The 49522-nt window shown below is 53.2% G+C and carries 38 protein-coding genes; 27 read left to right on the top strand and 11 right to left on the bottom strand.

Features of this window, described 5'->3' with window-relative positions; genetic code table 11:
• The 8 genes from LHW45_06475 to LHW45_06510 all read left to right on the top strand — a co-directional run.
• On the top strand, positions 1 to 458 hold a 458-nt coding region (locus LHW45_06475; GenBank protein MCB5285218.1), incomplete at its 5' end, for a T9SS type A sorting domain-containing protein.
• A gap of 361 nt (positions 459 to 819) precedes the next feature.
• Positions 820 to 2433 (top strand): SBBP repeat-containing protein, encoded by a 1614-nt coding sequence (locus LHW45_06480; protein ID MCB5285219.1) that lies wholly within the window; start codon positions 820 to 822, stop codon positions 2431 to 2433.
• Positions 2434 to 2494: 61 nt separating this feature from the next.
• On the top strand, positions 2495 to 3055 hold the full coding sequence (locus LHW45_06485) for a T9SS type A sorting domain-containing protein (protein ID MCB5285220.1): 561 nt from the start codon (positions 2495 to 2497) through the stop codon (positions 3053 to 3055).
• A 226-nt stretch (positions 3056 to 3281) separates the two neighbouring features.
• Positions 3282 to 3722, top strand: a complete 441-nt coding sequence (locus LHW45_06490; GenBank protein MCB5285221.1) for a transcriptional repressor — start codon at positions 3282 to 3284, stop codon at positions 3720 to 3722.
• 3 nt (positions 3723 to 3725) lie between these two features.
• Entirely contained in the window at positions 3726 to 5831 is a 2106-nt protein-coding gene (feoB, locus tag LHW45_06495) for a ferrous iron transport protein B (protein MCB5285222.1), read from the top strand.
• Complete coding sequence (locus LHW45_06500) at positions 5815 to 6117, top strand: ferrous iron transport protein A (protein MCB5285223.1); 303 nt, start codon at positions 5815 to 5817, stop codon at positions 6115 to 6117. The genes feoB and LHW45_06500 overlap by 17 nt, the downstream gene beginning before the upstream one ends.
• Positions 6118 to 6431: 314 nt before the next feature.
• The gene (locus tag LHW45_06505; GenBank protein MCB5285224.1) at positions 6432 to 7064 is read left to right on the top strand and encodes a DUF975 family protein; all 633 of its coding nucleotides are present in this window, start codon (positions 6432 to 6434) and stop codon (positions 7062 to 7064) included.
• Positions 7061 to 7375 (top strand): MGMT family protein, encoded by a 315-nt coding sequence (locus LHW45_06510; protein MCB5285225.1) that lies wholly within the window; start codon positions 7061 to 7063, stop codon positions 7373 to 7375. The genes LHW45_06505 and LHW45_06510 overlap by 4 nt, the downstream gene beginning before the upstream one ends.
• A gap of 77 nt (positions 7376 to 7452) precedes the next feature.
• Here LHW45_06510 and LHW45_06515 read toward each other — a convergent pair whose 3' ends face one another.
• On the bottom strand, positions 7453 to 10539 hold the full coding sequence (locus LHW45_06515; protein MCB5285226.1) for a GNAT family N-acetyltransferase: 3087 nt from the start codon (positions 10537 to 10539) through the stop codon (positions 7453 to 7455).
• Between the two features lie 174 nt (positions 10540 to 10713).
• On the opposite strand from LHW45_06515, the gene LHW45_06520 reads away from it, so the two are divergent.
• Positions 10714 to 12384 carry a T9SS type A sorting domain-containing protein gene (locus LHW45_06520; protein MCB5285227.1) on the top strand — a complete coding sequence of 557 codons (1671 nt, stop codon included), beginning with the start codon at positions 10714 to 10716 and terminating at the stop codon, positions 12382 to 12384.
• A gap of 76 nt (positions 12385 to 12460) precedes the next feature.
• Here LHW45_06520 and LHW45_06525 read toward each other — a convergent pair whose 3' ends face one another.
• A complete protein-coding gene (locus LHW45_06525; GenBank protein MCB5285228.1) occupies positions 12461 to 12988 on the bottom strand; it encodes an NUDIX hydrolase in 528 nt (175 codons plus the stop codon).
• A 159-nt stretch (positions 12989 to 13147) separates the two neighbouring features.
• Here LHW45_06525 and LHW45_06530 point away from each other — a divergent pair, with 159 nt between their 5' ends.
• The 4 genes from LHW45_06530 to LHW45_06545 all read left to right on the top strand — a co-directional run bounded on the left by LHW45_06530 (position 13148) and on the right by LHW45_06545 (position 21265).
• Positions 13148 to 13612 (top strand): transcriptional repressor, encoded by a 465-nt coding sequence (locus LHW45_06530; protein MCB5285229.1) that lies wholly within the window; start codon positions 13148 to 13150, stop codon positions 13610 to 13612.
• Between the two features lie 14 nt (positions 13613 to 13626).
• Complete coding sequence (locus tag LHW45_06535; protein ID MCB5285230.1) at positions 13627 to 15093, top strand: catalase; 1467 nt, start codon at positions 13627 to 13629, stop codon at positions 15091 to 15093.
• Positions 15094 to 15216: 123 nt separating this feature from the next.
• The gene (locus LHW45_06540) at positions 15217 to 16437 is read left to right on the top strand and encodes a T9SS type A sorting domain-containing protein (GenBank protein ID MCB5285231.1); all 1221 of its coding nucleotides are present in this window, start codon (positions 15217 to 15219) and stop codon (positions 16435 to 16437) included.
• Positions 16438 to 16585: 148 nt separating this feature from the next.
• On the top strand, positions 16586 to 21265 hold the full coding sequence (locus tag LHW45_06545) for an AAA family ATPase (protein MCB5285232.1): 4680 nt from the start codon (positions 16586 to 16588) through the stop codon (positions 21263 to 21265).
• A 150-nt stretch (positions 21266 to 21415) separates the two neighbouring features.
• On the opposite strand, the gene LHW45_06550 is transcribed toward LHW45_06545, so the two are convergent.
• On the bottom strand, positions 21416 to 22075 hold the full coding sequence (locus tag LHW45_06550) for a hypothetical protein (GenBank protein ID MCB5285233.1): 660 nt from the start codon (positions 22073 to 22075) through the stop codon (positions 21416 to 21418).
• Positions 22065 to 22541: a hypothetical protein gene (locus tag LHW45_06555; GenBank protein MCB5285234.1), complete on the bottom strand. Its 477-nt coding sequence runs from the start codon at positions 22539 to 22541 to the stop codon at positions 22065 to 22067. Before LHW45_06555 ends, LHW45_06550 begins: the two co-directional genes overlap by 11 nt.
• Positions 22542 to 23422: 881 nt before the next feature.
• Here LHW45_06555 and LHW45_06560 point away from each other — a divergent pair.
• The 6 genes from LHW45_06560 to LHW45_06585 all read left to right on the top strand — a co-directional run bounded on the left by LHW45_06560 (position 23423) and on the right by LHW45_06585 (position 31003).
• Positions 23423 to 26107: a DEAD/DEAH box helicase family protein gene (locus tag LHW45_06560; protein MCB5285235.1), complete on the top strand. Its 2685-nt coding sequence runs from the start codon at positions 23423 to 23425 to the stop codon at positions 26105 to 26107.
• 15 nt (positions 26108 to 26122) lie between these two features.
• On the top strand, positions 26123 to 27529 hold the full coding sequence (locus LHW45_06565; GenBank protein ID MCB5285236.1) for a type I restriction-modification system subunit M: 1407 nt from the start codon (positions 26123 to 26125) through the stop codon (positions 27527 to 27529).
• Positions 27516 to 28733 carry a restriction endonuclease subunit S gene (locus tag LHW45_06570; protein MCB5285237.1) on the top strand — a complete coding sequence of 406 codons (1218 nt, stop codon included), beginning with the start codon at positions 27516 to 27518 and terminating at the stop codon, positions 28731 to 28733. Before LHW45_06565 ends, LHW45_06570 begins: the two co-directional genes overlap by 14 nt.
• A gap of 62 nt (positions 28734 to 28795) precedes the next feature.
• Positions 28796 to 29815, top strand: coding sequence for a nucleotide-binding protein (locus LHW45_06575; GenBank protein ID MCB5285238.1), 1020 nt, complete (start codon positions 28796 to 28798; stop codon positions 29813 to 29815).
• A 29-nt stretch (positions 29816 to 29844) separates the two neighbouring features.
• Complete coding sequence (locus LHW45_06580; GenBank protein MCB5285239.1) at positions 29845 to 30435, top strand: hypothetical protein; 591 nt, start codon at positions 29845 to 29847, stop codon at positions 30433 to 30435.
• A gap of 145 nt (positions 30436 to 30580) precedes the next feature.
• Positions 30581 to 31003 (top strand): hypothetical protein, encoded by a 423-nt coding sequence (locus tag LHW45_06585; GenBank protein ID MCB5285240.1) that lies wholly within the window; start codon positions 30581 to 30583, stop codon positions 31001 to 31003.
• Between the two features lie 364 nt (positions 31004 to 31367).
• On the opposite strand, the gene LHW45_06590 is transcribed toward LHW45_06585, so the two are convergent.
• Positions 31368 to 31814 (bottom strand): hypothetical protein, encoded by a 447-nt coding sequence (locus tag LHW45_06590; protein MCB5285241.1) that lies wholly within the window; start codon positions 31812 to 31814, stop codon positions 31368 to 31370.
• 919 nt (positions 31815 to 32733) lie between these two features.
• Between LHW45_06590 and LHW45_06595 the strand changes: the two genes are divergently transcribed.
• The 8 genes from LHW45_06595 (at position 32734) to LHW45_06630 (ending at position 42640) form a co-directional block, all read left to right on the top strand.
• Positions 32734 to 33963, top strand: a complete 1230-nt coding sequence (locus LHW45_06595) for a hypothetical protein (GenBank protein MCB5285242.1) — start codon at positions 32734 to 32736, stop codon at positions 33961 to 33963.
• 3 nt (positions 33964 to 33966) lie between these two features.
• Positions 33967 to 34353, top strand: coding sequence for a hypothetical protein (locus LHW45_06600; GenBank protein ID MCB5285243.1), 387 nt, complete (start codon positions 33967 to 33969; stop codon positions 34351 to 34353).
• A gap of 9 nt (positions 34354 to 34362) precedes the next feature.
• Positions 34363 to 35805 carry a hypothetical protein gene (locus LHW45_06605; protein MCB5285244.1) on the top strand — a complete coding sequence of 481 codons (1443 nt, stop codon included), beginning with the start codon at positions 34363 to 34365 and terminating at the stop codon, positions 35803 to 35805.
• A gap of 1 nt (position 35806) precedes the next feature.
• Positions 35807 to 39073, top strand: a complete 3267-nt coding sequence (locus LHW45_06610) for a hypothetical protein (GenBank protein ID MCB5285245.1) — start codon at positions 35807 to 35809, stop codon at positions 39071 to 39073.
• Between the two features lie 9 nt (positions 39074 to 39082).
• Entirely contained in the window at positions 39083 to 39733 is a 651-nt protein-coding gene (locus LHW45_06615; GenBank protein ID MCB5285246.1) for a hypothetical protein, read from the top strand.
• An 18-nt stretch (positions 39734 to 39751) separates the two neighbouring features.
• Positions 39752 to 41263 carry a hypothetical protein gene (locus LHW45_06620; protein MCB5285247.1) on the top strand — a complete coding sequence of 504 codons (1512 nt, stop codon included), beginning with the start codon at positions 39752 to 39754 and terminating at the stop codon, positions 41261 to 41263.
• Complete coding sequence (locus tag LHW45_06625; GenBank protein MCB5285248.1) at positions 41260 to 41922, top strand: hypothetical protein; 663 nt, start codon at positions 41260 to 41262, stop codon at positions 41920 to 41922. Before LHW45_06620 ends, LHW45_06625 begins: the two co-directional genes overlap by 4 nt.
• A 61-nt stretch (positions 41923 to 41983) precedes the next feature.
• Entirely contained in the window at positions 41984 to 42640 is a 657-nt protein-coding gene (locus LHW45_06630) for a thermonuclease family protein (GenBank protein ID MCB5285249.1), read from the top strand.
• A gap of 214 nt (positions 42641 to 42854) precedes the next feature.
• Here the strand turns inward: LHW45_06630 and LHW45_06635 are convergent, their stop codons facing one another.
• The 6 genes from LHW45_06635 to LHW45_06660 all read right to left on the bottom strand — a co-directional run bounded on the left by LHW45_06635 (position 42855) and on the right by LHW45_06660 (position 49196).
• Positions 42855 to 44186, bottom strand: a complete 1332-nt coding sequence (locus tag LHW45_06635) for a DUF3987 domain-containing protein (protein MCB5285250.1) — start codon at positions 44184 to 44186, stop codon at positions 42855 to 42857.
• Positions 44171 to 44389, bottom strand: coding sequence for a hypothetical protein (locus LHW45_06640; protein ID MCB5285251.1), 219 nt, complete (start codon positions 44387 to 44389; stop codon positions 44171 to 44173). Before LHW45_06640 ends, LHW45_06635 begins: the two co-directional genes overlap by 16 nt.
• Positions 44379 to 45476, bottom strand: coding sequence for a PriCT-2 domain-containing protein (locus LHW45_06645; GenBank protein MCB5285252.1), 1098 nt, complete (start codon positions 45474 to 45476; stop codon positions 44379 to 44381). The genes LHW45_06640 and LHW45_06645 overlap by 11 nt, the downstream gene beginning before the upstream one ends.
• Before the next feature lie 215 nt (positions 45477 to 45691).
• On the bottom strand, positions 45692 to 47587 hold the full coding sequence (locus tag LHW45_06650) for a sel1 repeat family protein (GenBank protein ID MCB5285253.1): 1896 nt from the start codon (positions 47585 to 47587) through the stop codon (positions 45692 to 45694).
• A 267-nt stretch (positions 47588 to 47854) separates the two neighbouring features.
• Complete coding sequence (locus LHW45_06655; protein MCB5285254.1) at positions 47855 to 48583, bottom strand: hypothetical protein; 729 nt, start codon at positions 48581 to 48583, stop codon at positions 47855 to 47857.
• A 55-nt stretch (positions 48584 to 48638) separates the two neighbouring features.
• Complete coding sequence (locus tag LHW45_06660; protein ID MCB5285255.1) at positions 48639 to 49196, bottom strand: hypothetical protein; 558 nt, start codon at positions 49194 to 49196, stop codon at positions 48639 to 48641.
• Positions 49197 to 49522 lie beyond the last annotated feature (326 nt).

A 49522-nucleotide genomic window follows, 5' to 3' on the forward strand; every position in this document is an offset into this window, starting at 1 on the left:
TCAATACCGGCACACCTGATACACTGGGTCTGTTCTTGCCTCCATATGACCTGGCAGGTAACTGGCGAATATGGAATGGTAGGATAGATATGGGTTGTTATGAATACGGTTCTGAGCATTGGGTAAGCAACGATGATCCAGTGGTGCCTGAGATTCCAGCAATAATACTTGTCGTATATCCCAATCCCTTCCAGACGTTTTCTAACATCAAAATATCTATACCGGTTGAATACAGCAACAAAATGACTGGCATAAGTGAAACGAGCATTGATATTTACAACATCAAAGGGCAGAAAGTTAGGGCATTTTCCTTTGACCCAAGAAGTTCCCTCGAACAGGTCATAGTGTGGGATGGTAAGGATCAAAATGGAAACAACTGCACCAGTGGTCTATACATTGTAAACCTCACAATAGCTGGTGAGCATATAGCAAACAGAAAAGTAACTTTGGTTAAATAGGGACATTGGCAGCCCGGGGCAGTGCTACAATTTCATCTATCCTGACCCTACACGTAAAAAGGGTGATACTAGATTTGCAAAAAGGGTGATACTAGATTTGCAAAAAGGGTGAAACAGATTTGCAAAAAGGGTGAAACAGATTTGCAAAAAGGGTGAAACAGATTTGCAAAAAGGGTGATACTGGAGTCTCACTAAAAACAGCGATTTGCATCGAAAGTGATACTATATGCAATTTCACTTGATACTTTATAGAAATCCCGTTGAATCCTGATGACGGCGTTCGTGTAGATTCCGCTTGACATTATTCCATCCTATCATATAAAATGGCATCGACTCTTATATATTTCTACAAGGAGGAACAATGAATATGGTGAAAGGCCTCACGATATGCTTAGCGCTGGTTTTGGGTGTTGTTGGATTGACCGCTCAAAACCCAGAATGGCAGTGGGCAGCTGTAGCTGGTGGATTAAACTCTGAAAAGAGTCATGATATAGCCACTGACAGCCAAGGAAATCAGTATATTACCGGATGTTTCCAAGGAACAGCCACTTTCGGCCCCTACACGCTTATATCCAGCGGTGAAAACGATATCTTTGCGGCCAAGCTAGACCCCACGGGAAACTGGCTTTGGGCTGTCAGGGCGGGCGGGATATCAAATGACTATAGTTATGGGATTGCCATAGATTGGGAGGGCAACGCCTATCTGACCGGGTATTTTCAGGCAAGCGCTGGATTTGGCTCTGACACACTAACATCTAGCGGATATAATGATATCTTCATTGCCAAACTGGCTCCAGCGGGAAACTGGCTCTGGGCTATAAGGTCGGGCGGGACTGGTAATGACTCAGGCAGAGGCATAACCGTGGATGATGAGGGCAACGCCTACCTAACTGGTTTTTTTCAGTCAAGCGTCGGTTTTGGCCCTTACACACTCACATCCAGCGGAGGATTTGATATCTTCATCGCCAAACTTGGTCCCAATGGCAACTGGCTATGGGCGTTTTGGGCTGGCGGTACAGGCGATAACTTTGGGCTGAGCATCGCCATTGACAACCAAGGCAACACATATCTGACTGGAGAATTTAATTACACAGCCACTTTCGGTGCGTACACCATCACAGCAAGCGGAGAATGGGATGTTTTTGCCGCCAAGCTAGACCCCGCAGGCAACTGGCTTTGGGCAGCCAAAGCGGGGGGAACTAGTTTTGACGCTGGGAATAGCGTCTCTGTTGATGGCTCGGGCAATGCCTACCTGACCGGTTATTTTTATGGCATAGCCACTTTTGGCGCTCATACCCTCATTTCAAACGGAGAGGGCGATATCTTCACCGCTAAGCTAGGCGAAGCAGGTAACTGGCTCTGGGCTGTGAGTGCGGGAGTGGTTGGATATTCTGATATAGGACAGGGTATCGCCGTGGATGGAGCGGGCAATGCATATCTGACGGGATATTTTTGGGACACAGCCACCTTCGGCGTGCACACCATAGCTTCATGCGGTGAAAACGATATCTTCATCGCCAAACTTGACCCCGACGGCTACTGGCTTTGGGTAGTGAGTGCCGGCGGAGAATACTGGGAAGAGGGTTTAGGCATTACCGTAGATGCAGCGGATAATGCATTCCTAACCGGTCATTTCTCTGGCGCAGTAAGCTTCGGAGCTACCACCCACATTTCAAACGGAGATCACGATATCTTTGTTGCCAAACTGAGCTTTCAAGCGGCAAGACCAAAACCACCGGAAAACCTCTACCTCTCAAGGTTGGGCAATGACATTCTGCTCAGCTGGGACGCGGTGAACCTGGATACCAACAACCAATCGCTGATTCCCGACGCCTATCTCGTCTATTCCAGCACTGATGCCGACCCTGATACTTTCAACTTTCTGGGTGAGGTCGTGTGCAATTCTTACACCCATATCGGCGCATTGACGGATTATATTGAGCATTTTTATAGAGTGGTTGCTGTTCAAAACTGAGAAAATAATTTAATATTGAAGAAAGTGTTTCGCCTTCACCCACTCCGGATATCCTGTCGGAGTGGTTCCCGCCGGCACGGTACAGATCATCCTGTTCCGGCAACCCTACGGAGATCTCAGCCATTTCGGCTTCACCGCGGAAGGTGAGCCCTGCCTCCCCGGCGATCATGTCATCGATCCGGAAGGATACACCGCCTTCAACCAACTGGTGGAGATCAACTCCGGCGCCTATGTGTTGTGGGGAAGGTCAGCCTACGGCGGATGCGGCTCCTCGCCAATGCTGTACCTGCAAAAAGTCTATCGCGCGCCCGGCAGCGGGGAAACTCCGGAACCAGAGCTCTTGCTGCCCCAAAGCATTTATCCCAACCCCTTCACCCACCAGGCATCCATCGAGCTCCTCAGCAACACCCCGACCCTGCGCCAGGTCAAAGTCAGAGTGTTCAATATCAGAGGGCAACTGGTGTCTGAAATCATCAGAGAAGACCTTTCCTTCGGCGTCAATTTGATCGATTGGGACGGTAAAGACACTCAGGGGCGCGATGCTGCCCCGGGCATTTACTTTTTCAGGGTCGATCCGGGCGCAGGCAAATCCCAGGTCCTGCGCGCCGCGCGGATCAAGTAACGCTGGCTTGGAGCCAGGCTGGCGTCGAGAAAGATGTGAACAGCGATGACTTCCAGGCCGGACTCACTGTCGTGATGTTTGGGTCATGCAATCTGAGTTTCCCTGTGAGGGCTTATATCTATACCGGGGGCAGGGTGCGATTGTCGCTCCGAAAGACATGCGATAGTCCTTGACAAAAATCCCGGGCTTGAGATAATGCGACTGATTCTCATTAAAGGATAACGCCATGGATGACCAAGTCGCTGTTTTTGAGCAGTTTCTGCTCCGCAAGGGGCTGAAGCTCACCACTCCCCGCCGGGAGATCCTGGACGCGGTGTTCAACCTGCACGAGCACTTCGACGCCGAGCAGCTGCACGCCTCGCTGAAAGACCTGAAGCGCCGGATCTCCCTGGCCACCATCTATCGCACCCTGCCCCTGCTGGCGGAGGCCGGCCTGATCCAACATTCGCTACGCTCATCCTCCCGTGATGTGTTTGAACACATCTACGGCCATCCCCGCCACATCCACTGGATCTGCTCCCGCTGCGGCTGGGTGCAGGAAACTCCCTTGGACAGACTGAACAAGTCATTGCAGCAGGAAGCCTCCAACCTGAAATTCCGCCTGGACGAGGTGAACATCCAGGTGCGGGGCCTCTGCTGGAAATGCCGTGAGAATGAGAATCAATAGGCCATGAGCAAAAACAACCCCGTCATCGCCCTCGCCGGCAACCCCAACGTGGGCAAAACCACGCTCTTCAACGCCCTCACCGGCTCACACCAGACCGTTGGCAACTGGCCGGGTGTGACCGTTGAACGCAAGGAGGGCTTTTTCCTGCGCGAAGGCCGGCGTTACGAGGTGATCGACCTGCCCGGGATCTATTCCCTGGCAGCCGGATCGCCGGACGAACTGGTGGCCCGCAACTTTCTGGTGCAGAAAAAACCGGATCTGGTGATCAACATCGTGGACGCCTCGAACCTGGAGCGCAACCTCTACCTCACCCTGCAGTTGATGGAACTGAAGGTCCCGCTTTTAATCGTGTTTTCGATGATGGACATCGCCGCCCAAAACGGGATCGAGGTGGACCTGGAGCATCTGAAGAGCCATCTCAACTGCCCCATCCAACCTCTGGTGCTCTCCCGCCGTTTCGATCCCAGCCAGCTTTTTGACAACATCGACGCCTGCCTGGGCAAGTCACCCCGGAAAGCCGACCTGCGCTACGACGAGGTGGTGGAAAAGCACCTCTACAACATTGGCAACTTCCTGCTGCGGCACAGCGACGGACCCGCCTGGCCGGCAGCCTGGAAGGAACTGCCCCTGGGCTGGACGGCGCTGAAGCTGCTGGAACGGGACCCCTGGTTCCACGCGGCCCTGCCCCCGGCCTGGTTCGATGAGGTGGACCGCGAGATCCGCGCCGTGGAAAAACACCGCAACCAATCCTCCGCCGCCGCCCTGGCCGATGACCGCTACGGCTTCATCCGCGGTTTGGTGAAAGACGTGGCGCGCCACAAGAGCAAAACCGGCTCCACTTTGTCGGACAAGATCGACCGTGTGGTGCTGAGCAGCGTTTGGGGCCTGCCGGTCTTTTTTGGCGTGATGTACCTGGTCTTCCTGCTTGCCGTGCGGGCCAGCGAGCCCCTGATCGGTTGGATCGGCGACGGCCTGAACTGGCTGCTGGTGGACAAAGGCGGGGCTCTTTTGCTGGCCTGGAACTTTCCCGTCTGGCTGAAATACTTCCTGGCCGACGCCATCGGCGGCGGGATCGCCACCATCGCCACTTTCATCCCGCCCATTTTCTTCATCTTTTTGTGCATTTCCCTGCTGGAAGACAGCGGCTACATGGCCCGCGCCGCTTTCATCGCGGACAAGTTCATGCGCCGGGTGGGGTTGCCCGGAAAGGCTTTCATCCCGCTGCTGGTGGGTTTTGGCTGCACCGTGCCGGCCATCATGGCCACCCGCACCCTGGAAAGCAGGAGGGACCGCATCTTCGCCTCGCTGCTCACCCCTTTCATGAGCTGCGGCGCCAAACTGCCGGTCTACACCTATCTGGGCCTGCTGTTCTTTCCCCGGAGGGCCGATCTGGCCATCTTCGGGCTCTATTTCTTCGGGGTGGTGATGGGCATGCTGTTCGCGCTGGCGCTGAAGAAAACCCTCTTCAAGACCCAACCGGGCAACTTCGTGATGGAACTGCCGCCCTATCATCTGCCCACAGTGAACGCCATTGGCATGCACACCTGGCACCGCCTGAAAGACTTCATCCTGCGCGCCGGGCAAACCATCCTGCTGGTGACCGTGATCATCACCCTGCTGCAGGCTTTCGTGATTCCGGTGAACGGTGCGCAGGCCAGCGTTTTGGAACTGGGCGGAAAGCTGCTCACCCCGCTGCTGAGGCCGATGGGCATAGCCGCGGATAACTGGCAGGCCACGGTGGCCCTGATCTCCGGGCTGTTCGCCAAGGAAGCCATCGTGGGCACCCTGCAAAGCCTCTATCCTGATCCAGCCGCCATCCCCGGCACGTTCGGCGGCACAGCTTCCGGGATCGCTTTCCTGATCTTCATTCTCCTCTATTCGCCCTGCGCCGCCTCCCTGGCCGCCCTGCACAAGGAACACGGCTGGCGCTGGAGCCTCTTCACCTTCGGCTATCTCACGCTGCTGGCCTGGATCGTGGCCACCATCGCCTTCCAACTGCTGGCCTTCAATCCACAGTCCTGGCTTTGGCTGGGCCTCTGCCTCCTGTTGGCGGTGGCCTTTGTGGCCAGCCTCAAACTAATGGGAAGAAAACATGCTATCGAGACGTGACCGCGTTCGCCTCCGCCAGTTCGGCCGCAGATTCGGAGGCCGCCACAAAGCCTGCCATTGCCTCAGCGGCGATTGCATCAGCCTGGCCGACCTCAGCACCGGCAAAGAAGCCCTGATCACCTGCAACAACGACATCAAAACCATCGAACGCGGGCTCTACCACGGTAAAAGAGTGATCGCCCAGCGCAACGAGCCCGGGGAACCCAACATCGTGATAGCCGTGGGGGACGCCCGCTATGTGCTGGACCGCCGGGTGGCCGGAATGATCCGGGTGCGCGTGGTTTGAGACTTTCAGGCGCGGGTATTATCACAGTGATGGGAAGACGCGGAGACACCGGGAAAAGGGGGTTGAACGCAGAGATAAGCAGAGCAAGGGCAGGGGCAAAGCAGAGTTTTGTAAACGAAAATGAGGGAAGGGATGGGCCCGCATTTGGGCTCCCAACCCCACGGTAGAATCGACTTTATCCCTTTTTCTCTTTATCTCTCTATCTCTTAATCTCCAAGCCTCTGTGTAAAAATTACTCTCCCCCTCCGAAAATGATTGACAGGATCGTGGACTTTATTTAAACGAACCGCAAACATAAACCTCTGGGAGGAGAGATGAACAACGAAGAGATCCGCCGCGAGGCGAGAGAATTTCTCAAGGACAAATGGCTGAACCTGGCCTTGGTTTGGCTGATCTTCGGAGCGGTGCTATCGCTGGTCCCGGCCACTTTGGGGATCGGCGGGATCGTGGCCTTGATCGTGGGTGGACCCCTGATGCTGGGTATTTCCCGGATCTTTCTGAAGCTGTGGCACCGGCAGGACTTTCAGATCGAGGAAATGTTCCAGGGCTTCAACGATTTTTCCCGTTCGCTGGTGGCCTATCTGCTGATGTGCCTCTACGTTTTCCTTTGGTCCCTGCTGCTGGTTGTGCCCGGGATCATCGCCGCCATCAGTTATTCGATGACCTTCTTCATCATGGCCGAGGACCCCAAGATCGAGGCCCAGGAAGCCCTGCGCAAGAGCAAGGAGATGATGGAGGGGCACAAATCCGAATATTTCTCGCTGCTGTTCTCGTTCATCGGTTGGTTTCTGCTGGCCTGCCTGACCTGGGGCCTGGGATTTTTGCTGCTCTCTTCTTATACCACCATGGCCAGCACCATCTTTTACCAACGCCTCAAAGGCCAGGTTCAGCAAGCAGCATACAGTCAGCCAGAAGTTCCCGCGGCCAGTCCGCCTGAACCGATGTGAACAGCACCCAGGCAATAATTGAGGCCATCCTTGCCGTTCCCGCCGGCAGGGTGGCCAGTTACGCGCAAATCGCCGCGGAAGCTGGGATCCCCCGTGGGGCCAGACAGGTGTCCCGGGTGCTGCATTCCTGTTCGGACAGGCATGATCTGCCGTGGTGGAGGATCGTGCGCTCATCCGGCGAGATCGCCCTTCCCCCGGAGGCCGGAGGCAGCCTGCAAAAGGAATTGCTGCTGGGCGAGGGTGTCTTGTTCAGATCAACTTGGGTGGTCGATCTCAATCGCTGCGGAGATCAGCCAGCCAAAAACATTTGACAGTTAAAGCTGTTGCGTCATTTGGCCAGGCCGCCACAAACCGCAGAAAGGCCACCTTAGGGTTGCGGATCCTGGGATCATGCTGGACTAGCTGGCCCGAAGCGCAGGTCCAGCAGTTGGCCGCAGCTAGCCCACTCAAGGCGTTGCGGACTGAAGATGATGAAGACCGGCTTCAGCCACTTGGGATAATCCAGCAGCCGGGGACTGAAACGTTCCATGCGGAAACGGGCCACCGCTTTGTCGATGTGGAAGCCGGTGTTGGCCTTGCCTGGGCTGAGTATCTGTAGTAGTCTCCCTGCATTCTTGTTTTCCACGCTTAGGTGCCGCATGGATTCCCAGAGCCGCACATCTTCCCTCCCCGCGTCCAGGCTCTGCCAGCGGTTCGCGTCGAGGGGAAGGTGCACCCGGCAATTCTCCACTTTACCCCCTGGGGCAAAAAAGCCCATCAGCGGAATGCTCTCGAAGTTTGCAAAACCAGTTCCGGAGACCACTTCCGCGGTGATGACGAGCAAAGGCAGCCCGGGCAGGGTGAGATAATAGTGGCGGAAACACAAGCTTTTGAGCGGCTTGTAGTTTTCGATCCGAGTTTCATAGACCAGCCCCATCCAGGTATTGCCGTGCTGATCGTTCACCGCGGCGGCGCCCAAGCTGTGTTTTTCCTTGCGCAGTTCGGCCAGCGAGATCCCTGCCGGACGCGCGTGCAGGCCGCCGGGATAAGGGTTGTAATGCGATTTGGCCTGGTATTCCGGCCAGGCCTGGTCCAGCCACTCCCCGTCTTCACTCTCCAGCGACAGCAGTACCGGCAGATCAGAATCCACCGCCGCGCCCAGCTTCAGAACTCCATTATCCGCCCGCAGCCAATCTCCTTCTTTCCTGATCTTCACCTCCCCGCGGGGACGCAGGAGGATTTGCCTTCGGTACAGGTGGTACAGCGGCAGGGCGGCGTCACAGCAAAGCTCAAGCAGCGGAGCGTCCGGCTGTTCCAATACATCCCAGCTCACGCCGCGCTGGCCTGTCCCCTGCTCCAGAACCTTTACCTCCCTGAGGTCCAGCCCATTAAGGCTCAAGCTGAACGACCCACCCAGATCGCGGTCCTGGCGCCAAAGCAGTTCCACGCTGAAAGGACCGGTCAAAACGGGATTCCCCGAGTTGGCCAGCAGTTCCAAAGAAGTATGGGCCGCTTCGTAGGGCACATAGCATCCCCGGGCGTAATCCCGCAGTTGCAGGGCGTTTTGGAACTGGTTCAGGAAGAAGCGGATGGGCTGGCTTTCCAGTTCACCGGCCCGGAGCATGGCGCTGAGATCCAGGTCCCAGGCCAGATACCAGTTCTGAACCCTCACATGCAGGGCCGGATCCCAAACCAAGCCGGTGGTGATGCCGGCCCGGCCGTAAAAGATGAAGTTGCCGGTCACGCGGTTTTCCGGGAGCCATTCCAGTTCCGCTTCTATCTGATCGCGTTCCAGGCTGTGCAGTTCATCCCCGTGCTCATAGGTGATGAAGCTGCTGTTTGGCATCACCCGAAAGCGCAGGGTGGTTTTGGCGTTCTCAGGAAGGCTGATGATCCGGACCCAACATTCCAGCATACCTGAAGGGTGTAGCCGGTGGATGAGGGCGAATTCCGCCCCCGGAAAATCCTGGCTGCGATAGCGCAGCGTGATCTGATTGGCCTCTTGAAGTTCCTCCAGAACCACCTCCACGGGGTCGAGATGTTCCAGCTCTTCGGAGAAAGGCTCGCCAAGCATCGGGACTGGGAAGTGGCAATATTCGCCGAACACCGTGGAGAAGCTGGCGCGGTTTTTGCCTTGCCTGCTGCCCACCGTGAGGATGTGCGGGCCGTTGATGAGGGCGTGAAAGCCATCCATTGTTTTCTGGTCGCGCCCCGCGAATGACCTCAACATGGCCTCGCAGCGTTTTACGTATCTCACTTCCCGGCCTTTTTCTGGCCTGGCGATCACTCGCACCGTGGGGGTCCAGAGGCAGCCGCGGGAGCAGCTGATCCGCAGGGGCACACTTGCCCTGGCCTGGGCCGTGAGGCTGATCAGCCGCCGGTTTTCAGCCAGGGTGGCCGGTTCCTGAGGCAGGAACTCTAGCTCGAATTCGGCGGCCGTATCAAACTGGTTCTGAATATTGAGGTTAAGAACGTACTCCCGGCCGGGCATGAGCAGGTTCGCTTCGGTGAACATGGACAGGGTGAGCGGATACTGGCTCTTGAGCCCAGTTTTCATTTCCACGGCTTGTCCCCCCAGGGTCAGCAGCGTCCTAACTCCCGGCAGTGTCTGCCATTCATCGTCTCCGGGCTGGGGCTCCGAAAGGCTGAATCCCGCTTCCCAGGTGGCCTCTTTTACCAGTACAAAGCTGTGGCTTGCAATAAAATTCACATTGCCGTCATCCCGGCCTTCGATCTGCACCGGGATCGGTTTTCTGGAGCGGTTGGTGATTTCAAAGCATACCCTGTGCTCACTCCCGAAGACAGGTCGGGCCTGATCTACCCTGCATTCCACCGCGATCTCCTCCGTGGTAAAGGCCGTGATCCCGCGTCCGGTCTTCTCAAAGCTGATCGCCAGCTGGCGTCCGTCCTTTACCCAGAGATAGTCATAGAATTCAAATCCGTTGGCCTCCCTGCCGTCGGGAGCGATGGTCAGGTCGCGCTTCAGGTCGTCGTACCAATGGAAAAACGTGAACCAAGGCTTGAAATACCCGCTGTTCATGATCCCCGGCAGAAAATTCATCAGATGGGTGGCCTGGGTTTCCATCCGTTCCCAGAAAAAGCCGCATTTCTTGTAGAGCGGCACAGCCTTGGTGTTGCCCGGCCAAGTGAACAGGTCGAGACGCTGATAACCCAGTTCCACAGACCGCTCCACGCATTTATGCAGCAGAACTTTGCCGATCCCCTGACCATGCCAGGCCGGATCCACCGAGATCAGCTCCACATAGGCCACACCATCCTCCATGGAGTACTTGGTCAGCTTGGCGTAGCCGATCACTTCTCCGCCGGCCAGGGCCAGCCAGAGATTCAGATAGGGGGAATCCCGCTCTTCCTGCAACACTTTGGTTTCGCTGCTGTTCCAAACCCGGCCGTTCCAACCATCGCCGCTGCGGTTCCACATCGCCGCCACGGCTTTGGCAAAGCGGGGATCATACTCGGTGTAAACTACCTGTGCCACTATTTCTCCTGTTGGGGTGAGTTGTCCCTGTTTGCGTCGCAAGGGGAATATGTCAAGCATAAATTGGGATTTATACCGATGGCGGGAGTTCATCACCGGTATTGAGGAGAATAAATATGTTGACAGCTATGGAACCCGCGTATTTTTACAGCATCCTGAACCCAAGGAGTCAAAATGCGAGCTTTACTAAGTTTTGCCTGCTTTCTGGCGCTTGTTGCATCCGCCAGCATTCTCACAGCCCAAACCCCCCAATGGCTTTGGGCCTACCAGATGGAAGCTCCCATCAACATCCTGCCCTACGCCACGGCTACCGACGGTTCCGGCAACTGCTTTGTGACCGGCTGGTTCAGCGGCAACGCCGTTTTTGGCTCAGTCACCCTGGAGTGCGCCGGAGGCGATGACATCTTCCTGGCCAAATACTCTCCCTCCGGTGAACTGCTCTGGGCCACGCGGGGCGGGGGGCCCGGCGGCGATGAGTCTTTTGGGATCACAGCAGATGACGCCGGCAACGTGTGGATCACCGGTTATGCCGGGGATGGCGCGGTTTTTGGTTCCACCACCCTTTCCGGAGGGAGCGGCTTCATTTTCGTGGCCAAAGCAAACCCCAACGGAACCTGGCTTTGGGCGAACAAAAACGGCGACACCGGAGCCTACGGCGACGACCGCGGACATGCCATAACTGCCGATCCGCAGGGCAACTCCTATATTACAGGCTACATTAAGGGCAATGCCATCTTTGGTGATACGATCCTGAACACTCTCAGTGGCGATGAGCCGGCAGCTTTCGTTGCCAAGCTGGACTCTTCAGGCGAATGGGTTTGGTCCTATCCAACCTTCGGAATCACCTACGGCGACAGATCCTGGGGCCACGGCATTGACGTGGATGGCTTTGGAGATCTGGTGATCGCGGGTCTGTTCATGGGCCAGATGGCGGTGGGAAGCACCCAACTGGCCAGCGATGGACTGGACGCCTTTGTGGCAAAATTCAGCGGCCAGTCCTGGTCCTGGGCCAGGAAAGCCGGAGGGGGCATGTCTGACAAGGCTTGGGCTGTGGCCGCGGATAACGCTGGCAACTGCTATGTGGCTGGATGTTTCACTGTTTCCGCCAGTTTTGGCCCCATTACCCTTACCAGCAGTGACGCGGGAGGGGACGGTTTCGTGGGTAAACTTGATCAGTCCGGCTCCTGGCTGTGGGTGGCCCAGGCAGGAGGCGCTGGCTCACAAGACCTGCGCGGCATCGCCCTCGGGGGTGAAGGAAATGTCTGCGTGGGCGGCTACTATAGCGATCCGACCATTTGCGGAAGCCACGTGTTGCCAAGCTCTGCCGGAGGTTTTGATTGCCTTGCCGCAAAGTTGGATCCGGCAGGGAATTTCATCTGGGCTTTGGGCGCGGGAGGCGGAGGCGAGGACTGGACCCAGGGGATTTCCTGTGACACTGAGGGCAACAGCTTTCCCGTTGGCAGGTTCGGCACCGCGGCTGTATTCGGAGGCAACAGCCTCTACCAAATCATTGGACCATACGGTGGATTTGTAGCCAAGGCTTCTTCCGGCGGATCTTTCAGCGACGATCAACAGGTGCCGGAAGCGGCTGGACCGCGCCTGAGCGTGTGGCCCAATCCTTTGCTTATGGGAGACACTGCTGTGCTGAAAGCGGATCTGCCGGAAGACGAATCAGCTTCGGTAAGCATACATAACCTGCGGGGCCAACTGCTGAAAGTTTGGGATTTTAGCGCTGGAACCAGTGAAGCAGTCTTTAACACTGCCGGTCTACCGACCGGTATCTACCTCTGCCGCTTAAAATCAGCTGGCGCGGTCCGGGTGGCCAAGCTGGTGATCATGCCTTGAGACTCTTGTTGACACGGGTTTAGGATTTCCCTCCGGCCAGAACAGGCCGGCCAGATACGCCGTGGGGATAACTCCGCTAGATCTCCAGCCCTGTCTCCAGCCTGATGAAGCTGCGGTGAGCGGCAAAGGCGATGGGCGGCAGTTCTTTCAGGGGATGGAACACGGCCTCCTCAGCATCATCTCCGGCCTGCAGTTTTCCCCCGGTCACTTGCATCCGGAAACCCAGGCTCAGCACGCGCTCGTAGATGGGGCTGTAGCCGTAGTACCAAGCGATGAAGCGCTCCACCTCACCCTCCAGCCCGGTTTCTTCCTTCAGTTCAGCCACGGCGTTCTCTTCGGGCGTAAGATATATCTCCATATAGCCGCTGGGCAGGGCCCACATTCCCGCCCTGGGAGGGAGTTTCCGCTTCACCAACAGCAGTTCCCCGGCCGCGTTGAGCACCAGGACGGCCACAGCGGGGATGGGATTCTTGTATTGCACCCGGCCGCAAGCTTCGCAGACCAGGCGGGCTTTGCCCTCGTGGTCCTCCCTGGGAACCAGCCGGCCTCCGCAGCCTTGGCAGAACTTCACTTCGGGGTATTGGGGTTCTTCATGTTCAAGCATGAGACCAGGCTGGCCATCCGCTCCGGCCTGTCAACCCCTTTGTGCGCGGCATCCGCTCCGGGCCCCAATCGAGGGCAGTATCGTGCGGGGGTTGAACTTTTCCCTTGACAGGATTTCGACGCGTTCCCACATAGGAATCATTACTATTCAGGATGCGTCATGATTGCCAAACAGATATTTGCCGAACGCTTGGAAAGCTTTCTGGCCAAGGCGAAGGAACGCGGCGTACGGGTTACGCCCCAGCGCCTGGCCATCCACCGGATCGTGGCTTCCAGCGAAGACCATCCCGGGGCGGAGGAGGTGCACAAAAAACTTCGCCGCCGCTTTCCCACCGTCTCGCTGGACACGGTCTACCGCACCCTCCGTTTGTTGGAGGAACTGGAACTGGTAAGCGCGGTACACCCTCACCACGATACTCAGCGTTTCGACGCCAACACCAGGCCACACCACCATTTCATCTGCCTCCGCTGCGAACTGATCCGCGACTTCACGAACCCCAGACTCAGCGCCCTCTCCATTCCCTCCGAAAGCCTGGCCTTTGGCCTGCCCCGGGACCTGAGTGTGGAGGTGCGCGGCGTTTGCAACAACTGCTTGAACAAACCAGGCAAGAACCGTAAAAACTAATAAGGAGCACATCCATGGACGACAAGAAGAAAAAACTCACCCACGTCTCCGGCGCCCCGGTGCCGAACAACAACGACATCCTCACCGCCGGAAAGCGCGGACCGCTGCTGATGCAGGACGTCTGGCTGGTGGAAAAACTGGCCCATTTCGACCGCGAGGTGATCCCCGAACGCCGCATGCACGCCAAAGGCTCCGGCGCTTACGGCACTTTCACCGTAACCCACGACATCACCAAGTACACCAAGGCGAAGATTTTCTCCGAGATCGGGAAGCAGACCGAGTGCTTCGTGCGCTTCTCCACCGTGGCCGGAGAACGCGGCGCCGCCGACGCCGAGCGCGACATCCGCGGCTTCGCCCTCAAGCTCTACACCGAAGAGGGAAACTGGGACATCGTGGGCAACAACACCCCGGTCTTCTTTTTCCGCGATCCCCTGCGCTTTCCCGGGCTCAACCACGCCGTGAAGCGCGATCCCAAGACCAACTTGCGCAGCGCCACCAACAACTGGGACTTCTGGAGTTCGCTGCCGGAGGCCATCCATCAGGTCACCATCACCATGAGCGACCGCGGCATCCCTCTCTCTTACAGGCACATGAACGGTTACGGCTGCCACACCTTCGCCATGTATGACAGGGACAACCACCGCGTCTGGGTGAAATTCCACTTCAAAACCCAACAAGGCATTAAAAACCTCACCGACGCCGAGGCTGAAGAACTTGTCGGGAAAGACCGCGAAAGCCATCAGCGCGACCTCTTTGAAGCCATCCAAAAAGGCGATTTTCCCCGCTGGACCCTGTCCATCCAGGTGATGACCGAAGAAGAGGCCAACGCTCTGCCTTACAATCCTTTCGATGTCACCAAGGTCTGGTCCAAAAAGCAGTGGCCCCTCATCGAGGTGGGCGTGCTGGAACTGAACAAAAACCCCGAAAACTATTTCCAGGATGTGGAACAGGCCGCCTTCACCCCGGCCAACATCATCCCCGGCATCGGCTATTCACCCGACCGCATGCTGCAGGCCAGGCTCTTTTCCTACGGCGACGCCCAACGCTACCGTCTGGGCATCAACCACCACCAGATCCCCGTGAACAAAGCCCGCTGCGAGGTGAACGCCTTCCACCGCGACGGCGCCATGCGCCTGGACGGAAACTACGGCGCCACCAGGGGTTATGATCCCAATTCCTATGGCGAATGGCAGGACCAGCCGAACTTCTCCGAGCCGCCCTTCCCGCTGGAAGGCGACGCCGACCGCTACAATTTCCATGAGGATGATAACGATTATTACAGCCAGCCCCGGGCCCTCTTCCATCTGATGAGCGCGGAGCAGAAACAGGTGCTGTTCGACAACACCATGCGCAACCTGGGCGACGCTCCCCGGGAGATCAAGGTCCGCCACATCATCAACTGCTGGAAGGTTGATTCCGCCTACGGCGAAGGGGTTGCCAAAGCCTGCGGCATAGCCATGGACGAAATCCCCGTTCAATAATCGGATACAGAACCACAGCCACCGGATCCGGTCCTTCCGGATCCGGTATTTTATTTATTATTGGGGAACGAAAATTGCTTGTTCTGCGGTAACTGCTTGAGAAACAAGCAAAAGGAGTGAGCCATGAACAAGAGCTTCATGATTCTGTTTTTAGGCCTCACCGTGGCCCTGGGCGCTTTCGAGATCTTTCCTTACGCCCTGGAGGTCGAGGGCATCGAGCACGTAAATCTGGAACAAAACCCCCTGGTTTTGGGCAACTGCGTGGGAGACCAATCCTACCTCCAACTGAACAGTGGCACCGGTTGGGTGCAGTATCCCTCTTACCTGAAGGGCGTGCCCATCACCGGATCCTGTTTGCTGAACGACAGCACCCTGATGCTGGCCATGGGCGCCGGCTTCTGGAGCGACGGGGTTTACAACTTCGATCTGAACAACCACAGCTGGCAGCTGAACGAATGGTTCTACCGCCCCAATTTCCTGCTCAGATACCCCGGCAACGGCAATTTCTATGTGGGTGACGACACCGGCCTGCTCTTTTCCACCGACGGCGCCGACTGGAACTGGGTCTACACCATCGGCAAGTATGAATGCAACAGCCTGGCCTGGCACGGAGAACACCTGGTCACCAACATTGGCAACGGCGTCTGGTACTCCGCGGATTCCGGCCAGAGCTGGCAAATGAGCCCGATGACGTTGCTTAAGGGATTCCGCTTCACCGATCAGGGCATCCTCTACGGGTTGATGAATGACGGCTCGGATTCCGACGGCCTCTGGCGCTCCCTGGATTATGGCGCCACCTGGAACGTGGTCTTCTACACCACCGGGCTCAACCAGATCGGTCCGGACTTCGCTGGCTACCTGCCCCTGGGCTGGGGCCAGCCGAACGAAAACGGACTGTTTTTGGAATTGAAGGCTCCCGACGACAGCCTCATCTCCATGTCGCATCCCGTGCTGCATTATCCCGTCTGGGCTCTGGAGGTCTTTCCCCTGGTGAACACGCCCTCTTTCTACGTCCTCAATTTGGCCGGGATCTATTTCCTGACCGGGTTTTCGCCCGTGGAGGCCGATGACCCTGCCGTCCCCCCGGTTTCAGGCTGGAGCGCCACCCTTTTTCCCAATCCCGCCAAAAGCTGGACGGAACTGAGTTTCAACGCCACCATCCCCCGCGGCACCGATATCAGCCTCTATGACCTCAAAGGCCGCAAGATCGCCAACCTTAAACTACAGCAGACCGGCTCCGCCAGGCTGCGCCTCGAGCTTCCCAAGCTCCCCGGCGGCATCTACCTGCTGAAGATCCGGGCGCAAGGACAGGCCCAAACCCTGAGGCTGGTGATGGCACATTGATTCCGGTCCAAGTTCGAGAGGATCTTGAGGGCTTCTCCGCGCTTTTTTTCCGGGCGGGTCCAAAGGAACCCAAGCAGGAAAATCATTGACATTTTCACGCGGCCCCCTGAGCTTGCGTTCATAAGGTAAATATTCAGGGAGTTTGAACATGGCTATATCTCAGACACCTTTGAGGAATCTTTTCACCTATATCAGGGACCTCTATGACGTCGCCGGCCTGTATGGCGATTTTTTGGCGGAACAGGGCAATCCCAAGCAGTTCGGGATGAACGCCTGGACCCTGCAGGAGTTGATCCAGCTTCACGCCGAGAGCCAGGGTAAGTATGCCAAGTACTTTTCCGTCCGCTTTGGCGAAGGTGAGGAAGATCCCGCCTCAAAGCCGGCCAAAAAGGGCAAATCCAGTCATGAACAAACATCCAACACCAACGTCCTGCTTTCCATCAGCAAACCCGAGCTGAATCCGGAACCCCTGCCCGATCCCCGCCTTTCCCCCTGGCTCACTCTCACTCCCAGGCACAACGACATGCCCCTGCTGAACTATCTGGACAAGATCCCCCTGACTAAAGGAAAGAAGACCGCTCCGCCGGTGCCGTCGCCAGGCCCGCGCGTGATCCTCACCCAGGAAGACGCCTGGGAAGACGACGAGGCCCCCGTCGCCACCACGGAACCAAGTCCCGATGCAGAATGGGACTACTTTTCCAATCATCCGGAGCTTAAAAAGCCCTTCGAAGCTTATAAGAAGGCCTACGAAGCGCACTGGCAGGCCAACCGCCTGCCCCTCCAACTGGCCGCCCTCTATGACAGCCTCCACACCCTCTATTACGAGGTGAAAGGAAGCTCCCGGCTGGAACTGGCCCTGTCTTTTGGCTTGGTGGCCATGAAGATGGGGGCTGTGCGCTACCGCAACTATCTCTACCAGGTTCCCCTGATCATGGAACTCAAAAAGGGCAACATCCAGATCTCGCTCGACGCCGTCACCGCCGGGGTCACCTGCGACGCGCATTTCCTGCCCTATCTGAAGGACCTCCATCCCAAGGACAGCCCCGCCAGCATCGAAAAACGCAAGGAGGAAATCCTCTCCGCCGTAAGCGCCTTCAACAGCGGCATCCACCTCCTCAGCTTCTATCCGGAGGACATGCACACCGAATTTTTCGACCCTGCCCTGCTCACCCTGGATTCCTTCCCCTCCAAAACGGTGAAGTTCTTTTTGGGCGACAAACTCACGGAGGGCAAGGAACCGCTAAAGGAAGGTGAAAGGCTGGATTACGCTTTTCACGACGAGATCCCCGAAAAAAACCTGGTCTTCAGCTTTTCCCCCGTGATCCAGACCCGGATCATGGAGGTGAACACCCTCATCTACCGCGACGCCAGCAACATCATCAAGGAGATCGACCGCCTGGAAGCCGCCAAAAACACCGCCGCCATTCCCAACCTCTTCAAAAAAATGTTCGTGGTGGGAGACGGCTCCTTCCCGGAGGCACAGCCGCCCCAGAGCCTCCAGGGTGAGTTGCATTTTCCCAAACCATACAACAAGGAGCAACTGCGCATCATTGAGCGCATCGCCACCGAAGACGCCCTGGTGGTGGAAGGCCCTCCCGGAACGGGAAAAAGCCACACCATTGCCAACATCGTGGCCCACAGCGTGGCCAACGGGCTGAACATCCTGGTGGTCTCCCAAAACGCCAAGGCCCTCACCGTGATCCGGAACCAGATCCCGGAATCCATCCGCGACCTCTCCGTGGCCGTGCTCAACGAAGGCCGCAGCGACGAAATGCTCAAGAACTCCGTGGGCTCCATCATCGCCAACATGAGCAGGGAATATGGCGACAAAACCCTGAATCTGCTCGTGGACGCTCAGGAACAGGTTTTCCAAAAGTACTCCGAGATGAAGGACCAGATCAACCGCAAGATCGCCGCCAACAACCAGGAATTCCGCCTCACGGACCCCGAACGGGGGCTGGATGTCTGCAAGCCGGCCCACCTTTGGGCGATGGAATTCATCGAGGCCGATCCCGCCGGCCTGCCGGTGCTGGACAAGATCCATTACCAGCAGGACACCACCGGCCTGCCGGAGAAGCTGCTGCAGCTTTACAGCCTGGCTTCCGCGGTCAGGGCGGAGGACTTCGCCCTCTCCGGCCACAAATATCTGCCCGTGGACAGCCTTCTGGATCCTGAAACCGTGGCCTCCATGTTTTTGGAAGCCGAGGAACTGGCCAAGGCGATCGACCGTTCCCTGTATGATGGCTACGATCCCTTCCTGGCCCCGCCCGAATTTTTCCAGCAGCTGGACCAGGCAGAGCTGGCCCTCAAAAAGTTCGCCGGCGGCCCCGGCCAGCTCATCCTCTCCTCCGGTGGCTTCAACCCCATTCTGCTGGAAGCCTTGCTGGGCAGTTGCGCGGAGGATTTCCGGTTTGTGGAGGAGGCCGAAAGCCAGCTGGTGAGCCACGTGTTTGAGCTCGGACCCATCGAGGCTGTGGAGCCAGAGGACCTGCTGGAGGTGATAGACAAGCTGATCGAGCAGAAATCCGGCGGGAAAAACGATCTTAAGGACTGGTTCTCGCACCGGATCATGGGCATCAAGAAGCATGTCGGCGATTGCCGGATAGACGGCAGCAAGGTGGATGAGCTGCACGAGCTTAAAAACCTGCGCACCCACCTGCAGATGAAGGGGAAGGCTGCCCTGCTGGTGCAAAAATACAACCAGTTGCTGCGCGAGAACTTCAAGGTGAAACACAGCTTCTCCAGCTACAAGGATTATCTCTTTCTCCAATCCTTGCGTGAATACTACCTCACCTGGACCTGCCTGAACGAAACCCTCCGGGCCCTGCGTGCCCCCTCCCTGGACCTTTGGGTGGATCCCGAAGGAGATCAGCTGCCCTGGCTGAAAGGCCTCAAGGCGTTTCAGGAACTCCTCGCCGCCGAAAACGCCCTGCAGGATTACCACGCCGAACTCAGCCTGGACAGGCTCTATCATCCCCAACTGGCCGAACTGGCCGGGGCCGTGCGCAAAAGAAGCTACGCTGAATACCGTGATGCCTACGCGGAATATCAGAAGCTGATGTCGCGCGTCTATACCATGAAATCCTTCGACGACCTCTACAACGATCTTTTCCAAAAGCTCCCCCTCACCGTTCAGCATTGCCGCGACCTCGCCCAGCGCGAACAACGCCTGGAGATCAGCCGGGAAGCCATCGACGCGGCCCTGTGGTATCGCAAGGAGCAATCCGTGCTGGATACCGTCACCCCCTATGTGTCCGGCCTGGACGAGGACCTGGAGCGGATGCACCATCTGCGGGCGGACCTCTTTCACAAGACCACGGAGCTGATCGCCTTCAAAGCCTGGAAAAGCCTCCAGCAAAAGGTGACCGAAGAGCAAAAGGCCGCCCTCACCGCCTGGCTGATCGCCCTCAACGACGCCGGCCGCGGTTACGGCAAAAACCACGCCCTCAACCTCCGCGAGGCGGCCAAACACATGCGCCGCGCCCGCCAGGCCGTGCCCGTCTGGATCATGACCATCCGCGCCGCCATCACCTTCTTCTCCGACGCCGCCCCCGCCCAATTCGACCTCCTCATCATGGACGAAGCCAGCCAGTGCGACATCAGTTCCTACAACCTCATCTTCCGCTCCCGCCGCTCCATCATCGTGGGCGATCCCAACCAGACCGCCGTGGTCGTGGATTCCAACCAGTTCTCCAAAGCCCGCGTCGGTGACCTCCTCGAGCGCCATTTCCCCGGCTACGACTTCCGCCAGACCCTCAACGTTACCGAATCCGACAACAGCATCTACTCCATGTGCCGCGTCACCTACCCCAACTACATCAGCCTGGTGGAGCACTTCCGCTGCCTGCCGGAGATCATCGCCTTCTCGAACCAGAATTTCTATGCCGGCCGCATCATCCCCCTGCGCACCAACAACCTCAGGAACCTCGGCGCGCCGGTGGAACTCATTTATGTGGAGGACGATCCCAAGGACCTCAGAAAGATCCGCGTGGCCGAGCGGGTGACCAGCGAGATCGAACGCCTGATCGAAAGATTTGAAAACAAGGAGATCCCCTTCCTGCCCACAGTGGGCATCCTAACCTTGGACAGCACCAAGGTCCAGCACCGCAACGCCCTGATCCGCGCCCTCGCCTCCAGTGATGCCGTCAAGAGCCACGAAGACGAACTCAAACTGCTGGTGGGAACTTCACGCGAATTCCAGGGCGACGAGCGCCAGATCATCTTCCTCACCATCGCCGCCTCGCCCCGGGTGGTGGAAAAAGAAGGCGAACTGGAATTCTCCGCCCCCGTGGTGGCTGAAAGCGAGGCCATGAAACGCATCTACAACGTGGCTGCCAGCCGCGCCATCTACCGCAGCGTGATCGTCCACAGCCTCCCCCCGGAAGCCGTGGCCAAAATGAAGGAGGACAACCTCCGCCGCCGCCTGATGGACCACTACGGAGGCCTCAGCGCCAGGGAAAAGCCCCGCGACACCAGCCCGGAAGCCCTTCTCAGCCAGACCGACGCCAACCTCGGCGATTTCGGCCGCCAGGTCTGCCAGGCCCTCTGCGGGAACGGATTCCGGGAGGAGCTCATCCCCCAGTTCAAGATCGGGAACTACACCCTCGATTTCGCCATCTGCCAGGGCGACGTCAAGATCGCCATCATCTGCGATGGACTCGAGGGACGCACCGGACAGGAATTCATCAGCGCCTCGCTGGACCAGCAGCAGGTGCTGGAACGCGTGAACTGGAAATACTACCGCCTGCAGAGCACCGAGTGGTATTACAAAAAAGCCGAGGTGACCGCCAAACTCTTCTCCTGGCTGAACAATCAGCTCAAAGCCTGAGTTGGTCCCCGCTGGCGCCGGGCGAAAAAAGACACTGGCGCCAGCGACCTGGCCAACTCAGTTGGGTTTAAAAGTGCGAGGCAGTGAAACTGGTCGTTTGAGCTGAGGCCAAGCCTGTCCGTGTCAGCTGGCATCCATATGACTGACTTGTCATATAACTAGTTTAATAGATTTGACCCAATATCCAGTTTCCCCGGATCCAGACGAATAATTTAAACTGATCCTATTGCTGCCCGAATTGAGATAACTGGAGATATCGTAATAATCATCCTGATAAGACCCGCCCAATGATGACCAATTTGCCACCTTGCTATTGTTAACATACAATGATACAGGAGCATATCCTTCTTCGCTTCCCGACGCGCTCGTCAAGTGTCTGATTCGTAGTGAAGCGGATGTAACTCCACCGGGCATATCCACATCGAATGCAAAGCTTGAACCTTGAAACATATACAAATGGTAACTGGAATCGTACCTGTCTTCAATTCTGCATCCTGAGGAGCTATAGTCTTCCACCCCTTCGGTTTTCACAGATCCGGATGAAAAATCAACCGAAATCTCGCCACGTTCGAAAACCTGTGTGCCCGGTGTGCCTGTTACCTTACCGGATTCATCCGCAGAGAAACTCACTCCCCCCCCAAATGAGTTAGAACTCTCTCCAGACTCAGATTGGCTACCAGATTGGCCTGCATGTTCATTGCCGGAATTCGACGATCCGTTGCTACTTCCTGTGTCTCCACTGGCAATTGCCAAAACAGCAAACACCAACAAGATAATTGCGGTCAGAACAATTCTACCTTCAGTTTTCATTGGTTTTTCTCCTTCTATTTGTTAGCTTGGTTTTCTTGGATATGCTTATCAACAAATAGCATAATCCCATTGTAGCATACACTAGTTCATCATAGATATCGAAAGTGCCGGGAATTAATCTGTATAATTGCCCAAGTTCAATGGACATGGTAAACACCAAATAAAGCGAAACAAGAGAGATGCATCCTCCGATCTGTTTAGGTTTCCATAGTGATGTTAAAATATGAAGCAAGGCCAATGCCCACAATGAATCCGGCAGGTAATTCCTTGCCCCTCTTAAAATTGGGTTTCGCAGAATGTCGAGATCACATGTAATACCGAGGTCAAACAGATTCATGGTTTTCTGTACAAAAACATTACTGGGAGGGTATATCAAATATACCATGCATGCCGTGACAATGCAGAGCAAAGGTATTGCGACGTATTCAAACCATAGTTTCAAAAACTGCGCATGGGGTTTTGTCACGTCAACTTCCCTTCGGCAAGTAACATAGATCGCATTGCGTTTTAGCCTGTTTCAAACATTTACATAGCCTGATTCAGCCATTCCCAACCATGAGACCATCATGGGATATTGAACTATGCCATGCTTGCAATTGACTGCATCTTAATTGAATAAAAATACATGCCTATATCCCTTGAATACATTTTCAAGATACCCAGTTGTTGTAATGCGAGTTTTTGCATGCGCTCTCTCCTTTGAAAGCCAATTGTACAAATAGCGGTAAACTTAGCATATTCCATTCCAAAACCTTGGGCATCATAACATATTGATAATATGATAGTTATGTAAGTATATCGATTTAATGGTGTGTTTAAAAACACCACACAAGTTTGTCCGGCTAACGTTCAAATAAGGTTTAATCATTTGTCAACAAAGATGTTATGCACCGTGGTAAAAATTACCACAGGTTTTCGCGGGTTTGGTATAAATAACCACGAAAAGGCATTTTTCAGATCAGGACAACCCGCTCGAAAAATGGATAAATGGAGTACTCAGCATCTTTAGGCATAATTATATATGTCACTCAATGTGGATAGCACAACACAGAAGAAAACCAAACAAGGCCACCGGACACCAGCCCGTCATTCTGGGGTAGTCGCGCCAACGACAAGGCTCAGTCGGGGTACTCGCCGGACAACTTGTTGGCCGAGGGGTGAATCGAATCCAGGCCTGTTTCACCCAAATAAAAAAATCTTGCTTGACAGATATTCCGAATGTATTCGAATGAGAAAACTTAAATAAGTCTATGATGGACGAGTCAGATACAGCGATGTTTATCATTCAAGAACCAACCAGGATAGTGCAAGAGCCCGTTTATCATCCCGGGCGATTGAGAGCGAGATATGAACGAATCTGAATGGCATACCCGGAAAGAGCGTATCGACACCCAGCTTAGATCACTCTATCCAGCGTGGGAGGTCATCCACTTTAGCCAGGTTAGAGACACTTCTCTGCTGACCAATCATGCTGTGGAAGAGTACCCAACCCAGAATGGCTTTGCCGATTACGCCCTGTTTGTAAAAGGAAAACTCTTGGGGATCATTGAAGCCAAGAGAGTATCGATCGACGCCCACAACGCCTTGGAACAGGCCAAACGCTACTCTTTGGGCTGCGCCAACACCATTGGCGAATGGAACGCTTTCCGGGTGCCTTTCATCTATTCCTCCAATGGCGTCAGATCCTGGTTTGCGGATATTCGGGGCGCCGCCTACTCGGCCAGGGAGATCAGCGGCTTCCATAGCCCTGAAGCGCTCTGGGACATATTCAATCAGTCGATGGGAGAGTCATACAACTGGTTTCAGCTCAATCCCATCGAGTTCGAAAAGATCCGACCCTATCAATCTGAAGCTATCCAGGCGATAGAAAACAACATCTGCGCCGGGAAACGTATGCTGATGCTGGCCATGGCTACAGGTACCGGGAAAACCTTTACCGCGGTGGCGATGATCTACCGCCTGCTGAAGTCCGGACTTGCCCGGCGGGTTCTCTTTCTCGTGGACCGCCGCGCTTTGGCCGCCCAGGCCGCAGTTGCCTTCCACTCTTTCGAGACGCCCTCCAGATACAAATTCAGCCAGGAATACGAAGTCTTCAGCCAACGCTTCCAAAGCGAGGATTTTGAAGATGGCGATAAGTTTGATGTGAGAGTGTTGCCGAACAGCCATCTCACCAAACCCGACCCTGCCAAGTCCTTTGTCTATATCTGCACGATCCAGCGCATGGCCATGAATCTCTTCGGCAGAGAGAACGCTTTTATTCAGGGCGATGATCCCGATATTGACGATGAAGCCGCAAGACTCGATATTGCCAATAACGCCTTTGACGTGATCATCGCGGACGAGTGTCATCGGGGCTACACGCCCAAGGACGAGGGAATTTGGCGCGCCACCATCAATCACTTCGATGCCATCAAGATCGGCTTGACCGCTACTCCTGCAGCCCACACCACCGCTATCTTCGGACAGCCGGTTTACCGCTACAGCTATGAACAGGCGGTTTTGGACGGCTTTTTGGTGGATTACGAGGCAGTGAAAATAAACTCAAACGTCCGTATCAATGGCATTTTCCTCGAGGAAGGCGAAAAGATAGGGCTCAAAGACACCGAGACCGGACAGGAAAGGATCGACGCCCTGGAAGACGTAAGGGAGTTCGATGCCAGTGAGATAGAGCAGAACATCACCTCTCTGGACAGCAACCGGAAGATCCTCACCGAGATTTTCAGCTATGCCCTGGAACATGAACAGCGCACCGGCAGATTCCCCAAAACTTTGATCTTCGCCGTCAACGACATCCAGCATAAATCCCATTCGGACCAGCTTGTTCATACGGCCAGGGAGATTCTGGACCGAGGCGACGACTTTGTGCAAAAGATCACCGGAAATCCCAACGTGGACAAGCCTCTGGAAAAGATCAGGCGCTTTCGCAACCGGCCTGAACCTGCCGTGGTGGTCACGGTGGACATGCTCTCCACCGGGGTGGATATCCCCGCGCTGGAATACATTGTCTTCCTCCGGCCCGTGAAATCCCGTATCCTCTGGACCCAGATGCTGGGCCGGGGAACCCGGAAGTGCACCGAGATCAACAAAGAATGCTTCACCATCTTTGATTGCTTCGATGGCACCCTTATCCAGTATTTCCAAAAATCCACCGACTTCACCATCGATATTGGCGAAGAGGGTCAAACAATCTCCATTCGGGAGATCATTGAGAACATCTGGAACAACATCGAGCCCGAATACAACAAGAATCGCCTGATCAAGCGCCTGCGCCGGATCTCTAAGACCATGAGCGCCAAAGCCAGGCTGGCTTTTGAGGTCTATATTCCCGATGGCGACGTGAAAGGCTTTGCCGACAACCTGAAGGCAATGCTCAAGGATGATTTCCCCGGTACGATGCGAACCCTGCGGGATCCCAAGTTCCAAGACTTGCTTGTAAACTATGACCGGGCCAGAAAGCCTTTTTACATCGACTATGCTGAAAGAGACTCCGTCAGTTCCGAATACATGTTCCGGATCGGCGACGAGCAGCTGAGGCCGGAAGATTACCTGGATGCCTTCGCCGAATTCGTGAAGCAGAACAAGAACAGGATCGAGGCCTTGTCCATCCTGCTCAACAACCCCTGGCAATGGAATTTTGACGCGCTTGCCGAATTGCGCAATGAACTCAAAAAGAACAGCTTTGATGAGGATAAGGTTCAAAAAGCCCATGAGAGATCAGGCCACAAGGCCATGGCTGATATCATCTCCATGATCCACAACGCCGAGGATGAGGTTTATCCCCTTTTCACCGCCCGGGAAAGGGTGGAGAAAGTGATCGGGGAGATGATCCAAACCCACGCCTTCAATTCTGATCAATTGCAATGGCTCGGCTTCATCAGCGAACATCTCATCAAAAACCTCACCCTCGACAAACACGCCTTAACCTTTGTCCCCATTTTTGAAATGCATGGCGGTCTGTCCCGGGCCAGAACTGTTTTCGGGCCGCTTCTGGACGAGATCATCTCCGAAATTAACCTCAGGATAACCGCTTAAGGAGTTTGAAAATACATGGCTGATGTCGTAAATAAACTGTGGGGCTTGTGCCATACCATGCGCCATGATGGCATTGATTATGGCGATTACATAGAACAGCTCACCTATCTGCTCTTCATCAAGATGGCTGAAGAAAAGGAGATTGAACTGCCTGCCAACTGCGAGTGGACCACCCTCAAGCAGAAAAACGGAACCGGGCTGATCGACCATTACTTTGCGGTGCTCCAAAGCCTGCGCGAAGCTCCGGGGCTTTTGGGCGATATCTTCGCCCAAGCCATGCCCAAGTTTGCCAATCCTGTTGCCTTGAAGAAGATCCTCAATGTGATCGATGGCGAAGACTGGTCCGCTCTGGGGGTGGACGTGAAAGCAGAAGCCTTTGAGGGTTTGCTGGAAAAAGCCGCCAGCGAAGGGAAAAAAGGGGCGGGACAGTATTTTACCCCCCGGGTGCTGATCCAGTCAATGGTCCGGCTGATGAAACCGGATCCCGTCAAACAAACGCTCACCGTCTGTGACCCCGCCTGCGGTACCGGCGGTTTTCTGATAGCTTCCTATGAATGGCTGATCCAGGAAACGAAAGGTGCCTTTCCCCAAGGCATAATCAAACGGATCAAAGAACAAACCTATTTTGGGCAGGACCTGGTGGCACGTCCCCGGCGCCTGGCCTTGATGAACATGTTTTTGCATGGGCTCAATCCCACCATCTACCTGGGCGACACCATCTACGAACCGGACAGGGGTGAACGCTATGACATTATCCTCACCAATCCGCCCTTCGGCACCAAAGGCGCGGGAGAAGCGCCGGAGCGGGATGATTTCACCATCCGGACTTCCAACAAACAGCTGAACTTCATGCAGCACATCCTCACAATTCTAAAGCCAGGTGGTAGGGCTGCAGTCGTTTTGCCTGACAATTGCCTCTTCGAAGACAAAGCCGGTGATGTCTTTGAAATCCTGATGGCAGATTGTAATCTCCATACTATCTTACGCTTGCCCAGAGGGACTTTCATTCCCTATGCTAATGCCCAAGCTAACGTGATCTATTTTCAGAAGGGTAAAGCAACTAAGGAAACCTGGATATACGACTGCCGTTCTAATATCCCATCATGTACCAAAAAAGACCGACCTCTTACTGCCGAGATGTTCACAGACTTCGAACAGTGCTATGGCAATGATCCTAATGGTTCCAGCAAACGATTAAATCAAGGGGAGACTGGTCGATTCAGGGCTTTCTCCATTGATGATATTAAAGCCAGGCATTACAATCTGGATATTAAATGGCTAAAGGATGAGTCCTTGGATGATCCAGATAATCTACCAGAACCGCTTGATCTTATCACTGAAGCTGTGAGTGAACTTGAAGCTATATTGGATGAACTGAATGAGATTTGTAACCTGTTGGAGCCCATTGATGCCCCTGAATAACTGGCCAACAGCAAAGCTGCATAAAATTGTAAAGTCCAAAAAGGGGAAAAAGCCCAAGCTACTGGATGTAAAGCAGTTTCCAGGTTCAGTAGAATACATCGACATAGAGGCATTTGAAAAGGGTATAATCAAGCAATACGCAGATGTCGCATCTTCTAATTTATGTGTCGAAACAGATATCTTAGTTGTATGGGATGGTGCCCGTTTTGGGTTGATTGGTTCAAGCCAAAAAGGAGCTATTGGATCAACTCTAATGTGCCTTAGTCCAGTGGGTGTTAATCGACTATACCTTAGGTACTTTCTTGAGTTAATGTATCCAGTTATCCAACAGAATCCCAAGGGTATGGCAACTCCACATGTGAATTCTGACTTATTCTGGAATATGGACATACCGCTCCCAACTGAAGATATACAACGACAGATAGTGGAAAGATTAAGCGTAATCCTTCCAAAAGTCAGACAGGTTAAGGCACGACTTGAGACAATCCCCAAACTACTCAAGAAATTCCGTCAGAGTGTTCTTAGTGCCGCTTGTTCCGGCAGACTGACAGAAGATTGGAGAGCGGAACATCACTTGGTAACTCACTACGATATTGTTAAATCAAACACTACTCTAAGGGTTATCGAAAGTGAAATACCTAAGGAATGGTCTATAATGGCATTCACAGATGTATGCCAAATCGCATCCAACTTGGTAAATCCTGCAGATTATCAAGGTCATGCGCATATTGCTCCTGACAATATTGAGAAGGAATCCGGAAAACTCTTATCATACAATACTATAGCGGAAGACAGAGTTACCAGCCCCAAGCACCTATTCCACTCTGGTCAGATAATCTATTCCAAGATACGACCTTACTTATCAAAAGCAGTCTTAGTTGATTTCGATGGTTTGTGTAGCGCTGATATGTATCCTCTAACAAGTTTCATCAACACACACTATCTGCTTTACTACATACTATCACCTCAGTTTGTCAAACTTGCTTCTACAGCCGGTGAAAGAAGCGTCCTACCAAAAATAAACAAAAAAGAGCTGTCTTTCATACCTGTGCCCGTCCCATCTATCGAAGAACAAGCAGAGATAATGAAAAGATTAAATCAACTATTCACATTAGCTGATTCTCTGGAATCCAAATATCAAAATGCAATGGCAAGGATAGATAAAATAGAGCGATCGATCCTCTCTAAGGCATTTCATGGATAACTTGTTTGACGTAAGCATTATGTCAGATGATTCAATAAACCAACAATAAGGAGAGATGAGAAATGGAAGAATATTTAGAAAGATGCCCGGTTTGTAAAAATAAACTCAAGCAGAACTATGTACGAACGGAAGACTACGCTAATAGATATCATATAAACTGTCAGTATTGTGGAAGATACGAGTTGTATGGCTGGAGGATGAAATCACGATTTTTGCATGATAGACCGAGTGTAAAAATCAACAAGTCAGGTAGACTATTAAGCATAGCTATTAGGCATAAATATGAGGAAACGGGCAAAGAAGTATTGATTTCAGAGAGCACCATAGATGATTTAAGAAAATCTATCCCTATCCCCGAAAATCTTTTAGATAAAGTAGATATTTTGTTAATTTATATGCTTAATAAAACTAAATACCAATTCGAGGATAACATATCAATTCAGGAATATGATTATCCGTTAATGCGTGTTATCTCAGATAATGAGTTAAACGAGCTGATATTGTTAGCAAATAAATTAAATTTTATAACGTTCATGAGCAAAACTAAAATGGGCGATAGAATATGTAGCTTAACACAACACGGATGGAATAGAATTCAACAACTGACTGCTTTAAAAGAGATCAGAGTAATTCAAAAAGATCGACAATCAAATACGAAAACAAAGAAATTAAAGTGCTTTATTGTTCTTGGTAGGGATAAATATTGGAATAGAATGGTTAAAGAATATCTAGATAGTATAAAGATAGATTACATAGTTCTGAGTGATAAAGAAAACGAGGGGAATACAGTGATCGAGAAATTTGAATGTCATGCTCAGGTAGATTTTGCAGTATGTATCTGGTCTCCAGATGATGAAGGGAAAATGAAGGGGAAAAGTGTTCTGAAACCAAGAATACGGCAAAATGTAATGCTAGAAACTGGATTCTTCTGGGGTAGCTTAGGTAGAAAGAAAGTGTTTATTCTTAACCATAAAAATGTAGAGATCCCTTCTGATTTTGCAGGGCTCGTCTATATTTCATTATGTGGCGGTAACTGGAAATCCGAGTTGTTAAAGGAAATAGAAAGACTAAAACGAGGGTAAACTAAATAAACATAATAGGTGGAAAAGCCATGTGGAAAAAATATCTATACATCATCGCACTACTATTTGTGACTATCGGAATCAACAACTGCAAGAAAGTTGAAGTTGATAACCAAACTTCCAATGCGCACCTTAAAGCACGTGCAACACATTTCTTCGCGGACAACGAAGACGAGAAGGAATTTGAACTGATCTTAGAACTGGATCAAGTTGTTCTTGTTAGAGAGATATCAATGAAAATTGGTACCCACCAATGGGATATTAAAAAACCTGAGTATAATGCTGCAGGTTCATGGTTATCTGAAAATAACGGGGTTAGTGAGTCCATAATATTCAGCTTAACCACTGATTCATTATCAGCCATGATAGCACCAGAAATGGAAGATTATCCTGATAAATACGGGTACGACATGGATGCTTATCGCGCGGCTGATGACAAGTATAAACGAGCAGTGCAGAAGGCTGAAGCACGGATACTAGAGGAGGTTTTCACTAGTTTGAAGAAAGGCGAACCAGTATCGTTTGAAATCAGAGGTAAGATGAAAAATATGAAGGTCTCTGTATCTAAAAGTGATATTGATAACGCAATTGAAGTATGGGATATCTATAAACAAATGTGATCTATCTGAGGAAAATGGTGATCAAGCCATAGAGGAATACTCAGAAAGCAGGATTATTTGGGTTGATAAAAAGATCCGGAAATCACGTTTTAGTATGACAGCTTTCAAGGGGTGCGCATGCTATATTTTACGCAGAGGATATTAAATGAAAAGCTATGTTATATTTTTGCTGGTGATAGCGCTAATCGTTCCTGGATGTTTTATCAAAAAAATGAAAGAACGAAGGGAGATTGAACGACAGCTCGGGGATTTTGAACTGAGGCTTGAAAGCATTGATGAACGCATGGATGAGTTTTATGCAGACTACGGCCCTCTGGGAACCAGATATGAAGAATACATGACACTATCCGATGACTTCGAATCTCTCGGCCTCGAATTAGACAGATACTGCGTCACAATATTTGGGGATATGCTTGCCAAAGACCGTGCAGTATCAGAAAAGCAGGAAGATGAATACATGGATCTGTTAAAAGAGAGGATACGACTGATCAGAAAAGAGGGTAATTTAATCGAAGCGCTCATGCGCAGAATCATTCGCGAGGGATCATGGGAAGACTATCCGATGTAAAAGACGACCTCTGAGGCATGCGTGTTGAGTCCCATATATTGGTGTAAATTGTAACTCATTGTTTCTCAAGTTGTTGATGGCCTCTTACATGCCTCGTTACTCACAATCTATGTATGGCCAAGCTCCATCCGCGTTTCATTCCTAAAAAGTGGACAAAAGTGGGGCGGAACAGTGTCCGGCCCTGAGGGCGTGCATCCTCCATAATTAAAAGCCGGCTTGGCGAATATCCCAGGCCGGCCTTTGTTTTCTGGATTGGAGGTTGTGCTATGCACTCACTCAACGAATTTCATCTCTTGAAGGTGTTTCCCTTGCCCTTCCCGTCCGCCCTCCGCTGGTTTGGTAGTTTCATATTCGTTCCCTTCGCTCACATCAGCTTATCCAGCAGCTCATAGCCCGGAACGGCTTCCAGCAGACCGGCTTCGACGGCCCTTTTCACGCTGCGGCAGGGGAGGTCGTTGTTTTCGATGTGGATGCGCTCCAGGAATTCCAGGTCGATGCCGGGATCCGAGGCCTGGAGGGCGTACATCAGCTTGAGGAAGGCGCTGTACCAGGTGCTGTAGATGGGCCCTCCTTCCTTCGCGCGGCGGCTGTGGATGTCGGTGTAGACCGTCAGGTCCGTGATGAAGGCCTGGGAGGGCGCGATCCGCTTCAGGTTGCGGGCGATGGCGGCGAAGCGGCGGTTGTTCTCGTTCAGCCGGGGTTTCACGTGCGGCCTCACCAGCAGGCGGTTGAGCCGGGGATTGTAGTAGTAGATCAGTCCGTCACAGGCGCCGTGATAGGCTTGCAGCATGTTTTTGAAGTAGACTTTCATGTTTTTCCTCCTTTGTATTTGTCCACGAATTACACGAATTCGCACGAATGGGTTTTGGGGGTGTTGGTGGGGTGGCGGGTGTAGCCGGAGCTTGCTGAAGCTCCGCCTTGTCTTTCGTGGCGTGGCCTTTTGCGGAGGACCGGCATCCTCCGGCTACAGGTTTGGACGGTGCGGAGGATCGGCATCCTCCGGCTACGGTTTCAGCCGTTACGTCATTCCGGGACGACGCGGATCGTTTCCCTGTGCCTCTGTGCCTCTGTGTAGATTGTTCGTTAATTCCTGCCTGTCCGCCTCCTCATCGCCTCCCCCTCAGTTCCCAAGGAACCCTTGGGAAGTCAGTGGGAAGTGATTGGGATGTGAATGGGAGGCGGCACAGGGGGGCTCTATTAATAGTGGGTAACAACACGGGGGATGTCAAGGGTATCCTGGGAAAATCTATAAATAAACAAGGGCGGCAGAAGCTGTTTATTTATTAAAGCATTGAGGGGTTATGAGATAAGCAATAAATAAGCAAAAACAGCCCTCTTCTATATTCAGCAGGGGTGCAGGAAGGGGGAGGAAAGGGAAGAGTGCCAATATAACTATAATTATAATATAATATATTACTATATAATATTATATATATACTAACTACATACCATATATAAACTTATCTTTGCCATCACTCCCCACCCACCCCTTGCCACGCCTGTATGCAACAGAGGCCTGTTTTTTGCTTATTTATTAGATAACCAACTGCCAGACAGAGATATAATAAATCAACGCGGGTTTTCGGAATTGTGAATTTATTGATTTCCGCCGCTGAAAACCCGGGCTGACAGGGGGGGGCATCTTTTTCTTGACAGATAATTGCAAGTGAGAATTGAATCCTTCCAACACTTTTTGGAATCGGCAACGTTTCCCAGGGAGGATGGTAATGATGGCCAAATGCATTTTCTGGTGTGCCTTTGCGGTTTTGGCAGCGGCATGTATTTTTGTCTTGGCAAGTTGCGGCACATATGGTCCGCCGGAGGGGCTGGGGGAATATGAGGAGCCCTTCGGGGTGGACAGCACGGCAGACCCGGACCCCCCGCTGAACTTCAATGTGTTCATCGACGCCAGCGCCAGCATGCACGGGTTCACGGAGGAGTACAAGACCTTCAAGAACATCATCAATTCCGTGGTCAGCCGCATCCCGCCCAAAGCGAAGATCCAGCTATATGGCTTCGGGAGCGATTCCGTGCAGTTGGAAGGGGACCTGAGGAAAATGCTGCACACCATATCGAACCGGAGTTTTTACTCCCAGGAGTACACCGATCTGTGCCTGCCGTTCGAGAAGCACATCAAAGACGATCCGAACTCGGTGAACCTGATCTTCACGGACATGGTGCAATCGACGGAGCGGGCCGAGCAGGACAGGGCGATCTTTGCCAAACTGCTGAAGGAGTATCTGGGTGAGAACGGATTTCTGGCGCTGCTGGCCACCCAGGCGGAGTTTCAGGGTGAATATTACACGGAGAGGGTGAACTCCAGGATAAAGGCCCCGGAAGGCAGCACCCGCCCCCTGTATTGCCTGGCCTTTGGCGACCGCAGATACGCCGGATTCATCCAAAGCAAGATCGGCGATCTGTTCGCATACTCCTTCGAATTCGGCAACACCGTGCCCAACCAGCTGAGGTACGCCCAGCCCAAGGACTTGGTGAACGACCCGGAAAACTTCCTCGACGAAGGCGACGACCTGGACCTCCCCGCCACCTGGTACAAGCTGGGCAAGGGGCGCACGGACCATCTGGGCTTCAACTTCACGGGATATGAGGACAGATTCGGCCGCACCCTGGATTACGCCCTGGCCTACCAGGGCAAGGCGGACACGCTTTACACCGAGCTGAAGGGCTGCGGAGGCAGCATCCAGGTGCAACCTGACGGCGAGAGGGTAAGCTTCCAGATCCCCTTCAACCAAAACGCGAAGGGGCAATACCTCATCCGCTTCACCTTCCGCAAAACTCTGCCCGCCTGGATAGCGGAACTGAGCACGAATGACGACACGAAGCCGGGCAACCTGAACAAGACTTACATGCTGGAGCCCTGGATGCGCTTCATCATGGATAATTTCGAGGATTACAAACACCTGGCCACAACACAATATTTCGCATACATAAAAAGGAAGTGACCCATGCCCCAAAACATCTTCTACTTTTTCTTCTGGCCGCAGACCGCCCTGAACCAGTGGGGCGGCTACATGCTTTCCGGGATCCTGGGAGCGGCCATCCTGATCCTGGCCGGCTGCGGGCTTTACGCCGTGCTGCCTTACAACCGGGACAAAGAGCCGCTGAAATTTTTCTCCGTGTTCGCCGGGGTGCTGCTGATATCCCTGCTTTACGCCCTGTGGCTCAGTTCCACCATTCCGGACGAGATCGCCCGGGACAACTACAAGACGCTGTTCGTATTGAACCACGTGGTTTCCACGCTGATCTGGGAGATAGCGGCCTTTTATCTGTTGAGCGGGGCCATGGGGCCCAAGAAGCATTTCGCCCGGATCGGTGAATACATTTTCAAATAGGGAGTACAGATGCCATACTATGTTTTTGCGATCGGGGGAACGGGCGCCAGGTGCCTGGAATCCCTGCTATACCTCTGCGCGATGGGTTTGGGCCCCCAGAAGCTTCATCCCATCCTGGTGGATCCGGACAACGGCAACGGCAACCTGAACCGGACCAAGGAACTGATCATCCGCTACCGGGAGATCCGGAAACAGATCAACAACCCGGAACCCCAGTCGCTGTTTTACACAGACGTGATCTTCAACGAAGACGAGACCAGGCCGGACGTGAACGTGCAGATCCCCAACAGTTTCGACCCCAATTCCGGGCTGAACGCGGGGATGAACACCCTGGGCAATTTCATCGAATACCAGACCACGCTGGACAAGGGCAACGGCAAGTATCTGGCCGATCTGCTGTTCAGCGGCGACGAACTGGAGATGGACATGGCCCGGGGCTACCGGGGCGTGCCGTCCATCGGCTCGATCCTGATGACCAACATCGAGAACTCGCCCTTTTGGGATGTGCTCACGGGCAGCCTGGCGGCAGACCCCCATTCCCGGGTGTTTGTGTTCGCCTCCGTGTTCGGTGGCACCGGGGCTTCCGGCTATCCCGTGATCAGCCGGCTGATCAAGAACAAGGCACCCCTGGCCAAGGTTGGCGGCGCCCTGCTGCTGCCCTATTTCAAGCTTCCGGACCCCAAAAACCTGATGCAGTACAAGAAGGAAAAGGTGCTGCCGGATTCCAACAGCTTCATGATAAACGCCAAGGCCGCCTGCGAGTTTTACCAGAACAGATTCAGCGGCAACGACTCCAACTACATCCTGGGCGACGATATGGAAAACTGCAAGGAATACGAGAACTACCAGATCGGCAGCAAGGAGCAGAAGAATGACGCCCACATGATCGAGCTGTTCGCGGCTTACGCGGCTTTGGATTTCTGGAAGCGGGAAGACAAAACTTTCAAGAACTTCTACCGCATCCATGTGGAAAATCCCTCCGAGAAAGGCCACGGCGGCAACAGCGTCTCGGCCGGCGACCTTCCGGACCAGCTGAAGGCCCTGCCCCTGGAGCGGTTTGCCCTGCTCTATCTCTATGTTTCCGATTTTTACGCCCTGGTGGAGGGAGACAAGACCTCCCAACTGAACAAGGTGGCCTGGCTGCGCAAAGCGAAGCTGAAAGCCGCGGACGTGATGGCCCACAGGGACGAGCTGAAGGTGATCAACGACTTCTGCACGGCCTACAAGGACTGGATCAAGCAGAACCACAGCAACAGCGCGCCCCTGAAGGTCCTGAACGAAGACCTGTACCTGGACACCCTGGTGCTGGGAGACCCCAAACGCTATGAGGGATACCCCATCAACCGCCTGGAAACCGAGCTTTACAAAACCGCGGCCCGCCACAACAACCTGACTGAAACCCTGATCGTGGCGGCTTCGAACGCCAAAATCGCCAACATGGGAGGCAAATGAAATGGCCAGACCGCTCCTGCCCCGCCACAAAGAAACAGTGAACACCGCCACCCCCGGACAGTGGGTGGATTTCAGCGAAAATTTCAACGCCTTCCAAAGCAGCATCGACATCCCCAAACACGCCCGCATCAACGTGACCTCCATCCCCTCGCCCTGGGCCAGGATGCTGCTGTTCAAAGAGGCGATCATGAACGTGGAGCACATGCTGCACAAGGAAGTGATGTCCAACATCCTGGATGTGCTGGAGATCGTCTTCTTTGAGGAAATGTTCAAGTTTGACCTCAGCACCGAGGAAATCCACCTCAGCCTGGACCATCCGGAAAACAAATTCATGGGGATCCTGCGCAAACTCTATCCCCAGGAAGGCCTGGGCAAGGGTGACGTGCGGGTGACCCTGCTGATGGCCCAGCGGGGCAACCAACGCTTCGTATTGGCCGGCACCAGCCCCTACACGCTGTTTTTCACGCCGCTGAACCTGCAGAAGAACAAGGTGTTCAAGCGCTATTTCAAAGAGAATCCGGTGCTCCTGCGGGAAAGGCCGGTGGAGTTCCAAAGATGGTTCCTGAAGGAATTTTTGGCCCGGCTGACCCAGAGGGGCAGCTACCCGGAACTTAAGGCCGCCTTCGCCTTCCCCACGGGCATCTGTGCCGACAGCGACACCGAGGACCCCAACCGCGAAGCCTATTACCCCTCTGACCTCTTTGCCCGCGGAAACATCCTGGACGGCCTGTTCGATAAAATCAAGCCCTACCAGATCCACAGCGCCAACCTCATCAAACCCAGCAAAAGCGCGGGGAAGCAACCCCCGCTGCTGATCGACGCCTCCGGGAACCTGAAGGGATTACCCTATTACAATGGCTACACCTTCGAAGAAGACATGAAAACCGTCGATCTGGCCGCTCTGGACCGGGACGTTCTGCCCCTGGAGGAGCTGCGCTATCCCTGGCTGCTGCCCCAGATCGATTTTCTGCAGCCCTGCATCATCCGCTACCGCTACAAGCTGAACGACGAGTTTCTGGTGCTGGGTAAGAAAAGCAACGAATTCCGCTATCTGCCCCCGCTTTCGGACAAGTACTTTGAATTTTTCACCCCCGAGGACGTGGACCGACACCTGAGCGTGATCGAGGAAAACAACCACAGCGTGAAGATCAAGCTGCAGATCCCGCTGCTGAACGGCAGAGAAATGATCATCGAGCGCCGCTACAAAGACAGCTACGGCAAGACCAACCTGGAAGACAGCATCCTGGAGTTCGACTCGCTGGACATGAACACCCCCCTGCCCCACCTGGTGATCTGGCCCAAACTGCATCCGGACAATTGGAACCGCCCCTATTACTGCCTCACCTACGGCAACCGCTTCAGCGATCCCGAAACCGAGGTCATATCCATGGAATACAAGGACGAGGATTACCATGACATCGAGCGCAAGACCTCCCGCAAATCGGAACAGATCGAGATCACCAGGCTGGACAAGCTGCCCACCTATGTGATCGTTAAACACAACAAGAGCGGCACCAAGGGCTTCCTGCTGATCGATCACAAGGTCTTCCCCCGCTACGATCTGGACGACGTTCCAGCCCGCGTGGGCATAGACTTCGGCACCTCCCACACCAACATCGCCATCAGAGTGAACGGCCAAACCGAAGTGCTGAAATACAATTCCCAGTTTGAGGGCCTGAACATCAACACCAGCGATTTCATCTCCACCGTGGCCTTCACGGACGAGCAGATGAAGAGCAAGGAAAGCATCCCCATCCTGATCAAGGCCGGGCTGAACCAGTATCTGTATCCCAACGCGCTGGGCGAAGCCAACACCGCGGACGTGGTGAACCTGCCGCTGCCCACCATGATCATCAAGGAGCAGGACTGCCCCAACCCGGAAATGCTGCTGCACTCCTCGGTGAATTTCTCCAAGCAGCGCTATTTCCCCTACTCCCTCCCCGCCCGGGGGGTGCAGAAAACAGTTCGCGAGATGACCGACCTGAAATGGAACCAGGAAATCATCAACCAAAACGCCAGCCGGGAGTATTTGAACATCCTGCTGAACCTGGCGCGCTGCGAACTGATCAAGAAACACGTGACCCCCGCCTGCGCCGAGTTTTACTGGGCCTACCCGCGCTCGTTCTCCGAAGTGGACCTGGACAGATACAAGGTGATGTGGCACAATATCCTCGAAGGGGCCAGAAAAGTGGGGCACACTGACGAGAGCAAGGCCGCCCTGATGTATTTCGACTCCACCCAGGACCTGGCCGCGCAAAGCCCGGGGATCATCATCGTGGTCGATATCGGAGGAGGGTCTTCGGACATCTCGGTCTGGCGCCACGGCAAGATCCTTTTGCTGAACAGCAGCCTCTGGGCCGGTAAAAACATGGTGGGCTTCAAGGACGGAAACGGGGTGCATTCCGTGATCTACCACACGGTGGTCCGCGAGTTTCCCGAGATCGCCGGCCAGTACCAGGGCCTGAGCGATTTCCAAACCCACCTGAACTACGTGCTCTATTCCCTCACCGACGCGCAACTGGCCCAATACACACAGAGCGACCGCTTCTACAAGGCCTATTTCCTGATCCTCTATTTCTTCAGCTCACTGATCTACGAGATCGGCCTGCAATGCAAGCGCTTCGTTACTCCGGACCTGGAATCGGTGGACATCTGCCTGGCCGGCAACGGCTCCCGCTTCGCTGGCTGGAGCGGCGGCGGCGGCAGCGAGATCTGCTCTTCCGACAGCAGGATCTACAGCCGGATCCTCCGGGAAACGATGGGATTGGGCGACCAGGTGAATGTGCGGTTCATACCCTCGCCCAAAAAGAAATGGGAGGTGGCAGTGGGCCTCTGCGAAGGCAAGGAAGCGCTGCTGAACCAGAAGGCCAGCCACGAACCCCTGCTGGCAGAGGACATCAGCCTGGGTGCCAAAGTTTTGCTGAGCGACACGCTGATCAGCGAACTGGATAAACAGCACTCCAAAGAAGCAGGGATCCTGGCCGTTGACAAGAACAGATCCGAGCTGGCCAAATTCCACGAGCTCCTGTTTGGCATCCTGGGGAGTTCCGAGCTTTATACCCGGGCTCTGAGGCACGATCCCGCGCTGAGCAACCTGGATGCCCTGAAGGGAGAGCTTCTGGGCAATTGGGACACGCTGGTGGGCCAGGTGAGGCAAAAAGCCACGGACAACCTGCGCGACCGGAGTTCCATCACCAGTTCGCTCTTCATCCTGGGCATGCAGGCGGTGATCCACAAGCTGCACAAATACTTCTCCGCCCGGGCATAGGAGGCAGGCATGAACTATGTTTACATCGGCCTTTTCGCCGTGTTTGGCATTGCCATAGCCGCGCTCTATTACCTTCTGTTCCGGGAGATCAGGGACAACCGGGAGAGCGCGCGGCATTACCACAGCCAATCCAGCCGGCCCAGCCATTCGGTTGCCTATCCCTCGGATGTTGGCAAGATCCCCAATATCATCTGGAGGCTGGACGACCTTCAGCGCCAGGTGGACAACCTGACTGAAGCCAAAGACCGGGGACGGGGCGGCGGGATGGGTGTTCAGAACTCCTGGCATAAGGAGCGGATATCGGAACCCGAGCCCCAGATAAAGCCGGCGGATCCACCCCAGCCGGCACCCAGACACGAAGAACCCCGCGACGATAGGATCTGGGCACGCAAGACCAACGAGGGGAACATGCGGCTGGAGGAAACCGAGGGGCCCACGGAACTCTATCTTCAGAAGCTGGGAGGCAGATTCCTGCTGCACTTCCAAAACCTCAATCCCGGCAATTTGGCCAATATGATGATGCTCTACGGGGACATCCTGGGTTTTCCCGCGGGGTTCGACACCGCGTCCAGAGTCAGCCTGGATCAGCCCCCCGAATATGAGAGGCAGGGCGCGCATTACGTTTTCAAACGCAAAGGGAAAGTTTCTGTAACACCATAATGAGCAAGGAGCGAATTCATGAATATTGAGGGCAATCCTCTGATGGTAGTGCTGATCGTAATAATCGTGCTGTTCGTGATCGGCGAAATAGCCTTCACGCTGAACAGGGCAAGAAAAGCCAGAAAAAAAATCCTTGAGCAGACCAAAACTGTGGCTTTTCTGGGCAGTGTTTTGGCAAAAAAGGATGAAAACGAGGTCTTGGGATTGGCGCCCCAGTTCCGGCAACACGCTGCCGCAGATTATCTGGCTGCCTGCGCGGGCAACGGACAGATGGTGTACTCCGAGGATTTCATGCAACTGCTTTCCCTGGAAACGAACAGGGCGTTCGGCTCCATCAATTCCACGGCCAACACCCTGCCCATAATCGGTTTGATGGGTACTTTCCTGGGCATCATCCTGGGTATCCTGCCCTTCTTCAAAAAGGGTGGAACCACCATGGACTCCGAGGCCATCCAGTCCCTGATCACCTCCGCGGGTCTGGCTTTCAGCAGCAGCTTCATGGCCCTGGCCTGTGCCACCTGGCTGAAGTTCGCTGCCAATAGGTGGAAAAAGCAGGCCGACGCGAATCTTGAATTCACTCAGAGAAAGCTCTTGGTGGACTATTTGCCCGCCACCACCGGCACACACACGGATGATATCTTCTCCAAATCCGTGATCCGGCTTCGGAATACCATCCACGGCTTCGCGGCCAGTTTCGAGGGGGTTTCCAAAGGTTTCATCGCGGAGTTCCAACCCCTGGTGGAAGGCCAGAGAAAGACCAACGAAGAAACCTTGAAACACATCAACCTGATCGCCGGCAAACTGGAGGAAAACACGGCCAGCCTCAGGCAGGTCTCGGAGCAGCAGGGGGCCCAGGTGAACGTGATCTCCGATGTTTCCGCCAAACTCACCCAAGCCAGCGACGCGCTCCAGGCCAGCATGCAGTTGGCCAGCGAAAACCTGAAGAACTTCGTGGCCCTGGGCGAGAACATGCAAGCGGAGATAGGCAGCATGCACAAACCCCTTCAGGAGATCCTGGGCGGACAAAGCAGCGTGGTGACCACCATGAACAAGCTCTTCACCGACGTTGGCAACTATTATCTGGCGGTGCAGGGCTACACCGAGTCCCTGAATTCCAAGCTGGACCAGTTCAGCGCGGTGGGGGACAAGGTGTACGAGGTACGGCAGGATTTTGGCATCTTCTCCCAAAACCTGAGGGAAACCCTGGACAGCATCACCTCCGAAGCCCGATCCCTGCAGCAGGATATCAAGCTCAGTTTCGGGGATTATGACCGCAACCTGAAAACCCTCTTCACCGACGTGGTCGAAAACAGGCGGGACGTCCACATTGCCTATTATGACCCCGCCCTGATGAAACAGGTGGAGCAACTGAGCACCGCCAACCAAAAACTGCTGGAACAGCTGGAAAAATACCTGGGGACCGTGGACCGTTCCACCGGCACCCTGGTGAACATCATCAACTCCCTCAGAGGCTGGGGGATCTACCGGGTGAAAAAAGAGAAAAAGGATAACAAGGACCGGGGAAAATGACCTCCGCGACTAACGAAGAGCTGAATTACTGGCCCAGTTTTGTGGATATTTTCGCCTCACTGTTCTTCATCTTCCTGATCCTGTTCTCGGTGTACTACGTGTCTCTGTTCAAAAGCTCCGAGGCAGACCAGAGGGATGTCGAGGACCTCTTGAAATTTACCTCGCAGAACGCGTCCGTAACCCTGGACACGCTGAGCATGACCTTCCAGATCCCGGCGGACATTGTATTCGGCCTTAACGGCTACAAGCTTTCTGCCAAGGGAAAAACCATAGCCAGTGACCTGGGCAGGATGTTCGGAGAATACATGGGGCAGAAAGCCTACGCGGGGGATGGGCAGACCGATGAAATATTCCGTTATAAAAAATACTCAGTGATCATTGAGGGACATACCGACACAAGCGGATTGCCATCAACCAACAATCCCCTCTCTCTGAACCGGGCCAACAGCCTGATCAAGGCCATGAAAGCCAACATACCTGCCGCCATCAGGGACAGCATCGCATTCATCCCGGTGGGCTACGGGGAATTGTATCCCAAGATTGAACCAAAGCGGGATAATTATCCGTGTCAAGGCAACCGGCGGGTGGAAATCAAGGTGCTGGCCAAATTCGACAAGACCATTAAAAGCCTCTGGGATAAGAACAATAAACCGAAATAATTTCTGTAAGCGGAACTCCAAAGGTTGGTTCGCGGCCGCTCCGCCACTCCGCTGCTGTTTGATGATGCTGTTATGTGCCGCTTTGCTGTGCGGAGGCTATGCCTGCAAAGAAAGCGAGTGGCACAAAGCCAAGCGTTTGGGGCTGGATCGCGGAATTGAGGGCTCGGAACGAGAATCCCCCCGGCTTGGGGAATTCAGTTTTGCGGACACCCTGTTGGCCCACGAAGGCAGCTTTGGCCCCAACTTTCCAGACAATGGGCCTTTGATCATCGCAGATGCGCTGCCGTCCGGACCTCTCGCGATGGAAGGCTCGTGGACGGTTGTGGATGTTTATGATGGAGACACGATAACGATATCCAACAGCTATGGAGAGCTCAAGGTGCGCCTGTTGGGCTATGATACGCCGGAAATGCGGGACGCGGATCCATACTACAAGGAAATGGCGACGGAAGCCAGGGACTTTCTGAGGTCACTTATCATTGGCCAGTCAGTGCGCCTGAGACTGGACAAAAACAACGCCCGAAGAGATCACTTGGACAGATATGGCCGCACTCTCGCCTATGTTTACAGGGAGTATGACAAATTATACGTGAACGCCCAGATGATGCGGATGGGTTACAGCCGGGAATACGAGAAATTCGCCTTTGAGGACTTGAGATATTTTCGCACTCTGGCGGCTGAGGCGCAGAAAGAGTGCCGAGGCCTCTGGGCATACTGAATGAGCCATGTGGGTTCCCAGGGGGGGGGGCGGATCCTTGATTCCTTTAACAATAAATAAGCATCTCCACTTTAAGCTGTTTAATTATTAAATACTTGCATCTCAACGAGTTGGCTAATAATTAAACAGAATTCGCCTCCATTGTATGGAAAAACTGGGGGGGGTACGCCCCCCCCTTGCTTCAGCAACCAGATCAAATTGATCATGTTTCCTGTCAGTTCCTGTCCTTCATGATGCTTGAGTCCACAACGTAGATTCTGACTGGTTTTTTGAACACAGTTGATGATTCAACCGTGAGCGCCTCCCTGTCTATCAGGGAGTCTATACATTCCTTGAACTCACGCTTTTTCATGTGGGACATGTTCATCAGGTCGGAATGCCTGGCCTTTCCATTGTACTTGTTCACCAGCAGTTCGACCAGTTTCCGTTCTCCGGACAGCTTATCCTGTTCGCTCACGATCTCCAGGAAGGGGATGGTGTTGGCGAAGTAGAAATCACAGAGGTAGAGGCATTGGGCGGCGGTTTCCTCAGAGACGCGGATGCCTTCGAAGAAGTGTTCGCAGCAGCCACGCTGGATGGCCTCACCTAGCTCCTCCCAGATTTCCACCAGGGTGAAGATGGCGCAGAACTTGTAGAAATAGCCGTCATAGATGCGGGTGAAGTAGCTCATGAGGTCGTCGTTGTTTTTGGCGAACCAGGTCTTGTACTGGGCCTTGTAGAGCGAATCCCGCAAAGCGACGGCCTCATCGGACATTCTGATCCTGTGGGAGCCGGGGATGGCGCGGAAGTGTTTGAACATGCCTTCGTAAATGGCCAAACGTTCCTCCAGGTCCTCGCCTTCCTTGGTATCGAGGTCGATGTCCTCGAGGTTGATGTCGCGCACCACGAAGTAGATGAAGCGCTGGAGGAAACCGCCGAGTTGGTCGGAGTTTTCGCGGATGTTGCGATACATCCAGGCTTCGGTGGTGGCGGTGGAGATATTCAGGGCGGGTTTTTTTATCCTTTCAGTCTTGGTCTGGTTGCTCACGGTCTTCGAAACGCCGTCGTAGAGCTCCGTGATTGTCTGTTTATAGCCGGAATTGAAGTGTTTGTTCATTTCGGCCAGCCAGGCGGAGAGCTCGTGGTGGATGAAGAGCCGGGTGCCGTTCAGGGACAGCATTGAGAGCATCTTGGAGTAGGTGACGTTGGAGAGCAGCTGCGTTTCCGCCTCGTACACGTCCAGGGGCATGTCCTCGTAGAGTTCCTCGTGCGGCTTGATGGTGTATCCGGCGTAGGTGATGGCCGTGGTTTTCCTTGATATCGAGGAGGGGCCCAGGAGGCAGCTCCAGATGTTCGGATAGATGCGGTTGGAGTTGGAGAGCATGAAGACCCGGTTGCCGAGGTTGACGGCGATGTGGGGCAGCCAGGCGCTGATCAACAGGCCGGGATGGCAGTCGGTGCTTTTGGAGGTTAGTTTGATGTAGTCACGCAGCAGCAGCGGGACTTTGTCCAGGTTGAGGCTTACGGAAGGCTTTTTGCCGAATAATTCTATCAGTTCTCTACGCATTGTTGTTTTTCCTCCTTTTTTTGTTCTTCTAGTTTGGTGAAGCCAATGATGGCTTCGAACTCACGCTGGGGAGAACCGATGTGCACTCTGCCGCGGCGCTGGTTTTTTATGATCCTCCGCAGAGCTCCTTTGGATGTGTGTCTCCGCGGGCTGTGATCGTTGGAGTGGCGCGTTTGGCGCAGATCGTTCTTCTTAGAGCCCATAGCGGCCTCCGATCTCGAACAGCGTGGCCAGGGTGATTTCGCGGACACCCCGGAACGAATTCCACTTGGCGTCCATATCTCGTTGGGTGTCCTGGTAGTGGGGATTATCCAGGAAGAGGTTCCAAAGAGGCCTTCCGGCTTCTCCAAAGCCCGCGTAGAGGGCCAAACCGATCCTGTACCAGTCGGAGTAGGGGATGATCCTTTGAGCGAGTTTTTGGACCATCTCCGTGGCGCGTGAGAGGTCGTCGGGGTTCTGTCCACGAATTACACGAATCGGGGTGTCAACCGGAACACCGGATTTATCCGGTCGGTCCACCGGATTCATCCGGTTTTGTTCCGAGGACGGACAGGTCTGGTCCGCGGGAGGATGTTGCCGGATAAATCCGGCGGTCCGACCAGTTGAAACTGGTGTTCCGTTCAGCGCACTGGTCAGCATCTCCATGGCCTGGGCCTCCCGCAGGGTCTTCTTCGGGTCCAGAGGGCGGCAGTGGTGGTTCACCAGCAGCTCCGGATCGTAGGAGAGGAAACAGGCGCGGGCAGGATCGGGAGTAGAATCCACCTCGGTCTGAAGCGATTTCTGGATCCGCAGGGCGAGGTATTTCCAGCTGGTCCGGAAATCGTCTTCCCGGGTGAGAGGTGAGGCGAATTCCGCCACCAGTTTCACGCCGTCCCGTACCGACTGGAAAGCGTAACGGAGGAAGGGCAGTTTTTCCAGGGCGGCTTTTTTCATGCCGTCGATCACCATAACGTGGTCGAGGTCGAAAACCATGAACCAGGCGGCTTTGAAGAACTCGTTTCCGCGGCGGCGGTGGAAGGTGGAACCGCTGAACCAGGGTAGCGACTTCTTCATCCCGGCGGCCAGGGCGGCCTGGTCTTTAGGCAGCGAGCGGATCGTGGTGAGCAGGGACCAAAGTTCCTTACTATCGAACTGGCCGCGGCGCACACAGTCCATTACATAGGAAATGTCGCGCTCGGCGATCAGGGCGGGTGCTGTGACGGCCATTCCGACCGTCACGGGGCGGGTGATGGCGGAATTGGGAGTGGCTTCGCTCGGGGCGAAACCGGGAAGGGTTGTCTGTGGTATCATTTCTGTCTCCATGACTAGATGTACCCTCGCTAACGAGGGCCCACACTACCATGTTCTCACCTGATACATCAGTGATAAACGCAGTTTCCTGATAATATCAACGTATTGTTAGGCAGAATGATACAGATTGTAAAAAGTGAAATTAGTTTTTATCAAACCCGGCGTGATAAACTTTTATTGGTTTATCAATGATAGAATTTCCCTGATCTGAATGCCTATATGACCTCTATCTTCATCCTGGTTGTGAAAAACTTGTGCGGTTTATCCCCTTTGAACTGAAAGACCTGAACACCTGATGCTATGCCGAAGACTTTCCTCATCTCGTCATTAACATAGTTTTTGAGGTCATCATTAGTGCATTTTGATCCGCATAGATCCCCTATGCTGTGACCAAACCTTTCAACGTCCAATTCCTTGTTCAACAGCCTGTAGTAGGCTTCTATCATAGCTATGAATCTCACTGAGAACACAGATGTCGAGCCGATTGTGGTAACTGACTTACTCTTGCCGTCATAGGTGAATTTGAGGTAGTTCTTTGTCAGGTTGTACACAACATTCAGATTGCTGAAATCGGTAACATTCCAGGCTTTGAACTCAGCAATGTGGTCTTCTTTTGTTTTCGGTTTTTTTGGCAGCTTGCCTTTCCCTGCTGTCTCGTCAATGGCTACGTCAAATGGTTCAATCTCATGAAACAATGTATCATCTGAAATTGCATCTGGTAGTTCTTTCTCGCGAATAACTTTGTTTAGGTTATATCCAGGGCTATATGGCTCAAAATTCTTGTATTTATCATAAGCTTGATTCTCAGCATCATCAATATCTTTAACAGACAGATGGGATTTAAGTTCTTTTAAAACATCATCATTAATCAATTTATGATCCTGCGCATGGCAGATGTTTGCAACAATGTATGCCTCCTTGTAATCCTGCGCTGTTCCTATACCGTAAATATAATACTCGGTTAGTTCTTTTAATGCATGGATATCGCCATAGTTGGCTGCTTCATGCATAAGCTCATATGATTTTGTCTCGCTAACAACAGTGCCATAGCCAAATCTGTAACAAATAGCAAGCATATATGAGGATTCAGGAACACCATGTGAAAACCAATAAAATGCTTTATTATAGTTTATTTCAACGCCTAATCCATAAAAATAGTACTCACCAATTTCGAAAGCTGTATCAGGATCAGGACACATCTGATGCATTTCATTAAGCAATTTTATCACATATGTAGAGTCTTTAAGAGAAAATTTTCCATGTTTGTAGAGTCTCGTTAGATTGCCCATCGCCTGATAGTTTTTTCTGTCGGCAGCTAACTTGTAGCATTCTACAGCTTTTTCAATATTTATATCGTAAAGAATGCCTTTTTCATAGCATTTCCCCAAATTTGTCATACCCCATGATTGTCCAAGCTCATAGTCATGCATGTACCACTTTTCCATTTGTTTTCTATCTGCTTTTACATAACCGTCTTTTTCATATAAATACCCCAAATAGATAGCAGATTGTGAATGACCTTTCGTCGCCAAGTCAGATAAGAATTTTATTCCTCTATCTACATTTTGGTTTACTCCAATTCCTTCTATCAGACACCTTCCGATATAAAATCTGCTTTCCTCGTAACCTTTTTTACTAGATAGGTTGAACCAATGATATGCTTCGTTTTTATTCAGGCAGCTGCTATATCCATTGAAACAATTCCGGCCTAACAAGAGCTGTGCGTATCCATATCCGTTTTCGGCAGATTTACGCAGATACTCAATCCACTTTCCATTATCACTCTTAGTACCTATACCTCGATTGTAGCATTGTGATAGAAAATACTGTGCTATGGCATGTTCTTGATTGGAAGCCTTTTGATACCATTTAAAAGCTTCCTTAGGTTTTGGCTCAGTTCCTTTCCCGGATTCATAACACCATCCGAGATGAAATTGAGCATCTGCGCATCCCTGTATCGCTGATTTGTAGAATAGTTTCTTAGCTTTGAAAAGATCTTTCTCAATGCCATCTCCTTTGGCATACAATAGGCCAAGCTCGTTTTGGGCTATGGGGTCGCCGCCTTCCGCTTTGGCTTTCAGTTCCTCAATGTTCTGTTTCTTTCTGGCCACCATGAACCTCCTGTGTTTGTGGGGTGATAATATTTTCGTAGCGGGATTTGTGTCAACAGCAAAATCCCGGCCTGGCAGCCGGGACGTAATCAGTTGTTTTTCAGTCGTTTGGGCTTTTTGGCTTCGCTATGCCAGCAGCACCATAGTCCTGTTTTGCAAGGGCTCCACAATCTCATGTATCTGCTGATATTTATAGTCCAATCTTCTTTAGAATGTACCTATTCATTTAAGGTCTTTACTACTGAATCGATTGTTGTTAAACCGGCTCTAATAAACCTTGAATCCCCAGCTTTGGCTATATTTGGCGATCTTCTTTCCTGTGTAATGATCTTTAATATCGCACCAAACAGCTGTGGTTCCTTTCTTTTCGGCACAATAAGCCGCACACGCGGCGCCAACCGTTTCTTTATCTCTGTAGGACAATTGAGCCCATGTCGCAGGATTTACAATTACTTCATTTAGAGTCGGTTGGATTTCAGTTATCAAGCCCTCAGATATAAGTTTTAGCACTAGTTCATCGCTATCCTGCTTTTGCGTATTTTCGGAAATCTGAGTGTTTTCTTTGAATATCCACCCTTCCCACCCAACATCATTGGGCGTTACCCTAAACCTTATCCAACCATCCTTTTCTTCTAAGACATATATTGACTCATACTGCGATAAAGTACCTGATTCATCATTAGGATATTGTAGCCCTGGACCCGTTCTTATCTCGATTTCATTTTTTAACGGTTTTCTGACTTCATAGAAGTCGCCACCTTTTGTTGAAGCAGATTTACTACCTGAATTTGATGAGCTCTCGTTCTTAATTTCTTCTTTTTTTTGAACGTTTATCGTCTGTCTATCTGGTAAGAAAGAGCCTATAATCGCTAGTACAATAATAGCACCTACAACAATCATCCAGGTTGGTATGTTGAGATTTGTATTTCCACACTGGTCACATTTCTTAAGTATAGGAACCCCTTCCTTCCCGCAACTATTACATTTTGTTTCCATAGTAATTCTCCTAACTTGATTTCTTGTATATTTGTACGTTGAAATCAAGCAGCTTTTATGTCAAGAGATTTATACTTCTGCACTCATTTCGACGATTTGTATTTTTATACCAGCAGCACCAAAGCCCGGTCTTGAGGTGGTCGCGGATATAATCGGCCAAATCCGGATCGCGGGTATTGGCGCGGGCGATGAGGCGGTTGAGGGCCATTTTGAAGCAGTGGTAGGCCTTGGACATTTCGGGGTACTCGTTCTTGATGGCGCCGGTGGGGGTGGTTATCCGGCGCAGTTCCCTGGCCAGACCGCTGATTTCCCAGTCCACGCGGCCGTCGCCGGCTTTCTTTCTGGCCCTTAGCAATTTCAGGCGTTCGATGTATTGCCCCTGGGCGTATTTGTCCGAGAACGGAATGGCGTGGAAGGCGTTTTTGGCTATGGCTTCCAGCTCCCAGGGAGAACGGTCATATTTGAAGATGCGGAAGGCGATGTCGATCACCGTTAACGACCTTCCGGGATTGGCCAGCAAAGCTGTGAGCACCTTGGAGCCAGTTCTCTGGCGGTTTTCATACAAGAATTGGAGCAGTTGGGTGTGAAGGGCCTGATTTTCGATGTTGTACACATGTTTCCTCCTTGTGTAGATAAGATTTATATAGGGTCACATAAATTGACGGACGGATATTTGTCAAGCGATATTTGAGGCATTCTGGGGAGTTAAACAGGCCATAACTGGCAAGGGTTACAGGGCGAAAATAGACTGGGGAACAGATACTTTTGTTACCCACTATATATAGGGGGATATGTATTCCCCGAATAAATTGAAAGGAGGACAAAGCCATGAAGGTAAGATTCAAATACGGCATCGCCACCTACAGCGGCACCATCGACGAAATGGTCTATGGCAGCTACCGCGACGACAAGCTGTGCATCGGGCGGGATTACGTGTAT

This window comes from Candidatus Cloacimonadota bacterium (assembly GCA_020532085.1).
Taxonomy (GTDB): domain Bacteria; phylum Cloacimonadota; class Cloacimonadia; order Cloacimonadales; family Cloacimonadaceae; genus Syntrophosphaera.

Bases quoted from the DNA above. Each gene is read 5' to 3' on its own strand.
- LHW45_06565 (MCB5285236.1), top strand. From the start codon at position 26,123: ATGGCTGATGTCGTAAATAAACTGTGGGGCTTGTGCCATACCATGCGC.
- LHW45_06655 (MCB5285254.1), bottom strand. From the start codon at position 48,583: ATGGAAACAAAATGTAATAGTTGCGGGAAGGAAGGGGTTCCTATACTT.
- LHW45_06480 (MCB5285219.1), top strand. From the start codon at position 820: ATGAATATGGTGAAAGGCCTCACGATATGCTTAGCGCTGGTTTTGGGT.
- LHW45_06630 (MCB5285249.1), top strand. From the start codon at position 41,984: ATGATGCTGTTATGTGCCGCTTTGCTGTGCGGAGGCTATGCCTGCAAA.
- LHW45_06525 (MCB5285228.1), bottom strand. From the start codon at position 12,988: ATGCTTGAACATGAAGAACCCCAATACCCCGAAGTGAAGTTCTGCCAA.
- LHW45_06590 (MCB5285241.1), bottom strand. From the start codon at position 31,814: ATGAAAGTCTACTTCAAAAACATGCTGCAAGCCTATCACGGCGCCTGT.
- LHW45_06545 (MCB5285232.1), top strand. From the start codon at position 16,586: ATGGCTATATCTCAGACACCTTTGAGGAATCTTTTCACCTATATCAGG.
- LHW45_06610 (MCB5285245.1), top strand. From the start codon at position 35,807: ATGGCCAGACCGCTCCTGCCCCGCCACAAAGAAACAGTGAACACCGCC.
- LHW45_06615 (MCB5285246.1), top strand. From the start codon at position 39,083: ATGAACTATGTTTACATCGGCCTTTTCGCCGTGTTTGGCATTGCCATA.
- LHW45_06490 (MCB5285221.1), top strand. From the start codon at position 3,282: ATGGATGACCAAGTCGCTGTTTTTGAGCAGTTTCTGCTCCGCAAGGGG.
- LHW45_06560 (MCB5285235.1), top strand. From the start codon at position 23,423: ATGAACGAATCTGAATGGCATACCCGGAAAGAGCGTATCGACACCCAG.
- LHW45_06575 (MCB5285238.1), top strand. From the start codon at position 28,796: ATGGAAGAATATTTAGAAAGATGCCCGGTTTGTAAAAATAAACTCAAG.
- LHW45_06595 (MCB5285242.1), top strand. From the start codon at position 32,734: ATGGCCAAATGCATTTTCTGGTGTGCCTTTGCGGTTTTGGCAGCGGCA.
- LHW45_06500 (MCB5285223.1), top strand. From the start codon at position 5,815: ATGCTATCGAGACGTGACCGCGTTCGCCTCCGCCAGTTCGGCCGCAGA.
- LHW45_06530 (MCB5285229.1), top strand. From the start codon at position 13,148: ATGATTGCCAAACAGATATTTGCCGAACGCTTGGAAAGCTTTCTGGCC.
- LHW45_06625 (MCB5285248.1), top strand. From the start codon at position 41,260: ATGACCTCCGCGACTAACGAAGAGCTGAATTACTGGCCCAGTTTTGTG.
- feoB (MCB5285222.1), top strand. From the start codon at position 3,726: ATGAGCAAAAACAACCCCGTCATCGCCCTCGCCGGCAACCCCAACGTG.
- LHW45_06570 (MCB5285237.1), top strand. From the start codon at position 27,516: ATGCCCCTGAATAACTGGCCAACAGCAAAGCTGCATAAAATTGTAAAG.
- LHW45_06635 (MCB5285250.1), bottom strand. From the start codon at position 44,186: ATGCGTAGAGAACTGATAGAATTATTCGGCAAAAAGCCTTCCGTAAGC.
- LHW45_06535 (MCB5285230.1), top strand. From the start codon at position 13,627: ATGGACGACAAGAAGAAAAAACTCACCCACGTCTCCGGCGCCCCGGTG.
- LHW45_06550 (MCB5285233.1), bottom strand. From the start codon at position 22,075: ATGAAAACTGAAGGTAGAATTGTTCTGACCGCAATTATCTTGTTGGTG.
- LHW45_06640 (MCB5285251.1), bottom strand. From the start codon at position 44,389: ATGGGCTCTAAGAAGAACGATCTGCGCCAAACGCGCCACTCCAACGAT.
- LHW45_06600 (MCB5285243.1), top strand. From the start codon at position 33,967: ATGCCCCAAAACATCTTCTACTTTTTCTTCTGGCCGCAGACCGCCCTG.
- LHW45_06620 (MCB5285247.1), top strand. From the start codon at position 39,752: ATGAATATTGAGGGCAATCCTCTGATGGTAGTGCTGATCGTAATAATC.
- LHW45_06605 (MCB5285244.1), top strand. From the start codon at position 34,363: ATGCCATACTATGTTTTTGCGATCGGGGGAACGGGCGCCAGGTGCCTG.
- LHW45_06645 (MCB5285252.1), bottom strand. From the start codon at position 45,476: ATGATACCACAGACAACCCTTCCCGGTTTCGCCCCGAGCGAAGCCACT.
- LHW45_06540 (MCB5285231.1), top strand. From the start codon at position 15,217: ATGAACAAGAGCTTCATGATTCTGTTTTTAGGCCTCACCGTGGCCCTG.
- LHW45_06585 (MCB5285240.1), top strand. From the start codon at position 30,581: ATGAAAAGCTATGTTATATTTTTGCTGGTGATAGCGCTAATCGTTCCT.
- LHW45_06520 (MCB5285227.1), top strand. From the start codon at position 10,714: ATGCGAGCTTTACTAAGTTTTGCCTGCTTTCTGGCGCTTGTTGCATCC.
- LHW45_06580 (MCB5285239.1), top strand. From the start codon at position 29,845: ATGTGGAAAAAATATCTATACATCATCGCACTACTATTTGTGACTATC.
- LHW45_06505 (MCB5285224.1), top strand. From the start codon at position 6,432: ATGAACAACGAAGAGATCCGCCGCGAGGCGAGAGAATTTCTCAAGGAC.